This window comes from Streptomyces sp. NPDC029292, assembly GCF_055569295.1.
Genome location: NZ_JBVHXR010000005.1, coordinates 55,160 through 110,658 on the forward strand (window position 1 = coordinate 55,160; position 55,499 = coordinate 110,658).

Below are 55,499 nucleotides of genomic sequence, written 5' to 3' on the forward strand. Positions count from 1 at the left end.
CCGACCGCATCAAGACGGAGGGCGACCCGGACCTCGCGACGGCAATCCTGAGGAACTTCGCGGTCACGCCGTAGATCTTTTAGCCCGTCCGGCGCTTGAGGACGAGGCCGTCCAGGCCGATAGGGGGGTCTGGGGGCGCAGCCCCCAGATACGGGACGGGTAGGGGCGGAGGGGGCGAAAAACCCTCCCCGGGGCCCCCTACGCGGGAACGTGCACCGTCTCCACCCGACTGGCCACCAACCGCTCCCGCTCCCTACGCGCAGCCTGCTTCCGCAACCGGAAGATCTGGCTGAGGCCAACCGCCTGAAGGACGAACACCGCGGCGAAGGCAACGCGGTAATTGTCACCGGTCGCGTCCAGCAGCACACCAATCGCCAGCAACGTCGTCATGGAGGCGACGAAACCACCCATGTTGGTGATACCGGACGCGGTCCCCTGCCGCTCCGGCGGATTCGCGGGCCGCGCGAAGTCGAACCCGAGCATCGACGCGGGCCCACACGCACCCAGCACCGCGCACAGCACGACCAACAGCCACATCGGGTCGTGCTCGGCGGGATACGCCAGCGCACCCGCCCAGACAACCGCGGTCGCGGACACCGTGCCGAGCGCCAGCGGAAGCCGCGCCGCGTGATGCCGGGCGACGATCTGCCCGTACACCAGGCCGACCACCATGTTGGAGAGAACGACGAGCGTCAGCAGTTCACCCGCCGTCGCCCGCGACAGCCCCTGCGCCTCGACCAGGAACGGCATGCCCCACAGCAGCAGGAACACCATCGCCGGGAACTGCGTCGTGAAGTGCACCCACATCCCGAGCCGCGTGCCGGGCTCCCGCCAGGACGCCACGATCTGCCGACGGACGTACGCGGCCCCCTGATGCGGGAACGGCTCCGGCTCGTGCCCCTCGGGGTGATCCTTCAAGAACACCAGAAGGAGTACGAGGACGACGACTCCGGCGAGCGCGCTGCCCGCGAACGCCGCCGTCCAGCCCACCCCGTGCAGCAGCCGGGCGATGACGAGGGTCGAGACCAAGTTGCCCGCCATGCCCGCCAGACCGGCGAGCTGCGCGACCAGCGGCCCGCGCCGGGCCGGGAACCAGCGGGTGCCCAGGCGCAGCACGCTGATGAAGGTCATCGCGTCACCGCAGCCCAGCAGCGCGCGCGAGGCGAGCGCCGTGCCGTACGTCGGGGAGAACGCGAAGCCCAACTGCCCCGCCGTGAACAGCAGGACCCCGATGGCCAGCACCTTCTTGGTGCCGAGCCGGTCGACCAGCAGGCCCACGGGTATCTGCATGCCCGCGTACACGAGGAGCTGGAGGATCGAGAAGGTGGAGAGCGCGGAGGCTCCCACGTGGAAGCGGTCGGCGGCGTCGAGCCCGGCCACCCCCAGCGACGTACGGAAGATGACGGCGACGAAGTAGACGGAGACGCCGATGCCCCAGACGGCGATGGCGCGCCGCCCGCCGGGCGGGTCCCCGGGCAGCGTGACCGCGGAACTCGAACTCATCGGACCTCGCCCCGCGCCAGGTTGGAGAACCAGCTGACGTGCCGGTGGATGATGCCGACGATCGCCTCCGCGTCGCCGGAGCGCAGCGCCTCGAGGATCTGCTCGTGCTCGGTGAGCGTCTTGGTGATGCGGTCGGGGTGGGCGTGCATGACGGCGACTCCCATCCTCAACTGCCGGTCGCGGAGCTGGTCGTAGAGCCGGGAGAGGATCTCGTTGCCGCCGCTGCGGACGATCTCGGCGTGGAAGCAGCGGTCGGTGACGGCGGCGCCCGCCAGATCTCCGGCGGCGGCCTGCTCCTTCTGCTGGGCCAGCAACTCCTCAAGGCGTGCGATGAGCTGCGGCGAAGCCGGTACGGCCTTCCGCGCCGCGTGCTCCTCGACGAGCTGCCGGGTCTCGACGACGTCCGCGATCTCCTGCGCGGAGACGGGCAGGACGAGCGCGCCCTTCTTCGGGTAGAGCCTGATCAGCCCCTCGACCTCCAGCCGGAGCAGCGCCTCGCGCACCGGCGTCCGCGAGACCCCCACGGCCTCGGCGAGTTCGCCCTCGGTGAGCAGCGTCCCGCCCTCGTAACGGCGTTCCAGGACACCCTGCTTGACGTGCGCGTAGACGCGGTCGGCGGCGGGTGGCTGCTTCAGGGATTGCTTCGCAGGCTGCTTCGCGGGTGCGGGTGGGGCTGAGGGCATGCGCACATCATAGATACAACACGTACGCATGGTCGCGACGATTCCAGAATGCGGACGCCCGCCCGGTCGCCATGAGCCCCTCCCGAACCCCTCCCGAACCCGCCCCCGAATCCCCCACGTAACGCACGTCACACAACTCACCCACGTTTCCCGTACATCCCTTGGAGCGCTTCGAGAGTCCGTACGTGAGACGGCACTGCCATGTGCCGTTCTCCCAGGGGCATTTCGCGCATTCGGAGCGTTCATTTTGATTACCGGCATTAAGGGCACGCGTATTCGCCGAGCCGCCGCCGTGGCCATCACCACCGGTGCGGTGCTGGCGGCCGGAGCCTTCGGGGCGGCACCCGCGGGCGCCGTGACCACGCCCACGATCGCCGCCAAGGGCGGCTATGTGATGAACAACGGCACGGCCGCGACCCTCTACACCAAGGCCGCGGACACCAAGCGTTCCACCGGATCCACCACCAAGATCATGACGGCCAAGGTGGTGCTGGCCCAGTCGAACCTCAACCTGGACGCCAAGGTCACCATCCAGAAGGCGTACAGCGACTACGTTGTCGCCAACAACGCCTCCCAGGCCCACCTGATCGTCGGTGACAAGGTCACCGTCCGTCAGCTCCTCTACGGTCTGATGCTGCCGTCCGGCTGCGACGCCGCGTACGCGCTCGCCGACAAGTACGGCTCGGGCTCGACGCGCGCCGCCCGCGTGAAGTCGTTCATCGGCAAGATGAACACCGCCGCGACGAACCTCGGCCTGAAGAACACGCACTTCGATTCGTTCGACGGCATCGGTAACGGCTCCAACTACTCGACGCCGCGCGACCTGACGAAGATCGCCAGCAGCGCGATGAAGAACTCCACGTTCAAGACGATCGTGAAGACGAAGTCGTACACGGCGAAGACCATCACGAAGACCGGCAGCACCCGCACCATGGCGGCGTGGACCAACACGAACGGGCTGCTCAGCAGCTACAGCGGCACGATCGGCGTGAAGACCGGCTCCGGCCCGGAGGCCGGATACTGCCTCGTCTTCGCCGCCACCCGCAACGGCAAGACGGTCATCGGCACGGTCCTCTCCTCGACGTCCATCTCCGCCCGCGAGTCGGACGCCAAGAAGCTCATGAACTACGCGTTCGCCAAGTAGTCGCAGGCGCACGGGAAGCAGTCCCGGCATACGACGAAGGGGGCCCGCCGCTCATCCGGCGGCGGGCCCCCTTCGTCGTACGGCGCCCCGCGAGCCTTGCACGGGGCCGCCCCTCAGGGACGGCCCCGTGTCCGTGGCTCACGCCCAGGTGATCAACCGCTTCGGCTGCTCCAGGATCGCCGCGACATCGGCGAGGACCTTGGAGCCCAGCTCTCCGTCGACCAGGCGGTGGTCGAAGGACAGCGCCAGGGTGGTCACCTGGCGGGGCTTGACCTTGCCCTTGTGGACCCACGGCTGGAGTTTGATCGCGCCGACCGCGAGGATCGCGGACTCGCCGGGGTTGAGGATCGGCGTGCCCGTGTCGACGCCGAAGACGCCGACGTTGGTGATGGTCACCGTGCCGCCCTGCATGGCGGCCGGGCTCGTCTTGCCCTCGCGGGCCGTCGCGACCAAGTCGCCGAGCGACTCGGCCAGTTGCGGCAGCGTCTTCGCGTGGGCGTCCTTGATGTTCGGGACGATCAGGCCGCGCGGGGTCGCCGCGGCGATGCCCAGGTTCACATAGTGCTTGAGGACGATCTCCTGGTTGGCCTCGTCCCAGGACGCGTTGACCTCGGGGTTGCGCTTGATCGCGACCAGCAGGGCCTTGGCGATGAGGAGGAGGGGATTCACCCGCAGGCCCTGCAGGTCCTTGTCCTGCTTGAGCTCCTCCACGAGCTTCATCGTGCGCGTCACGTCGACCGTCACGAACTCGGTGACATGCGGCGCGGTGAACGCCGAACCGATCATCGCGGCGGCCGTGGCCTTGCGGACACCCTTGACCGGGATACGGGTCTCGCGGGCCGTGTCGTACGCGACGACCGGGGCCGGAGCCTGGACGCGGGCGGGTGCCTGGGCCGGGGCGGCCGGGGTCTCCGCCACGACCGGCGCCGGTGCCACCGCCGCGTGCACGTCCTCGCGCGTGATGATGCCGTCCGGCCCCGACGGTGTGATCGTCGCCAGGTCGACGCCGAGGTCCTTGGCGAGCTTGCGGACCGGGGGCTTCGCGAGGGGGCGGGCGGCGGCGGGCGGCGCGGAGTGCCCGTGTCCGTTCAGCTCGCCCTGGATCGCGGTGGCCGCGTAGTACGTACCCGCCGGGGCCTCGGTCTGCTGCGCGGGGACCTCGACGCCCTTGCGGGGGCGGCGCTTGGTGGAGGACTCGGCGACGCCGTACCCGACGAGGACGGGCTTGCGGCCCTCGGGCTTGGGCTCCTCGGCAGCGGGCGCCTCGGCAGCAGGGGCTTCGGCGGCGGGCGCCTCCGCAGCGGGAGCATCTGCCCCTCCGGCCACGTCCACCGCGATGATCACCTGGCCGACGTCCACCGTCGTCCCCTCGGGGAAGCGGAGTTCGCGCACCACACCGTCGTACGGGATGGGCAGCTCCACGGCGGCCTTGGCGGTCTCGACCTCGCAGACGACCTGGCCGTCGGTGACCTGGTCGCCGGGCTGGACGTACCACTTGAGGATCTCCGCCTCGGTGAGTCCCTCGCCCACGTCGGGCATCTTGAACTCGCGGAGCCCCGACGCGTTCTCAGTCATCGTCGTCACGACCCTCTCCTCAGTACGCAAGCGAGCGGTCGACGGCGTCGAGCACCCGGTCCAGGCCCGGAAGGTACTCCTCCTCCAGGCGCGCCGGCGGATAGGGGGCGTGGTAGCCGCCGACCCGCAGGACGGGTGCCTCCAGGTGGTAGAAGCACCGCTCGGTGATGCGGGCGGCGATCTCCGCGCCCGTACCGAGGAACACCGGGGCCTCGTGCACCACGACCAGGCGGCGGGTCTTCTCGACCGAGGCCTGGACGGAGTCGAAGTCGAGGGGAGACATCGAGCGCAGGTCCAGGACCTCGATCGACTTGCCCTCCTCCTGGGCCGCCGCGGCGGCCTCCAGGCAGACCTTCACCATCGGGCCGTACGCGACGAGGGTCAGGTCGCTGCCCTCGCGCGCCACGACCGCCTTGTGCAGCGGTCCGGGGATCGCGTCCTTGTTGACCTCGGCCTTGTCCCAGTAGCGCCGCTTCGGCTCGAAGAAGATCACCGGGTCGTCGCTCTGGATGGCCTGCTGCATCATCCAGTACGCGTCCGCCGCGTTCGACGGGGAGACCACCTTGAGGCCCGCCACGTGCGCGAAGAGCGCCTCGGGGGACTCGGAGTGGTGCTCGACGGCGCCGATGCCGCCGCCGTACGGAATGCGGATGACGACGGGGAGCTTGATCTTGCCGAGCGCCCGCGCGTGCATCTTCGCGAGCTGCGTGACGATCTGGTCGTACGCGGGGAAGACGAAACCGTCGAACTGGATCTCCACCACCGGGCGGTAGCCGCGCAGCGCGAGGCCGATCGCCGTGCCGACGATGCCCGACTCGGCGAGCGGGGTGTCGATGACCCGGTCCTCGCCGAAGTCCTTCTGCAGCCCGTCGGTGACCCGGAAGACACCGCCGAGCTTGCCGACGTCCTCGCCCATGATGAGGACCTTGGGGTCGGTGTCGAGGGCCGTGCGCAGCGACTCGTTGATCGCCTTGGCCAGCGCCATCTTTTCCGCAGCCATCGCTACTTGCCCTCCCCTTCATCCGCGAACGACGCCTGGTAGGCGGCGAACTGGGCCCGCTCCTCGTCGACGAGCGCGTGCCCGTCCGCGTACGCATTCTCGAAGATGGCGAAGTGGTCCGGGTCCGGCATGGCACGGACGACTTCGCGTACTCGTTTGCCCAACGCCTCGCTCTCGGCTTCGAGTTCCGCGAAGAATCCGTCGTCCGCGTGGTTTGAAGCCTCCAGGTACCTGCGCAGGCGCAGGATCGGGTCCTTCGCCTCCCAGGATTCCGTCTCCTCGTTGGCCCGGTACTTGGTCGGGTCGTCGGAGGTGGTGTGCGCGCCCATGCGGTAGGTGTACGCCTCCACGAGCGTGGGGCCCTCACCTCGGCGGGCCCGCTCGAGCGCCCACTTGGTGACTGCCAGGCTGGCGAGGACGTCGTTGCCGTCGACGCGGACGCCCGGGAAGCCGTAGCCCTGCGCGCGCTGGTAGAGCGGGACGCGGGTCTGCTTCTCGGTCGGCTCGGAGATGGCCCACTGGTTGTTCTGGCAGAAGAACACGACGGGGGCGTTGTAGACCGCGGCGAAGTTGAAGGACTCCATGACGTCGCCCTGGCTGGAGGCGCCGTCCCCGAAGTACGCGATCACGGCCGAGTCGGCGCCGTCCTTGGTGATGCCCATGGCGTAGCCGGTGGCGTGCAGCGTCTGCGATCCGATGACGATCGTGTACAGGTGGAAGTTGTTGCTGTTCGGGTCCCAGCCGCCGTTGTTCACGCCGCGGAACATGCCGAGCAGGTTGGTCGGGTCGACCCCGCGGCACCAGGCGACGCCGTGTTCACGGTAGGTCGGGAAGACGTAGTCGTCCTCGCGGGTGGCCCGCCCGGAGCCGATCTGGGCGGCCTCCTGGCCGAGCAGCGAGGCCCACAGGCCCAGCTCGCCCTGGCGCTGCAGGGAGGTGGCCTCGGCGTCGAAGCGGCGGGTCAGCACCATGTCCCGGTACAGGCCGCGCAGCTCTTCGGGGGTGATGTCGGCGACGTACGGGCCGTACGTGGCGTCCTCGACCCGCTCGCCTTCCGGGGTCAGCAGCTGAATGAGCTCGGGCCCGGCGCCCGTCGTATCCGGTGACTTCTTGGCGGCCGCGCTGGTGCGCTTGCTCGCGGCGCTCTTCGCGCCGGTCGTCCCGGCGCTGCGTCGCGGCTTGCGCGCGGCAGTGCTCTCCACGGTCACGTGTGCTCCTCCGTCGGTCCGGCCCCCGGGGTTGCCGGGTGGCCAGTGCGGCTCGCCTGTTCCAGTACCCGTGCACGGGGTGGGTGCCACTCGGCCGGAACAGGCGTGACAGGTGCCCCGGCGAGCGCCCTGCAACAGTCACGTTACCCAGTGCTTCACAATTCTGTGAAACCCCTCCTGACCTGCGATTTTGCTTGGAAATCCAACTAATTTTTAGTCGGATTTCCAAGTACCTCGCGCCGATCGGGAACAGCCGCTGGTCACAGCACTGGTTACAGCCTTGCAGGGGGCCGGAACACCGGCACGTTATCCCGGCCACCCCGGACACGGGAAGAGTTCACCTGGGGCATTGCCCATGAGCGTGTGTGACACTGACAGCGTGTCTGAAAACGGGAAAATCACCGTATTTCTCCTCGATGATCATGAGGTGGTCCGTCGCGGAGTCCATGAGCTGCTCTCGGTGGAGGACGACATCGAAGTCGTCGGCGAGGCCGGCACGGCGGCCGACGCGCTGGTGCGGATTCCGGCCACCCGCCCGGACGTCGCCGTCCTGGACGTACGGCTCCCGGACGGCAGCGGCGTGGAGGTCTGCCGCGAGATCCGCTCCCAGAACGAAGACATCCAGTGCCTGATGCTGACCTCGTTCGCCGATGACGAGGCCCTTTTCGACGCGATCATGGCGGGCGCCTCGGGCTATGTCCTGAAGGCCATCCGCGGCAGTGAACTGCTCTCCGCCGTACGTGATGTCGCCGCCGGAAAGTCCCTGCTCGACCCGGTGGCCACCGCCCGCGTCCTGGAACGGCTGCGCGACGGCGGCAGCGCCAAGAGCGACGACAAGCTCGCGCACCTCACCGAGCAGGAGCGCAAGATCCTCGACCTGATCGGCGAGGGGCTCACCAATCGGGCGATCGGCGAGCGGCTGCACCTCGCCGAAAAGACGATCAAGAATTACGTGTCGAGTCTGCTGTCCAAACTGGGCATGGAACGGCGATCGCAGGCGGCGGCTTATGTGGCGCGGTTGCAGGCGGAGAAACAGCACCGCTGATTGATTCGGGACTTATGGCCCCTCTTCGAGGGGCGGGTGACTCTTTTTCGGGCTCTCCGGGTGGCGGAGATTTGGTGGTATGCCCACCGACGAACAGCTCGCCGTCGAACTGATCGGCCGCACGGACTACGGCCGGGCGGCCACCAGCATGCGCGCGCTGCCCTTCCTCGCGTTCGCCCGCCACATCGTGGTGGACGGCCGTGTTCTGCTCCGCATGCACCGGGGCTGCGGATACCACCGGGCCTGCGTCGGCAGCGTCGTCGCCTACGGCACCGACAACCTGAGCTCCGCCCGGCCGGGCGAGAGCCTGTGGTCCGTGCAGATCATGGGCCAGTGCGAGCCGGTCGAGCCGACCGCGGCCGAGTTGGAGCTCTTCGGTCCCGCGCCGCGCCTCGTGGACGGCGAGCCCTTCGACCCGGTCTATCTGCGCATCGAGCCGCAGTTCTGCACCGTGCACTCCACGGACGGTGGCCTGGAACGGCAGTTCCAGCACGTCCTGTGACTGTCCTGTGATCGAAGACGACTGTCTGTGACAAGCGCGAGGTCAGCGCCCCGGCTCGTGCCCTAGCATCTGGCGCGTGCCGCGCCCATCTGTACCACCCCCTGTGCCTCATGCGCCCCCTCTGAGCGCCCTCCTTCGCCAGTACGCCGCCGGGTCCGCGCTGACCTGTGAACCCGTCGACCAGGGGCTGCTCAACCGCGGCTACCGGCTGTGCACCACGCGCGGCCGGTACTTCCTCAAGCACCACTTCGATCCCGAGACCGCCGACCCCGCCGCGATCGCCCGCCAGCACCGGGCCACCCAGCGCCTCGCCGACTTCGGCGTCCCGGTCGCCCCACCGCTGACCGGCGCCGACGGGCGCACGGTCGCCGTCATCGGGGGTCACGCGTACGCGCTGCACCCGTGGATCGACGGGCAGCACCGGCACGGCGGCCAGCTCACCACGGAGCAGTGCGCGCGGCTGGGGGCGCTCCTGGGCGTCGTACACGCCAGTCTGGAACGGGTGATGCCGGCGCAGGGGCGCGCTCCGAGGGCGCGCGCCGGTGAGAAACGTGCCTTCACCGAAGAGCGCTCCGGGGGCGCACGCCCCGAAAGCGCCGATCCCACCGACACTTTCGCGCTCATCGACGACCTGCTCGCACACGTACGCCGCCACCGCCCCTCCGACGCCTTCGACGAACTGGCCCGGCACCGGCTCCTGGAACGGCGCGCCCTCCTGGAGAAGCACGCCGACCGACGGCCCCCGCAGGGCGACTCGGTGGGCTGGGTGCACGGTGACTTCCACCCGTTCAACCTGCTCTACCGCGACGGCGAACCGGCCGCGATCGTCGACTGGGACCGGCTGGGCGTCCAGCCGCGCGCCGAGGAGGCCGTACGCGCCGCGGTGATCTTCTTCGTACGACCCGTCGGCGCGCTCGACCTGACGAAAGTACGGGCCTACGCGCGCGCGTACCGGCGTACGGCGGGCGCCACACCCTCCGAGCTCACGGCCGCCGTGCACCGCGTGTGGTGGGAGCGCCTCAACGACTTCTGGATACTGCGCTGGCACTACGAGCGCGGGGACACCCGCGCCGATCCGCAGTTCCCCGCGGCCTCGGCACTGGCCGTGTGGTGGACACGGGAGTACGAGTGGGTGTGCGAGGCGTTCGCGGGGTGATCCTCACGCCCCGCTCGGCCTGCTCCAACGGCACGCGCGCGTGAAGCCCGATTCGGGCCGCACGCGCGCGTGGACGGTGTTTCGATCAGATTCCGTCAAGATCTGATCCGTCGGACTCAGGTCCGTCGGACTCAGGTCCGTCGGACTCAGGTCCGTCGGACTCAGGTCCGTCGGACTCCGGTCCGTCGGACTCCGGTCCGCCGGTCTCCGGTCCGGTCAGAGGCCCTGGGCGCCGAGCGTCGCGCCGGTTTCCGCCGGATCCGACGGCTGCGACGTGTCCGGCGGCGACGGGGTCGGATCCGTCGACGACGGCTCGTCGGACGGCGTCGTATCGGTCGGCTGGCTGTCCGTCGGCTCGGTGCTCGGCTCGCTGGTGACGCTCTCGGACGGCGTGTACGACGGCGAGTAGTCCGAACTGCTGCCGGTACTGGTGGAGTCGTCCGTGGCGGTGTCCGTGGACTCGTCGGTCGCCCCGTCGCTGGGCGTCTCGCTGGACTTGTCCTGCGTGCTGGAGTGCGTGGTGGTCGGCGACTGCGTCGTACCGGTCCCCCCGCCGCCGCCACCGGTGTTGTTGAGCGCGAGCGCGACACCCGCCGCGATGGCGATCACCGCGAGGACCGCGAGGATCCACAGCTTGCCGCGGCCGCCGCCCTTGTTGCCGTGCCCCTCGAAACCGCCGTCGTCCCCGCCGCCGTAGCCACTGGGCAGGATCGGCTGCGGGATCTGCGTGGTGCCGGACTCACCGGAGTGCGGCAGCGCGGTCGTGCCCGCGAAGCCGCCCGCCGGGGTGTGCAGGCCCTCGTGCATGGCGACCGGCCCGGTGTTCCAGGTGCCGGTGTGCCCGCCCTGGTCGTACAGCATCTGCAGCCCGTACTGGACGAGCCCGCGCATCTCCTCCGCGGTCTGGAACCGGTCGTCCGGCTCCTTCGCGAGCGAGCGCATGACGAGCCCGTCGAGCTCCGGCGGCGCCCCTTCCGCGACCTCGGACGGTGGCACCGGGATGTCCTGGACGTGCTGGTAGACCACCGACAGCGGGGTCTCGCCGGTGAACGGGGGCCGCAGCGCGAGGAGTTCGTAGAGCAGGCAGCCGGTCGCGTACAGGTCGGAACGATGGTCGACGGCCTTGCCGAGCGCCTGCTCCGGGGAGAGGTACTGCGGCGTGCCCATGACCATGCCGGTCTGCGTCATCGTCGACTGCGCGCCGTGCAGGGCTCGCGCGATGCCGAAGTCCATCACCTTCACGGCGCCGGTGTCCGTGATGATCACGTTCGCCGGCTTGATGTCGCGGTGCACGATGCCGTGCTGGTGCGAGTAGGCGAGCGCCTCCAGGACACCGGAGACGATGATCAGCGCCTGCTCGGGCCCGGGGGCCTCGGCGTTGAGCAGCAGGTCGCGGATCGTGCGGCCCTCGACGATCTCCATCACGATGTACGGGACGACACTGTGGCCGACCACGTCCTCGCCGGAGTCGTACACGGCGACGACCGCGTGGTGGTTGAGCCCGGCGACCGACTGGGCCTCGCGTGTGAAGCGGGCCTTGGAAACCGGGTCCTCGGCCAGGTCGGAGCGGAGCAGCTTGACCGCGACGGTGCGTCCGAGGCGTACGTCCTCGGCCGCGAACACCTCGGCCATGCCGCCCCGGCCGAGTCTGCGGGTCAGCCGATATCGGCCGTCGCCGACCAGCCCGCCGTTACCCCACATCTCCGGCGCATCTGACATACCGCCGCCAGTCGCCTCGGGGTCGGACGGGCCCTGAGCGCGCTGCTGCTGTGCCATCAGTCCTCGCCGTCGTTTTCTGCCCGCGGTCTGCGCGGTGGTTGTTACGGTCTCCGTCGGGCCACGCTACAGGCTCGGCGCAAGGCACCGGTCCGAGATGGACGTGAGATGGACCGGCCATCAAACCCGCCCCAGGGGGCCGCGCGCAAATTCTGTGTACCGGCCGTACGGCACCTGTAACGCTTCCGCGACGCTTCTTTCGCAGACGGTCACGGAACGGGCACCGAACTTGACGTGTCACTGCCCTCGGGCAGACTTGGCCGGGAATAGGCCAATCGATCACCGAACACCGGTCCAGCGCCGGACAATCGATCACGGACCGCGGGAGCCAACCAGCCGCTGCCGCCGCGCCGATGGGGGACGCAGAACATGAGCCAGGACGGCGCACAGGGCCGGTACGCGGGGCGTGCGGTCGCCGGCGGCCGCTACCAGCTGCGCGATCTGCTCGGCGAGGGCGGCATGGCCTCGGTGCATCTCGCGTACGACTCGGTGCTCGACCGCCAGGTCGCGATCAAGACGCTGCACACCGAGCTCGGCCGCGAGCAGGCCTTCCGCGAGCGCTTCCGCCGCGAGGCCCAGTCGGTGGCGAAGCTCACCCACACGAACATCGTCTCGGTCTTCGACACCGGCGAGGACGATCTCGACGGGATGACCACTCCGTACATCGTCATGGAGTACGTCGAGGGCCGCCCGCTCGGCTCCGTGCTCGACCAGGACATCGCGCAGTACGGCGCCATGCCCGCCGACAAAGCCCTGAAGATCACCGCGGACGTCCTGGCGGCCCTGGAGATCAGCCACGAGATGGGCCTGGTCCACCGGGACATCAAGCCGGGCAACGTCATGATGACGAAGCGGAACGTCGTCAAGGTGATGGACTTCGGCATCGCCCGCGCCATGCAGTCCGGCGTCACCTCGATGACGCAGACCGGCATGGTCGTCGGCACCCCGCAGTACCTCTCCCCGGAGCAGGCCCTCGGCAGAGGCGTGGACGCCAGATCCGACCTGTACTCGGTCGGCATCATGCTGTTCCAACTGGTCACCGGGCGCCTGCCGTTCGAGGCGGACTCCCCGCTGGCCATCGCGTACGCGCATGTCCAGGAGGAGCCGGTCGCGCCCTCCTCGATCAACCGCTCGCTGCCCCCGGCCGTGGACGCGCTGATCGCCCGCGCGCTGAAGAAGAACCCGAACGAACGTTTCCCGAGCGCCGAGACCATGCGCGACGAGTGCCTGCGCGTGGCCCAGTCGTTCCAGGCCGCCGCGCCGAGCATCGTGCCGGGTGCCCAGACGTCGAGCGGCGCGGGCGTCGGCTCCGCCGTCTTCCCGCCCGTCGAGCAGGGCACTCCGGCCCCGGGCCCCGTACAGACGCCGTACCAGCCGGGTCCGTACGGCGCGCCGACCCCGATGCCCGCGCCGTCCCCGGCGTACGGCTATCCGCAGCAGGGCGGCTACCAGACGCCGCCGCAGACCGCGGCGTACGCCCCGCAGCACGCCCCGTCGACTCCGCCGCCGTACAACCTCACGCCCCAGCCGACGACTCCGGTCTCGGGCGGCTCCGGCGGTGCGGGCCGCAAGAGCAACAAGGCGGTCGTCATCGGCTCGATCGTCGTCGCGCTCGTCGCGATCGGCAGCCTGATCACCGCCCTCACCCTGAACGGCGGCAGCAGCGACGACAAGAGCGGCACCGACGCCAGCCAGTCGCCCTCCGTGGTGGCGGGGCACAAGGATCCGGACACGTCGAAGACGATCGACACGGAGAAGTGCACCACTCCGGAGGAGTCGTACGACGACCCGGACAAGATCCAGGTACCGGACTTCTCCTTCAAGAACCTGACCTCGGTGAAGAGCTGCTTCCAGGCCGCGGGCTGGCAGATGAAGGTCACCCCCGTCGACGAGAACACGTACGGCGAGGACACGATCATGGACCAGTTCCCCTCCGCCGGAACGGACGTCAACCCGAAGGACATGCCCGAGATCGAGCTCAAGGTCTCGACGGGCAACCCGTCCTGATCCGCCGCACCCCGTACTGATCAGCCGTTGACAAGCGAAGGGCCCGGCACTCTCGTGCCGGGCCCGTTTCGTGTGTCTGGGTCGCCGTGACTTACAGGTACATGTCGCCGTGGCTTTACAGGTACGGTCCGCCCGAGCGGCCGCCCGAGCGGGGGTCCTCGTCTCCCTCGAGCCCGCCGACACCCGGAGGCAGTGCGCGGCGCATCTGCTCCAGCTGGGCCCTGGCCGCCATCTGCTGGGCGAACAGAGTCGTCTGGATCCCGTGGAAGAGTCCCTCCAGCCACCCCACCAACTGGGCCTGCGCGATCCGCAGTTCGGCGTCACTGGGGGTGGCGTCATCTGTGAAGGGCAGGGAGAGACGCTCCAGCTCCTCGACGAGCTCGGGGGCCAGACCGTCCTCGAGCTCCTTCACGGAGCTCGCGTGGATCTCCTTGAGCCGGACACGGCTCGCCTCGTCCAGAGGCGCGGCACGCACCTCCTCGAGGAGCTGCTTGATCATGCTTCCGATGCGCATGACCTTGGCCGGCTGTTCCACCATCTCAGTCACCGGGACCTCGCGGGAGTCCTCGCCTCCGGTGCCGCCGAGAGCCATCCCGTCCTGGCCCACGACCAAGATCTGGGGGTTCTCCGGCGACCTTTCGTTCCTCGGCATCTCCATGCCGCCATTGTCTCGCACCCCTACACCACATCACGGTGGTGCCCCCGGCGAAGGGTGATCCACCGTGTACGTGGGCGCCGATTCCGTCGTTCCCCCGGTACGCCTACGCCGGGATGCCGGGACAAAAGGGGCATGTGAGGCTTGACCCATTGATCATGGGACTCCTCATCGGGAGGGGGTCACCGGCGTGACTCCATGGCTCAGGACGCTCCGCTCGGCCGGACTGCTGCTGGTCGTAGCGGTCGGCGCCGTGCACCCTTCGTACGCCGCCTCGTACGCCGCCTCGCACCCCGCCCCCACGCCCACCGCCGACGCCTCCCGCGCCGGGAGCAGCGCGGGCGAGGGCCGCCAGCGACCGGGGCGCACGGAGTCCACGCCGGGGGACGCGCACGACGACTCCGACGGGACTGACGGCACCGCCGACTCCGGCGGGACCGACGATTACGGCGAGGACACGACGCCGACGTACACCGACCGCGATCCCGCCGTCCCCGACAGCCCGGAGGCGAACGCCACCCCCGAGGCGTCGCGGGGCGCGGCGGTCCCCGTCCAGCAGAACGTGGTCGGTCCGGGGCCCGCCCCAGAACCCGTGTACCAGATCCTGCCCCTGGGAAGCGGGCTGATCCTGATCGGTCTGGGCCTGGGACTGGCCTTCCTCGCCCTGCGCGTACGGCGCCGCTGAGCGGAGCGCTTCCTAGGGAGCGACGAGCAGCACCTTTCCGATGTGGCCGCTCTCCTCCAGGACCCGGTGGGCGGCCGCCGCGTCGCTCATCGGCAGCTCGCGGTCGACGATCGGGCGTACGTGGCCGGAGGCGATCAGCGGCCACACGTGCTCGCGTACGGCCGCGACGATCGCCGTCTTCTCACCGAGAGGGCGGATACGCAGCGAGGTCGCGCTGATGGCGGCGCGCTTGTTGAGGAGCGTGGCGATGTTCAGCTCGCCCTTGATGCCGCCCTGCATGCCGATGATCGCGAGCCGTCCGTTGACGGCGAGCGCCTGGACGTTCCGGTCCAGGTACTTGGCGCCCATGTTGTCGAGGATGACGTCGGCGCCCGCGCCGTCCGTGGCCCGCTTGATCTCCTCGACGAAGTCCTGCTCGCGGTAGTTGACGAGGATGTCCGCGCCGAGCTCGGCGCAGAAGTCGAGCTTCTCCTTGCTGCCCGCCGTGACGGCGACCTTCGCGCCGACGGCCTTCGCCAGCTGGATCGCCATGGTGCCGATGCCGCTGGAGCCACCGTGCACGAGCAGGGTCTCGCCGGGGCGCAGGTGGGACACCATGAAGACGTTCGACCAGACGGTGCAGGTCACCTCGGGCAGCGCTGCCGCCTGCTTGACGTCCAGGCCCCCGGGCATGGGCAGCAGCTGCCCGGCCGGCACGGCGACCTTCTCGGCGTATCCGCCGCCCGCGAGCAGCGCGCACACCTCGTCACCGACCGCCCACCCCGAGACGCCGGGACCGATTTCGACGATGCGCCCCGAACATTCGAGACCGGGGTACGGGGACGCGCCGGGGGGTGGGTTGTAGAGGCCCTGCCGTTGCAGCAGATCGGCGCGGTTGACGGCGCTCGCCACCACCTCGACCAGCACTTCGCCCTCTCCGGGCACCGGATCCGGGACCTCGTCCCACACCAGCGCCTCGGGCCCACCAGGTTCAGGAATCGTGATCGCGTACATGAAGGGGACGCTACTCCTGCGGGAAGGGCGGCTAGACGTGCGGGAGGGGCCGAATGTCCGGCGCGACCTGCGTGCCCGGTGACGCCCGCACGATCGTGATGAGCCGGTCCGTCAACTCCAGGGTCCCGACGGCCGGATCGTCGTATCCGAGCACCCGATGCCCTCGGACGACACTCACCACCAGGTCGTCCGTCTCGCGCGGGCCCTTGCCCACTTCGGCCTTTATGACGGGCCGTTCGAGGATGTCGAGCCCGCTGCCCTGCTGGATGAGGTCCTCCATGACCATGCCCGCGGCGGGACTGAGGACGGAGAGCCCGAGCAGCCGCCCGGCCGCGCTGGCGCTGGTGATGACGGCATCGGCACCGGACTGTCGGAGCAGCGGCGCGTTCTCCTCCTCCCGTACGGCGGCGACGATCTTCGCCGCACGGTTGAGCTGCCGCGCGGTCAGCGTGACCAGCACGGCGGTGTCGTCCCGCTGGGTGGCGATGATGATCTGCCGCGCCTTGCGGACCTCGGCCCGCACCAGCACATCACTGCGCGTCGCGTCGCCGACGACCCCCGCGTACCCTTCGGCCGTCGCCGCGTCGACCACCTTGGAGTTGGGATCGACGATCACGACCTGCTCCTTCTTCAGCCCGGTCGTGCAGACGGTCTGAATGGCCGACCGGCCTTTGGTGCCGAACCCGACAACGACGGTGTGATCCCTCAAGGTCGCCCTCCAGCGGTTCAGCCGCCACTCGTCCCGGGTGCGTTCCGTGAGGACCTCGAGGGTGGTGCCGACCAGGATGATCAGGAACAGCACGCGCAGCGGCGTGATGACGAAGATGTTGGTGAGCCGGGCGGCGTCGCTGACCGGGGTGATGTCGCCGTATCCGGTGGTGGAGAGGGTGACGGTCGCGTAGTAGAAGGCGTCGAGCAGGTCGACGGCGCCGTCCGAGTTGTCGTTGTAGCCGTCGCGGTCGATCCAGACGATGAGCGCGGTGGCGACGAGCACCAACAGGGCCATCGCCAGCCGCTTGCAGACCTGGAGGATCGGGCGTTCCACGACTTTCCGCGGGAGTTTCACCCGATGGGTCACGAGATGTTCGTCCGCTTGGCGGGCGATAGCGTCATGGCCCGGAAGTTTCACGTGAAACACACCCCGTTCGGGCTCATGTGAAGCACATCCCACTCGGGCTCATGTGAAACACACCCCGATTCCGGCGGTGGCCCAGGGCAGGTCGAGGAGTTCCAGCTCCTGACCCGCACGGGCACCGCCCGGCGGTACGACCGCGAGGGCGTCGGCCGCGGCGATGCCCCGCAGCATCGCCGGACCGTTGTAGTGCAACGGCACGGCCCGGTCGACGCGCAGGACGACGGGGATGAGCCGGGTGTCGTACGGGTGCCCGTGCGCGGCGTCCTCGAGAGGCAGCGTGTACGGCTCCGGGGCCGCGCGCCCGGCAAGGGTGCGCAGCAGGGGCTCGGCGAGCGTGAGCAGGCCGGAGACGGCCGCCAGGGGGTTGCCGGGCAGGCCGACGAGGTGCTGGTTGTCCTTGGTGCGGGCCAGGAGCATCGGGTGTCCCGGGCGCACCTTGACGCCGTCCACGAGGAGTTCGGCCCCGATGCGGCGCAGGGTGGGGTGGAGGTGGTCGACGGGGCCCGCGGCGGTGCCGCCGGTGGTGACGATCAGGTCTGCGGCGGAGCCGGTGATCGCCTTGTACAGGGCCTTGGCGTCGTCGCCGAGCCTGCGCACCGCGACGACCTCGGCGCCGAGCGCGCGCAGCCAGGGCGGCAGCATGGGGCCGAGCGCGTCCCGGATGAGCCCCTCCTGGGGCAGGCCCTCGGTGAGCAACTCGTCGCCGAGCACGAGGACTTCGACGCGGGGGCGGGGGATCGCGGCGAGGGTGTCGTACCCGGCGGCCGCGGCGAGGCCCAGCACGGCGGGGGTGACCAGCGCGCCGACCGGCAGCAGTTGGTCACCGTTGCGGCACTCCTGCCCGCGCGGGCGGATGTCCTGCCCGTGCACGACCTCGCGGGTGGCGTGCAGCCGCCCCTTGTCGTCGATACGCCCGTGCTCACTGCGCAGTACGGCGCTGACGTCCTGCGGGATTCTCGCCCCGGTGGCGATCCGCACCGCCTCGCCGTCGGTGAGCACTTCCGGCTTCGCGTGCCCGGCGAGCACCCCTTCCTCCCGGACGTCCCAGGGGCCGGGCCCGCCGACCGCCCAGCCGTCCATCGCGGACGTGTCGAAGGACGGGAGGTCCGTGAGCGCGGTGAGGGGGGCAGCGAGGACGAGGCCGAGGGAGGCGTCGAGGGGTACGGAGACGGGGGCTCGGCGCGGCACGGTGCGGGCGGCTCGCTCGGCGCCGGCGCGGGCCTCGGGCCAGGGGGCGGCCTTGTGGTGCCCGCGCTTGGCGGCGTGCGCGGCGGCCTCGCCCTCCGGGGCGGGAGCGGGGACGGAACGGGTGTCGTGGCTGTGCTCCGGGACGCGAGCGTTGCCGTCCCTCACCAGGGCGAGGGCTTCTTCGACATCGAGGTCCTGCGCGTCCCGGCTCTGCCGGCCGCCGGACCTCGGCTCCCTCGCACTTCGGTCACCGCTGTCCTTGACCAAGGCCAGGGCCTCCTCCACGTCGAGTTCGTCGGCGTCCCGGCCGGCGGCCCGGGCGCCCGGCGCGGTCATCCGGCGTCCGGCTTGGCGTCGCTGGCGGCGGCGTCCTCGTCGGCCCAGCGCAGCGCCAGCGCCGCGGCTTTACGGGCGGCCTCGGCCACCGCCTCGGGGCCGCCCCCGGCCCGCGCGGCCGCGTACCCCACGAGGAACGTGGTCAGCGGTGCCGCGGGCCGCGCCACACCGTGCGCGGCGTCGCGGGCCAGGTCGAGCAGGACGCCGGTGTCGACGTCCAGGTCGATGCCCAGCTCGTCCTTGACTGCGGAAATCCATTCATCCAACACGTGCTCATGCTCCCTGATACGTGCCCGGGCGGCGGCGATGTCGTCCCAGGTGTCGCAGTCGAAGGACGCGACGGGGTCGGTGATGCGGGTGAGGTCGAGCGCGGCGATGAGCCGCCGCAACGGCAGCCCGGCCAGACCGCCGCACTCCACGGCGAGCGACTCCAGCTCCCGCCGCAGCGCCTGCGCGCGATACGCGGCCACGAGCGGCTGGTCGCGCCCACCGGGGTCGGTGAGCAACACGCCATCGGGACCGGCCGCGTCCGCCGGGGCGGGGGGTGCGGATGTCGGGGGGTGGGGCGCGGGCGCGGAGTCGCGGGGTGCGGATGCCGAATCGCGCGGCACGGACGCCGGGGGGCACGCCGCGGACACGGAGCCGCGCGGCACGGACGCCGGGGGGCAGGCCGCGGACACGGAGTCGCGCGGCACAGACGCCGCGGTGCGGGGCGCGTCCGCCGGGACAGGAGGCGCAGACCCCGAGTCGCGCGGCGCCGACTCCAGGGTGCGGGGCGCGGTCAAGTCCCGTGCCGCATCGCCCGTCCGCAGGGTGGCGAGCAGCCGCCGTACCGTTTCCTCTTCCAGGAACGGGAGGTCGGCCGAGAGCACGACGACGTACTCCGCGGTGGTGTGGCGCAGCCCGGCCTCCAGGGCGGCCAGCGGCCCCCCGCCGGGCGGGTCCTCGCGGGCCCAGACCACGGGCCGCGCGGTCGCCCGCGGCGCGGCCACGACCACCGTGGTGGCGGCACCGGCGCACGCGGCCAGCACACGGTCGAGCAGCGCACGGCCGCCTACCCGCACACCGGGCTTGTCCGCGCCGCCCAGCCGCCGCGCGGCGCCGCCCGCGAGCACGACGGCGTCGTACGGGACATCGACGTCGTACGGGACGTCGGCGCCCGGGGTGCCCGGTGGCCCGGGGGCACCCGGTGGCTCGTACACGGTCATCCCCCGAGTATGGGCGCCCGAAGGATCATTGCCACCCCCGTGCACACCATGTGGACGGGGATGACCGCGCCGGGGCTACAAGCTCCGCAGCAGCACCGTCGGCTGTTCCACGCAGTCCGCCACATAGCGCAGGAAGCCGCCCGCCGTGCCGCCGTCGCACACCCGGTGGTCGAAGGTGAGCGAGAGCTGGACGACCTTCCGCACCGCCAGCTCGCCCTCGTGCACCCAGGGCTTGGGGACGATCCGGCCGACGCCCAGCATGGCCGCCTCGGGGTGGTTGATGATCGGCGTGGAGCCGTCGACCCCGAACACCCCGTAGTTGTTCAACGTGAAGGTGCCGCCCGTGAGTTCCGCGGGCGTCAGCGTCCCGGTCCGCGCCACCTCCGTCAGCCGGGCGAACTCCGCGCTCAACGACTCCGCGTCCCGCACGTGCGCGTCCCGCACGACGGGTACGACCAGCCCCCGTTCCGTCTGGGCGGCGAAGCCCAGGTGTACCTGGTCCAGCCGGACGACCTCGCGGGCCTCCATGTCGACCGTCGAGTTGAGCTCCGGGTAGCGGGCCAGCGCGGCGGTGCAGATCCGGGCGAGCAGCGCGAGCAGGGAGATCTTCGGGCCGCCGGTGGAATTCATCGCCACGCGCGCGTGCATGAGTTCCGTCGCGTCGGCGTCCACCCAGCAGGTCGCGTCGGGTATCTCGCGACGGCTGCGGGAGAGCTTGTCGGCAACAGCACCCCGAACGCCCCGGAGGGGGATGCGGGTGCCCTGCGGGGCGGCGCCGCCTCGGAAGGCCTCGGCCCCGGCGAGCGCGAACGAGGCCGATCCCGCCCCTTGGCCGACGACCGGAGCCGTGAGGGGCTCCGCGGAAGCGGGCGTCCGGACCCGGCCGGCGGCTGCCGCACGCAGTGCGTACTCGACATCCGCCCGCAGGATCAGCCCGTCGGGCCCCGAGCCCTCCAACTCCCGCAGATCCAGGCCGTTCTCACGGGCGAGCCGTCGTACGAGCGGTGAAATGACCGGCACGGGGCCGTCGCCGCGCACCGCCGCGCCGCCGTGCACCACCGAGACGCCGTGATGGCCGCCGGCCGGGCGGCCCCGGTCATCGGCGACGGAGCCGTACCGGGCATCGGCGACCGCGCGGTCCCCGTCGCCGGAAGGCACGGCGAGGGGTTGCCCGGACCGTCCAGGCCCAAGTCCCCGCGCCGCGGCGCCCGCCGCGGCGCCCGCGTCCGCCGAGGTCCCCGATTGGAGGTTCGGCGGTGTGCTCGCCGGAGCATCCGGCGAGCGCCCACCCGCAGCGCCCGCCCTGCCCGTTCCGGCCGGAGGCCGGACTCTCCGCCGTCGCGCCGGCGGCGCCCCCGTGCCATAACCCACGAGCACGTTGCCGGATCCTTCGTCCTCGCCGCCGGAGGCCGCTTCGCCCACCGCGACGGTCAACAGCGGGGCCCCCACGGGCAGCTCCGCGCCCTCCTCGCCGAAGCGGGCGGTGACCACACCCCCGTAGGGGCAGGGGACCTCGACCATCGCCTTGGCGGTCTCGACCTCGACGACCGGCTGGTCGACGGCGACGACGTCACCGACCTCCACCAGCCAGCGGACGATCTCCGCCTCGGTGAGTCCCTCCCCCAGATCGGGGAGCTTGAACTCCAGCACTTGGGCCATCAGCTCTCCGCCTCCCACTGCAAGCGCCCCACGGCGTCCAGAATCCGGTCCACGCCGGGCAGATGGTGCCGCTCCAGCATCGGCGGCGGGTACGGGATGTCGAACCCGGCCACGCGCAGCACCGGCGCCTCCAGGTGGTGGAAGCAGCGCTCGGTCACGCGGGCCGCGATCTCCCCGCCCGGGCCGCCGAAACCGCCCGACTCGTGCACGACGACCGCGCGCCCGGTCCACCGTACGGACGCGCTCACCGTCTCGTCGTCGAACGGCACCAGGGAGCGCAGGTCGACGACTTCGAGGTCCCAGCCCTCGGCCCGCGCCGCCTCGGCGGCTTCGAGGCAGACGGGCACGGACGGCCCGTACGTGATGAGCGTGGCGCTCCGGCCCGAGCGCCGCACCACCGCGCGGCCTATCGGTTCAACGGCCGGCGGCTCGTCCGGGTTCCAGGAATCCTTCGACCAGTAAAGCCGCTTGGGCTCCAGGAAGACGACCGGGTCGTCGGAGGCGATCGCGGCGCGCAGCAGCCCGTACGCGTCGGGGACCGTCGCGGGCGTGACGACATGGAGCCCCGGAGTCGCCATGTAGTACGCCTCAGAGGAGTCGCTGTGGTGCTCGACGCCGCCGATGCCACCGCCGTACGGGACCCGGATGGTGATCGGCAGCGGCATCGCGCCCCGGGTGCGGTTGCGCATCCGGGCGACATGGCTGATCAGCTGCTCGAACGCCGGGTAGGCGAAGGCGTCGAACTGCATCTCCACGACCGGCCGCAGCCCGTACATGGCCATGCCGACGGCCGTCCCGAGGATGCCCGCCTCGGCGAGCGGCGTGTCCGTGCAGCGGTCCTCGCCGAACTCCTTGGCGAGCCCGTCGGTGACCCGGAAGACGCCGCCGAGGGTGCCGACGTCCTCGCCCATGACATGGACGGTCGGGTCGGCTGCCATGGCGTCGCGCAGCGCGCGCCCGAGGGCCTGCGCCATGGTGGCGGGTTTGAGAGCGACGGTGGTCATCGCCCGGCTCCTTCCGGCCCGTGATGGTGCGGGCCGTCCGCCGCGGCGACCTCCGCGTCCAGCTCCGCCCGCAACTGGGTCTCCTGCTCCAGCAGTTGGGTGGTGGGCTGGGCATACACATGGGCGAACAGATCCATGGGGTCGAGCACCGGGTCCTGGTTCATGCGCTCGCGCAGGTCCGCGGCCATCGTCTCGGCGTCCTCGCGCGCGGCCCGTATGCCTTCGTCGTCGAGCAGGCCGCGTTCGGTCAACTCGTGCTCCAGGAGGGCGATCGGGTCGTGTGCGCGCCAGGTCTCGACCTCGGCGTCGCCGCGGTAGCGGGTGGCGTCGTCGGCGTTGGTGTGGGCGTCGATGCGGTACGTGACGGCCTCGACGAGCGTCGGACCGCCCCCCGCGCGCGCGTGCCGGATGGCTTCGCTCAGGACCTGGTGCACGGCGGCCGCGTCGTTGCCGTCCACCAGCCGGCCGGGCATCCCGTAGCCCACGGCCTTGTGGGCCAGCGAGGGGGCAGCGGTCTGCTTGGCGAGCGGGACGGAGATGGCGAAGCCGTTGTTCTGGACGAGGAAGACGACGGGGGCCTGCCACACGGCGGCGAAGTTCAGTGCCTCGTGGAAGTCGCCCTCGCTGGTGCCGCCGTCGCCGACCAGGGCGAGCGCGACCACGTCGTCGCCCTTGAGGCGGGCGGCGTGCGCGAGGCCCACGGCGTGCGGGAGCTGGGTCGCGAGGGGGGTGCACAGCGGCGCGATGCGGTGCTCGCGGGGGTCGTACCCGGTGTGCCAGTCGCCGCGCAGCAGGGTGAGCGCCTGGACGGGGTCGAGGCCGCGGGCGACGGCCGCGAGCGTGTCGCGGTAGCTGGGAAAGAGCCAGTCGCGCTCCTCCAGGACGAGCGCCGCGGCGACCTCGCAGGCCTCCTGGCCGGTGCTGGAGGGGTAGACGGCGAGACGGCCCTGCTTGGTGAGGGCCGTGGCCTGCGTGTTGTAGCGGCGGCCGCGCACCAGCTCGGCGTACAGACGGCGCAGCAGTCCCGGGTCGACCTGCGCGGCTGCCTCGGTGCCGAGGACGCGGTACGGCAGAGCGTCGGGCAGCAGCGGCGCGGGGTCGGTGCGGGGCTGCCAGGCGGGCGGCGGTGTAGGCCGGTAAGCGCCTCGCTGCTCCATGACCGTCATGACGGCACCTCCTCGTGGGAGCGGCTTCAGGCGCGTCACGGTTGTGATGCGCCTCACCTACCGATTGTTCGGTCGTCGGCACATTTTGGCTACAGGCACCGCCAGGCTGTGGACAAACGGTTCTCCACAGCCTGAGATGGACGCAGTACGTCCATGGTAGGGAGGCGGGGGGACATGGCACCTGAACAAATGGCCGAGCCACCGGAGGCCGGCACCGCCCAGCCGCCCGCCCGCCCGCTCGACGCCATCGATCAGGACATCCTGCAGATGCTCCAGGCGGACGGCCGTGCCTCGATACGCTCCGTGGCCGAACGGGTCCATGTGTCACGGGCCAACGCCTACGCGCGTATCAACCGCCTCATCGAGGACGGCGTGATCCGCGGCTTCGGGGCGCGCGTCGACCACGAGCGCGCCGGGCAGGGCACCTCGGCGTACATCACCCTCAAGATCGTGCAGAACTCCTGGCGCACGGTGCGCGAGCAGCTGAGGTTGCTCCCCGGGGCCTCCCACATCGCGCTGGTGGGCGGCGACTTCGACGTCCTGCTCCTTGTGCACACGCCGGACAACAGAGCGCTGCGCGAGCTGGTACTCACCCGCCTCCAGGCGATCCCGCAGGTGCTGAGCACGCGGACGCTGCTGGTCTTCGAGGAGGAGGACCTGGAGCCGGAGGGCTAGAGGCGTTACGCGCCGGGTGCCCAGCTTTCTTTCTGGGGCGGCCGGCTTCAGCTCTCCGCCCTGAGCCCTCCGAAAACCAACTGTGCCACCGCGTCGGCCACTTCCCGCTCGCCCATGCCCCGCCCGTCCGGCCGGTACCACTCCACGATCGAGTTGATCATCCCGAAGACCAGCCGGGTCGCGAGCCGGACCTCCACGTCGCCGCGTACGTCCCCATCGGCGGCCGCCGCCTTCAGGAGCTCGGCCACCTGGTGGTCGAAGTCGCGGCGGCGCTCCAGGGCCCAGCGCTCGGTGTCCGTGTTGCCGCGCACCCGCAGTAGCAGCGTCACGTACGGCAGCTCGGCGGTGAGCACCTCGACCATGCGCCGTACGACGTACTCCAGGCGCTCCACGGCGCGCCCCACGCGCGCGTGCTCCTCGTCGAGGATCGCGAAGAGGCCGTCGAGCGCCCGGCTCACGGCGCGGCGCAGCAGCTCCTCCTTGCCCGCGACGTGGTGGTATATCGACGATTTTGAGATACCGGCCGCCTTGGAGAGGTGCTCCATGGAGGTGCCGTCGTAGCCGCGTTCGTTGAAGACCTGGACGGCGACGGAGAGCAGGGTCTCCGGGGTGTACGTGTCGCGCTTGGCGGTGGTCATGAGGTGCCCTCCCGCTTCTCGGATGCGTACGCGTGGCGGTAGAGCGCGAGTGAGGGCGCATAGCGTCCGGAGGGGTCGCGCAGGTGCAGATCGTCCAGGAGGGAGTACGACCAGTTCCTGCCGAGCCTGCGGCTCCATTCGAAGGGCCCCAGGGGGTAGTTGACGCCGAGGCGCATCGCCGTGTCGATGTCCTCCTCGGTGGCCACTCCCTTGGCGACGGCGTCGTGCGCCAGGTCGACGATCCGGGCCACGGTCCGGGCGACGATCATGCCGGGGGCGTCCCCGATGACGCTGACGTCCTTGCCGAGCGCCTGGAAGAGGCCGATGGCCTCGGAGAGCGTCTGGGCAGCGGTGTCCTGGGAGGCCGACAGGGCGATGCGGGTCGCCTTCCGGTAGTCGAGTGCCAGGTCGAAGTAGACGACGTCGCGGAACTCGACGGAGGTCTGGCCGTCGGCGAGGACGAGCTGGCCGCCGCTGGGCAGCACCATCCGGGTGCCGTGGTCCTCCTCGTCCTCACGGACCTGGATGCCCGCCTCACGGATCAGGGCGAGCAGTTCGGAGGCCGGACCCAGATCGCCCTCGGCGACGACGTACGCGGGCGCCTGCGCCTTCTCCGCGGTGTGCGGCTCGGAACGCTCCGCGTCGTCCCCGTGGTCGTACCAGCCATGTCCCGTCTTGCGGCCCAGCCGGCCGGACTCGACGAGCCGCCGCTGGGCGAGCGAGGGCGTGAAGCGCACGTCCTGGAAGAAGGCCTGCCACACGGAGTGCGTGACGGACTCGTTGACGTCCTGCCCGATCAGGTCGGTCAGCTCGAAGGCGCCCATCCTGAAGCCGCCGGATTCGCGCAGGATCGCGTCGATGGTGGCGGGGTCGGCGGCCTGGGCCTCGTACGCCGCGAAGGCCTCGGCGTAGAAGGGCCGCGCGATGCGGTTGACGATGAAGCCCGGGGTGTCGGCGCAGGCGACCGGAGTCTTCCCCCAGGAGCGCGCCGTCTCGTACGCGCGCGTGGCGTACGAGACGTCGGTCGCGAACCCGGAGACGACCTCCACGAGGGGCAGCAGCGGCGCCGGGTTGAAGAAGTGCAGCCCGACGAGACGGCCGGGGTTGCTCAGGGCGCCGCCGATGGCCGTGACGGACAGGGAGGAGGTGTTGGTGGCGAGCAGACAGTCGGCATCGACGATGCCCTCGAGATCGCGGAAGAGCTGCTGCTTCGCATCGAGTTGTTCGAGCACCGCCTCGATGACGAGCACGCAGTCCGCGAGGTCCTCCAGGCTGCCGGCCGCTTGCAGCCGGTCGCGCGCGGCGTCCCGGTCGGCGGCGGTGAGCCGGTCCTTCTCGACGAGCCGGTCGAGGCGGGCGCCGATCGCTTCGGCCGCCGCGTCGGCACGGCCCGGAACGGCGTCGTAGAGCCGCACGAGGTGGCCCGCGACCAGCGCGACCTGGGCGATGCCCTGGCCCATGGTGCCGGTGCCGACGACGGCCACGGGGCTGCTGAGGTCGAGTGCTGTCATGTGCGCGATCCTCCCGCACGGGGTTTTCCACAGATGCGGCGGACCCCCTTGTCCCGACCGATCGTTCGGTTACTCTAACTCTGACTGCCCGTTCCTGCCCAGCTCGCGAGCGCAATGAAGCGTTCTTGAGACGAGGAGTTGGTCCCTGATGGCCGCCGAACTCGCCGCGCACCAGCTGATCGCCCAGCACCGGCCCACCCTGGACCAGGCGCTGGAAGCGATCCGCACGCGCGCGTACTGGTCCCCCCACCCCGAGCACCCCAAGGCCTACGGCGAGAACGGCAGCCTGGGCATGGCTGAGGGCAAGGCCGCCTTCGACGCCCTCCTGGGTACCCGTCTCGACCTCGGCCAGCCCGGCACCGACGACTGGGTGGGCGGCGAAGTCTCGCCGTACGGGATCGAACTGGGAGTCACGTACCCGCACGCGGACGTCGACACGCTGCTGCCCGCCATGCGCGCCGGACAGCGTGCCTGGCGTGACGCGGGCGCGGAGATCCGCGCCGTGGTCTGTCTGGAGATCCTCAAGCGGATCAGCGACCGCACGCACGAGTTCGCGCACGCGGTCATGCACACCAGCGGCCAGGCCTTCATGATGGCCTTCCAGGCGGGCGGCCCGCACGCGCAGGACCGCGGCCTGGAGGCGGTGGCGTACGCGTATGTGGAGCAGGTCCGCACCCCGGACAACGCCGAGTGGACCAAGCCCCAGGGCAAGAAAGACCCGCTCGCGCTGACCAAGCAGTTCACGCCCGTGCCGCGCGGCATCGCCCTGCTCATCGGCTGCAACACCTTCCCGACGTGGAACGGCTACTCGGGCCTGTTCGCCTCCCTGGCCACCGGCAACGCGGTGCTCGTCAAGCCCCACCCGCGCGCGGTGCTGCCGCTCGCGCTCACCGTGCAGGTCGCCCGCGAGGTGCTCACCGAGGCGGGCTTCGACCCGAACCTGGTGGCGCTGGCCGCCGAGCGCCCCGGAGAGGGCATCGCCAAGACCCTGGCCGTACGGCCCGAGATCCGGATCATCGACTACACGGGCTCGACGGCCTTCGGCGACTGGCTGGAGACCAATGCCCGCCAGGCCCAGGTCTTCACGGAGAAGGCCGGCGTCAACACGGTGATCGTGGAGTCGACCGACAACTACAAGGGCATGCTCTCGAACCTGGCCTTCTCGCTGTCCCTGTACAGCGGCCAGATGTGCACCACCCCGCAGAACCTCCTCATTCCGCGTGAGGGCATCCGTACGGAGGAGGGTCCGCGGACCTTCGACGAGGTGGTCGCGGACCTCGCGAAGTCGGTCGGCGGCCTCCTCGGGGACGACGCCCGCGCGAACGCGCTGCTCGGCGCCATCGTCAACCCGGACGTGAAGGCCCGCCTGGAGGCCGCCGCCGGCCTCGGCGAAGTCGCCCTCCCCTCACGGGAGATCAGCAACCCGGAATTCCCGGACGCCGTGGTCCGTACGCCGGTGATCGTGAAGCTGGACGGTGCCAAGCCGGACGACGAAGCGGCCTACATGAGCGAGTGCTTCGGGCCGGTCTCCTTCGCCGTCGCCGTCGACTCGGCCGCGGACGCCGTGGAGCTGCTGCGCCGCACCATCAGGGACAAGGGCGCGATGACGGTCGGCGCGTACACCGCCGACGACGAGGTCGAGCGGACCGTGCAGGAGGCCTGCCTGGAGGAGTGCGCCCAGCTCTCCCTGAACCTCACGGGCGGGGTGTACGTCAACCAGACCGCGGCCTTCTCCGACTTCCACGGCTCGGGCGGCAACCCGGCGGCCAACTCGGCGCTGTGCGACGGAGCGTTCGTGGCGAACCGCTTCCGGGTGGTGGAGGTACGCCGCGAGGCATAAGCGGCTACGCCGGTGCGCCCCCGGTCGCGCTCCAGTGGAACAGCGTCATGGCCACACTGGTCGCGAGGTTGTAGCTGGAGACCTGGGGGCGCATCGGCAGGGACACCAGGTGGTCGGCGCGCGCCCGGAGCTCGGCGGACAGTCCGCTGCGCTCGGAGCCGAAGGCGAGCACGGCGTCGTCCGGAAGCTTCAGCCCGCGGATGTCCTCGCCCTCAGGGTCGAGGGCGAACACCGGGCCCGGCGGCAGCTCGTCCACGGTCAGCCGCTCCACGGCGGTCGCGAAGTGCAGGCCCGCCCCGGAGCGTACGACGGTGGGGTGCCAGGGGTCGAGCGTGCCCGTGGTGACCACACCGGTCGCGCCGAAGCCCGCCGCCAGCCGGATCACGGCACCGGCGTTCCCCAGGTTGCGCGGATGGTCGAGGACGACCACCGGCGCGGTGCGGGGCGTGCGGGCCAGCGTCCGCAGATTGGCGTCGCGAGAGGGACGTACCGCCAGAGCGGCCACCGCGGTGGGGTGCGGACGCGGGACGAGAGACTCGTACGTGGCCTGCGGGACCTCCACCAGGAGGCCGTCCAGTGTGTCGCGTACGTCCGGGGCGAGCTCGTCGGCGAGAGCGAGCGCCGCCCGCCGGTCGCTGGTGACCGCCACCGGGACCTCGGCCTGGAAGCGCACCGCATGCTTGAGGGCGTGGAAGCCGTCGAGCAGGACGGAGCCGTCGACGAGCCGGCGCCAGGCCTGTACGGCGTGCGCGCCGCTCTCGTCGTCCGGCGTACGGGCGTCCGTCTCGTTCATGCCGTGAAGCCTACGTGCGTCTGCTCGGGCTGCTCCGGGGTGCGCGCCTGCTGCTTGCGCGGGCCCGGCACCGTACGGCCGCCGCCCGAAATCAGCCTTCCACGCGCGCTTGCCGCCCATCCGCCGAGGCGGCGCAGGAAGGACGTCGGCAGGAACACGGCGTCGGCGGCGATCATCGCGAGCGAGAAGAACGGCAGCCCGAGGACCACCGCGATCACCGCGTGCTCGGTCATCATGGCCGCCAGCAGGACGTTCTTGACCCGCCGGTTGAACAGGGTGAAGGGGAAGGCGACCTGCACGGCGACCGTCCCGTACGTCACCAGCATCACCGTCGTGCCATGCGCGGACAGCAGGTCGGACAGGGCGGGCCAGGGCGAGAAATAGTCGAGGTGGAGCGGGTAGTAGACCGCGGTGCCGTCCTGCCAGCGCGAGCCCTGGATCTTGTACCAGCCGGCGGTCGCGTAGATCAGACACGCCTCGGCCATGATCACGAACAGCGCGGCGTTGTGCACGAGGTTGCCGACGACGTCCAGCAGGATCCGCGGCTCCGCGGTGCGCGCGCGGTGGCTGACGACCCACCACAGGGCCTGCACCGCCCACAGCCCCCAGAAGATCGTGAGCCAGCCACCCATCCAGCCGTCGTCGATCTTTCCCGCGACCGTCGCCGCGGCCAGTGCGAGTCCGAGCACACCCCACAGAGCGGGCCCCACCCGATCGGGCCCTGCCCGCTCGCCACGCGCGCGTGCCTCCCGCGCGAGCCGTGTCCGCCGCGCGTCCAGCGACCACACCTGGCCGCAGCGCGTGCACACCAGGTAGATCGCCATCAGGTGGATGACGTTGTCGCCGCCGTCCCCCATGAAGATGCTGCGGTTCTGCAGCGAGAGCACTCCGATCATGAAGAGGACGGACATCGTGCGGGTCCGCCAGCCCACGAGCAGCAGAGCGCTCGACAGAACGGCGAGGGCGTAGACGCTCTCGAACCACACCTGGCTGTCGGACCACATCAACGCCGTGAATGCGTGGTTGGTCGCGATGAGCTGCTGGGCGAGGTCCCAGCTCCACGGTCCGTCGGGCCCGTACATCTCCTGGCGGTGCGGGAACTCGCGCAACAGGAACAGCAGCCAGGTGACGGAGAAGCCGATGCGGATCACCGCGGTCTGATAAGGGCCGAGGGCCGCCTCGGTGACCCGGGTGATGCCGCGCGAGACGGACAGGGCGAACCGGCTCATCGGGCACTCGCCTCCGTCAGCTCGGCCGACGGCTCGCCCGCCGGCACGGCCCACCAGGGCAGCTCGCGGAGCATGGGCTTGTCGGACACCTGCTCCTCGCTCCACTTGGGGGGCGGCACGTTGGTCGTACGGGAGCGGACCTGGACCCGTTCGACGACGGCGCCCGCGCCGCCCGCGTGCTCACGGTCGAGGCGCAGCACGACGACGCGGCGCAGATAGCGTTCGGAGAGGTCGCCGCGCAGGCCCGCGGGGCGATTCTGGGTGTCGTGCGTGCCGATGTAGAAGTCCCAGGCGCGGCGCAGTTCGTTCTGCTGGGTGTGGCTCGGCAGCAGGTTGCCGTCGATGGCCTGGCCGTCGAGCGCCGACAGGTCGTACCAGCCGGTCTCACTGCTGGTGCCGTCCGTGGTGCGGACCAGGGCGCGGACCTGTATCGCGATGTTCTGCTGGAGCGGGTTCGGCGCGAAGAGCTTCCAGTTCTGCTCGAACTCGGGGTAGACCCACTCGTCGATCGCCCGGCCGTGCTGCTTGGTGACCGTGTTCGAGGGCGCGACATGCAGGAACACCATGCCGAGGTGCACACAGGCGGCGACCCCGACGACCGCGAGAGCGAGTGCGGCGGCGATCTGGTGGCGGAGCGGGAGGGCGGCGATACCGGCGGGGGCGGGGGGCTCGGCGGGGAGCGACCCCGGCGCGGCGGCCGGGGGCTCGGCGGTGGGCCACTCGGGCGCGGGCTCCTGGCCCGCCGGCTCCTGGTCGGCGGGCGCTTCGTGCACCGGGCCGTCGGGCGCTGGGCCGTCGGGCACGTTGGGGACGTCAGGCGCGTTGGGCTTGTCGCGGGCGTCCGGGGTGCGGGTTGCGTTGGGTGCGTTGGGCATGTCGGGCCCGGCGGACGCGGGACCGTCAGGCCCGTCCGGCCGGTGCCCGGCGCTCGAGCCCTCGTCGTACGCGTCCATTCCGCCCCGATTCACGTTCCCGATTCCCCTGCCCGCCGCCTGGTCGCGGGGCACCGTACCGCCCGCGTGCCCCGCACAACGGCGTCCGCACGGGAACGGTACTCAGGCCCGACGGCCCGGCACAGCCCCATGGGTCACAACGGTCACAACAGCGGCCCAGAGGTTATCCACAGCGGTTGACACCTTACGGCGCTCGACCCACCATTGAATCGAGCGAACCGAACGATCGGTCGGTTGGTCGGGAGAGAGGTCAAGGGGGACCGCATGGCGACAGCAGCAGCGCACCACACGGCCCGCGCGCAGGCGGACGGTGCGGACGGCGCCGCGGACGAAGCGGCGCGCACGGCGGCGTACGAGGCCGTCTTCGACGCCGCAGTGGCGGCCGACGAGCGCATCGAGCCCCGCGACTGGATGCCCGACGCCTACCGCTCCACGCTGGTCCGGCAGATCGCGCAGCACGCCCACTCCGAGATCATCGGCATGCAGCCGGAGGCGAACTGGATCACGCGCGCCCCGTCGCTGCGCCGCAAGGCGATCCTGATGGCCAAGGTCCAGGACGAGGCCGGGCACGGGCTGTATCTGTACAGCGCGGCCGAGACCCTCGGCACCGGCCGCGACGAGCTGCTCGACAAGCTGCACACCGGCCGCCAGAAGTACTCGTCGATCTTCAACTACCCCACGCTGACCTGGGCGGACGTCGGTGCCATCGGCTGGCTCGTGGACGGCGCCGCGATCACCAACCAGGTCCCCCTGTGCCGCTGCTCGTACGGGCCCTACGCGCGCGCGATGGTGCGCGTCTGCAAGGAGGAGTCCTTCCATCAGCGCCAGGGGTACGAGCTGCTGCTGGCCCTCAGCCGCGGCACCCCCGAGCAGCACGAGATGGCGCAGGACGCGGTGAACCGCTGGTGGTGGCCCTCCCTGATGATGTTCGGCCCGCCCGACGACGAGTCCTCGCACTCCGCACAGTCGATGGCCTGGAAGATCAAGCGCCACTCGAACGACGAGCTGCGCCAGCGTTTCGTGGACATCTGCGTGCCGCAGGCCGAGTCCCTCGGCCTGACCCTGCCGGACCCGGACCTGGTGTGGAACGAGGAGCGCGGGCACCACGACTTCGGCGCGATCGACTGGACGGAGTTCTGGGACGTCCTCAAGGGCAACGGCCCCTGCAACGAACAGCGCATAACGCAGCGCAGGCGCGCGCACGAAGGGGGCGCGTGGGTACGGGAGGCGGCCGCGGCGTACGCGGACAAGAACGGGAAGGCGCGAGCATGACGACCAACGACTGGCCCCTGTGGGAGGTCTTCGTGCGCTCGCGCCGCGGCCTCTCGCACACCCACGCCGGCAGCCTGCACGCCCCGGACGCCGAGCTGGCCCTGCGCAACGCGCGCGATCTGTACACGCGCCGCGGCGAGGGCGTCTCGATCTGGGTCGTCCCGTCCACCGCCATCACGGCCTCCTCGCCCGACGAGAAGGACCCGTTCTTCGAACCGGCCGCGGACAAGCCGTACCGGCACCCCACGTTCTACGAGATCCCGGAAGGGGTGAAGCACCTGTGACGAAGCCATCCACGACGCCCGCGCTGTCCGAGACGGCCACCGCCGCCGCCCTGGCCCTCGGCGACGACGCCCTGGTGCTCTCGCACCGCCTGGGGGAGTGGGCGGGCCACGCGCCCGTCCTCGAAGAGGAAGTCGCCCTGGCCAATATCGCGCTGGACCTGCTGGGCCAGGCCCGGGTGCTGCTGTCCCTGGCCGGTGACGAGGATGAGCTGGCGTATCTCCGCGAAGAGCGCGCCTTCCGCAACCTCCAGCTCGTCGAGCAGCCGAACGGCGACTTCGCGCACACGATCGTCCGCCAGCTGTATTTCTCCACCTACCAGCGGCTCCTGTACGCGCAACTGGCCGCCGGGGACGGCGCTTTCGCCCCGCTCGCGGCGAAAGCCGTCAAGGAAGTCACCTACCACCAGGATCACGCCGAACAGTGGACGCTGCGGCTCGGCGACGGCACGGACGTCAGCCATGAGCGGATGCGCCAGGCGTGCGAGGCGCTGTGGCGGTTCACGGGCGAGATGTTCCAGCCGGTCGACGGCGCGGACGTCGACTGGGAGGCGATCAGGGCCGGTTGGCTGGCGTCCGTGACCGATGTACTGCGTCGGGCCACCCTGGAGGTCCCGGAGGGTGCGCAGTCCGGGGCCTGGACCGCGGGCGCCGGACGCCAGGGACTGCACACCGAACCGTTCGGGCGGATGCTCGCCGAGATGCAGCATCTGCACCGCAGTCATCCGGGGGCGTCATGGTGACGACGACCACCGCCCTTGAGGAGGAACTGCGCAGGCTGGCCGGGTCCGTGCCCGATCCCGAGCTGCCCGTGCTCACCCTGGAGGAGCTGGGCGTGCTGCGCGCAGTGCATGTCCGCGACGCGGACTCCGTCGAGGTCGAGCTGACCCCGACGTACACGGGCTGCCCGGCCATCGAGGCGATGTCCATGGACATCGAGCGGGTGCTGCACGAGCACGGCGTACGGGAGGTTTCTGTCCGTACGGTGCTCAGCCCCGCCTGGTCGACGGACGACATCTCGGACGAAGGCCGCCGCAAGCTGCGGGAGTTCGGGATAGCGCCGCCGCGCAGACAGGACATCTCCGGTCCGGTCGCGGTGGAGCTCGGCCCCACACGTACGGCCATCGCCGAAACGGCGCATACGGCCACTGCCGAGACGGAGTCCGTGCGCTGTCCGCACTGCGGGTCCGCCGACACCGAACTGCTCAGCCGCTTCTCGTCCACGGCGTGCAAGGCCCTGCGGCGCTGTCTGTCCTGCCGTGAACCGTTCGACCACTTCAAGGAGTTGTGATGGCCCGCTTCCACCCGCTCCCGGTGGCCGCGGTCGACCGGCTCACCGACGACTCCGTGGCCCTGACCCTCGCCGTGCCGCCCGCACTACGAGCGGAGTACCGGCACGCACCGGGCCAGCACCTCGCGCTGCGCCGCACGGTCGACGGCACGGAGATACGGCGTACGTACTCGATCTGCTCACCGGCGCCCGCACCCGGCGACGGGGGCCCGGAGACGCTGCGGGTCGGGGTGCGCCTGGTCGACGGCGGCGCGTTCTCGACGTACGCGCTCAAGGAGATCGCCGTCGGCGACGAGGTGGAGGTGATGACACCGGCGGGACGGTTCACGCTCGAACCGACGGCCGGGCTGTACGCCGCGGTGGTGGGCGGCAGCGGGATCACCCCGGTGCTGTCGATCGCCTCGACACTGCTGGCACGGGAGCCTGCGGCGAGGTTCTGTCTCATACGCAGTGACCGGACGTCCGCCTCGACGATGTTCCTGGAGGAGGTCGCCGACCTCAAGGACCGCTTTCCCGAACGGTTCCAGTTGGTGACGGTGCTCTCCCGGGAGGAGCAGCAGGCGGGGCTGCCGTCCGGGCGGCTCGACCAGGAGCGGCTCACCGGGCTGCTTCCGGCGTTGCTGCCCGTGGACCGGGTGGCGGGGTGGTTCCTGTGCGGGCCGATGGGTCTGGTGCAGGGGGCGGAGCGGGCGCTGCGCGGGCTCGGGGTGGAGCGGACGCGTATCCACGAGGAGATATTCCACGTGGACCCGGGCGCCGCACCGGCGAGCGCGACCCCGGCTCCCGCTCACAGCACGGTGACCGCCCGGCTCGACGGCCGCGGCGGGACCTGGCCCGTCCAGGACGGCGAGTCGCTCCTGGAGGCGGTGCTGCGCAACCGGCCCGACGCTCCCTACGCCTGCAAGGGCGGCGTCTGCGGGACCTGTCGTGCCTTCCTGGTCTCGGGCGAGGTGCGGATGGATCGCAACTTCGCGTTGGAGCCGGAGGAGACGGAGGCGGGGTATGTGCTGGCCTGTCAGTCGCATCCGGCCACGGAGAAGGTGGAGTTGGACTTCGACCGGTAGGTCTTGGCGCACGGCTCCCCGCATCCACCGTTCACGCGTTCACCGTTCCTGACGCACCGTTCCCTTCTTGTAGAACCTGTTCTATCTTGACGCTCCGTCAGACCTGGAGATCCGGAGAGCCGGACTCCGGTCGGTTGGCCGGCGCATGGGAGGACAGGACCGTGGACTTCACCTTCACCGAGGAGCAGCAGGCGGCGGTCGAGGCGGCGAAGGCGGTGTTCGCCGGGGTCGCGCCGGACGGGGTGCCCAGCCCCGCGCTCACCGCGGGCGCCGTCGCCGATGACTTCGACCGGGCGCTGTGGGCGAAGCTCGCCGACACGGACCTGTTGAGCCTGCTGCTGGATCCGGAGTACGGCGGGGCGGGCCTTGACGCCGTCGCGCTGTGCCTGGTGCTGCGCGAGTCGGCGAAGGTACTGGCGCGGGTGCCGCTGCTGGAGAGCAGTGCGGCGGCGCTGGCCGTGCAGACGTACGGCGGCGCGGAGTTGAAGGCGGAGCTGCTCGCGCGGGCGGGCCGGGGCGAGCTCGTACTGACCGTCGCCGCCAACGGCCGGACCGGCCATGACCCTGCCGAACTCGCCGTGACCGCACGGCAGGACGGTCAGGGCGGTCAGGGCGGTGACGTGTGGGTGCTGGACGGGGTGCAGACGGTGGTTCCGTGGGCGCACAACGCCGACTTCACCGTCGTACCCGCGCACACGGATGCCGACCGGGCCGTCCTCGCTCTCGTTCCCCGCGTCCATGAGGGGGTCGTACTCGCCGAACAGATCTCCACCAGCGGGGAGCGGCTCGGCGAGCTGCGCCTGGAGTCCGCGCGGATCCCCGCCCGGGATGTCATCGACGCCGAGGGGGCGTGGGAGTGGCTGCGCGAGCTGCTGGCCACCGGGACATGTGCGCTGGCGCTCGGGCTCGGGGAGGGCGTGCTCGGGATGACGAGTGAGTACACCAGCAAGCGGGAGCAGTTCGGGTTCCCGGTCGCCACGTTCCAGGCGGTCGCCGTACAGGCCGCCGACCGTTACATAGACCTGCGCGCGATGGAGGCGACGCTCTGGCAGGCCGCGTGGCGGATCAGTACGGGGGCGGGGGGTGCGCTTCCGGCGTCCGGGGACGTGGCCGTCGCCAAGATCTGGGCGTCGGAGGGGGTACGACGGGTCGTGCAGACCGCGCAGCATCTGCACGGGGGCTTCGGCGCCGACACCGACTATCCGCTGCACCGATACCACGCCTGGGCCAAGCAGCTGGAACTGTCGCTCGGACCGGCGGCCGCGCACGAAGAGGCACTGGGGGATCTGCTCGCGGCGCATCCGCTGGGATGAACGCCGCGCGAGAGGGGGGCGCCGAGCCCACGTCACGGTCACGCGGCGCCACCCCGGTCACCGGGACCTACAGCACGAAGCCCGGCTGGCCCTTGTCGTCCACGACCGGGCGGCCTGCGGCTGCCCAGACCTGCATGCCGCCATCTACGTTCACAGCGTCGATGCCCTGCTGGACCAGGTACATCGTGACCTGGGCGGAACGGCCTCCCGAGCGGCAGATCACGTGGACCCGGCCGTCCTGCGGGGCCGCCTCGGTCAACTCTCCGTAGCGGGCGACGAACTCACTGATGGGGATGTGAAGCGCCGCCTCGGCATGACCTGCCTCCCACTCGTCGTCCTCTCGGACGTCCAGCAGGAAATCTCCGTCCGCGAGATCCCCGATCTCGACCGTGGGCACACCAGCTCCGAAACTCATGCCTCCGACGCTACCTGACCGCGCCGACAACCCGATCGCCCTTCGAGGAGCTCAGGCCCCCTTCAGGGAGCTCAGGAAGCCTCACCGATCAGCTCCGCCAGCTCCGCCTCGCGCTCGCCGACCTGGGCCAGCAGCTGTTCGGCGATCTCCTCCAGGAGGCGGTCGGGGTCGTCCGGGGCCAGCTTGAGCATCGCGCCAATGGCGCTCTCCTCCAGTTCGCGGGCGACGAAGGTGAGCATTTCCTTGCGCTGGGCGAGCCATTCGAGGCGGGCGTAGAGCTCCTCGCTGCGGCTCGGCTTCCACTCCTCGGGCACGGGACCCGCGGCCCACTCCTCGGAGAGCTCCAGCAGCAGTGCCTCGTCGCCCCGGCCGTAGGCGGCGTTGACCCGGGCGATGAAATCGTCGCGCCGCTTGCGCTCGTCATCGTCCTGCGCCAGGTCGGGGTGGGCCTTGCGGACCAGGTCGCGGTAGAGCTTGCGGGCCTCCTCGCTGGGGCGCACCCGTTGCGGGGGCCGTACGGGCTGGTCCGTCAGCATCGCCACGGCCTCCGGGAACAGACCCTCGGAATCCATCCAGCCGTGGAACAGCTCCTCGACCCCCGGCATGGGCATGACCCGGGCGCGCGCCTCGTTCGCTTTGCGCACGTCCTCCGGGTCACCGGTGCGAGCGGCCCGCGCCTCGGCGATCTCGGCGTCCAGCTCGTCGAGCCGGGAGTACATCGGGCCGAGTCGCTGGTGATGCAGGCGCGAGAAGTTGTCGACCTCGACGCGGAAGGTCTCCACGGCGATCTCGAACTCGATCAACGCCTGCTCGGCCGCCCGCACGGCCCGCTCCAACCGCTCCTCGGGCCGCGCCGCCCCCTCGGCGCCCACCTGCGAGGACGCGTCACTCTCGGGCGCCGCCTGCAAGGACTCCGCCGTGGTGGACTCGTCCGTTTCGCCCCCCAAGGCACCGGACTGCTCCCGTGCCCCCTCAGCGGTGGGCTCGGACTGGCTCTGCTCGGCTTCCGGCGTCGTCACCCGTCCAGCCTAGGCCACGGTTCAGTGCCACCCGCGGCCTTCCCCGCCCAGATACCGCCTTCCCGGCCCCGATGCCGCGTTCCTCGCCCCGATGCCGCCCTCGTCGACGCAGGGCCTGGCCGGTGCATCACGATCTAGCGCAACTCCAGCGCCCCTACCGTCTGGTCCTCGCTCTTCTCTCCGGTCGGCCGGAACCCGAGCCCCAGGTAGAAGCGCTCCGGGCCGCTCTCGCCCGGGTGCCAGGTGGTCGTGAGGCGCGTGCCGCCCCGGTGCCGGATTTCGGCGGCCACGGACTCGACCGCGAAGCGGCCGTATCCCCTGCCCTGTTCTCCGGCCGCGATGTTCAGGCGCCACAGGCCGGAGCGGAGGTCGTTGCCCTTGCCGTCCCCGGTCCAGTCGATGTCGAAGAAGGCCATGAGGAACCCGACGGTCCGGTCCCCGTCGAGGATGAGGCGGGGCCAGGCTATGCCGGGATACACGTATGCCTCGGCCAACGACTTCACGACCGGCGCGACCAAATGCTCCTGGTTCGGGCGGACCTTCAGACCTGTCGCGGCGTCGACGTTGCTGGGGGTGATCTTCTCCAGGCGGAGTGAGGGCGTCATACCCGCACGGTAAAGGGGTGGATCAAGCGAATTTCGGTGCTGGGGACTTCCTCTGCGTCATGGCGGTAGTGCGGTGCAAGGGGACCAGTGACGCGACGACGAACAGGCCGAAGAGGGTGATGGGCAGCAGCCCGACAGGACGCAGCAGCGCCGCAGGATCGTTCTCCAGCCACTTCCAGTTACCGATCCAGTTCGCGGAGACGTCCAGCACCATCACACCGCTCGCCAGCCAGACCCCTTGGCGTCGCACGAGCGCCACCAGCACGACGACCAGCGGATCAAGGACCGCCAAGCTGATGAAGAACGCCCGGATGGAAACCTGCGGGAACGACGCGTAGGCGTGGATCCCGCCGTGGACCAGGTCAAGAAAGTGAGCGCAGGCGCCTTCGAGGAAGCCGATCAAGTACACCGCGAGAACCCATCTCGCCCACAACGGCTGCCCGCCCCAGCGTTCCCGCAGCTGAACCCCCGTCCCCTCCCCTCACACTCCGAGCTCCGCAGCCACCCGTCCCTCCCGCACGGCCCCCACCAGCTCCGCATGGTCCGCCTCGGTGCGGTCCGCGTACGTCACGGCGAACGAGGCGACGGACTCGTCCAGTTCCTCGCTCTTGCCGCAGTACCCGGCGATGAGGCGCGGGTCGGCGCTGTGGGCGTGGGCGCGGGCCAGGAGGGCACCGGTCATGCGGGCGTAGTCGTCGATCTGGTCGGCGGCGAGGGCGGCGGGGTCGACACTGCCCTTGCGGTTGCGGAACTGGCGTACCTGGAAGGGGCGTCCGTCGACCGAGGTCCAGCCCAGCAGGATGTCGCTGACGACCTGCATGCGCTTCTGGCCGAGGACCACGCGGCGGCCCTCGTGCGGCACGTCGGGTATCGCATGGCCGGCCGTCGCCAGGTGCGGGAGCAGCGCCGAGGCGCGGGCCTCCTTCACCTGGAGGACGAGGGGCTCGCCGCGGTGGTCCAGAAGCAGGACGACGTACGAGCGGGTGCCCACGCTGCCGGTGCCGACGACGCGGAAGGCGACGTCGTGCACCGCGTACCGGGCGAGGAGGGGGAGGCGGTCCTCGGACAGCGTCGTCAGGTAGTCCTCCAGCGACGCCGCGACCGCCGCCGCCTCCGCGTCGGGTATGCGGCGCAGTACCGGCGGCGCGTCCACGAACCGGCGCCCGCCGCCCTCCACCGCCTCCGTCGACTTCGCCGCGAACCGCCCGCTGGTGTTGGCCCGCGCCTTCTCGGAGACCCGCTCCAGGGTGCCGAGGAGGTCGTGGGCGTCGGTGTGCGAGACCAGTTCCTCGTCCGCGATCGCGTTCCACGCGTCCAGCGCCGGCAGCTTGGCCAGCAGGCGCATGGTGCGGCGGTAGGCGCCCACCGTGTCGTGCGCGGCGTCCCGGCATGTGTCCTCGTCCGCCCCGGCCTCCCGGCCCGCAAGGACGAGTGAGGTGGCGAGCCGCTTGAGGTCCCACTCCCAGGGGCCGTGCACCGTCTCGTCGAAGTCGTTCAGATCGATGACGAGGCCGCCGCGCACGTCCCCGTACAGGCCGAAGTTCGCCGCGTGCGCGTCACCGCATATCTGGGCGCTGACGCCGGTCACGGGGGTGCGCGCGAGGTCGTACGCCATGAGGCCCGCCGAACCACGCAGGAAGGCGAAGGGCGTGGCCGCCATCCTGCCGACCCGGATCGGGGTGAGCTCCGGGATCCGGCCGAGGTTGGACTCCTGCACCGCGGTCACGGCGTCCGGCCGGCCGGTGTCCGCCATCAGCTCGGTGTGCGCGGTGCGCGGCACGCTCGCGCGCAGGGCCTTGCCCTCTTCCTTCGGCGAGCCCTGAGCGGGCCATGCCGCGAATCCTCGTACCCCGAAAGTCCTGGGCGTCTGTTGCTCCGGAACCGCTGTACCGAGCTCGGTCACTCCGACCGCCTCCCCCGCGCACGAACATCAACTCGTGATGACCGTACAGCCGGTCGTCGAGACGCGTCAGACCCTGTGGATAACTCCAGAGTCACAGTCACAGTCACGGCCACAGAACCGGGCTACTTCGCCCCGGAGTTCGTGTCGGAGTTCGTCCCGGACCTCATGCCGGACCTGATGCCGGACCTGATGCCGGAGTTCATCCCTCGCCTTGCCCGGGACACGGGCCGCGCTCCGGCAGGTACCTCTCCGCCCAGGACCCGAGCTCCTTGAGTGCGGGTTCCAGCGCGGCGCCCGCCTCCGTGAGGCCGTACGAGACCCGCAGCGGGGGACCTTCGTCCACCTCGCGCACGACCAGTCCCGCCGCGCCGAGTTCGGTGAGCCGGTCCGAGAGCATCCGTTCGCTGATGCCGGGGATCGCTCGGCGCAGCTCGGCGAAGTGGACGGGGTGTTCCAGCAGCACGGCCACGATCAGGCCCGTCCAGCGCTTTCCGAGCAGCTGGAAGACGCGGGTCATGCCGTCGTCGACCTTCTGACACGGCCCCGCTTCGTGGCTTCCCCGTTCTGCCATGGGTCCAGGGTACTGGATCCAGGGAAGGGGATGAAAAAAAGTAAGTAGCTGTGTTATCTCTAGTCGAGTATGAAAAAGAAGCCCACAGCCCACCCCGGGCTCGGGTTCCCCCACCCCGCTCACCTGGAGAGCCCCGATGGCCACCCTTCTCCACATCGACTCGTCCGTGTTCCCGGGCTCCGCCTCCGCTTCCCGCGCGGTGACGGACGCCTTCCGCAAGGCCTGGGAGGAGCAGCACCCGGAGGGCACGGTGATCTACCGCGACCTCGCCGCGAACCCGGTGCCGCACATCAGCGCCGACGCCCACCTCGCCGGTTTCGCCGCCCCGGACACGCACACTCCCGAGCAGGCCGCCGCCTTCGCCGAGCGCGTGAAGCTCATCGAGGAGCTGGAGGCGGCGGACGCGATCCTGATCGGCGCGCCGATGTACAACTACGCGATCCCCTCGACCCTCAAGGCGTGGCTGGACAACGTGGTCCTCATGGGCCGCACCGCCATGAACGAGGAGTCGAAGGTCAAGGGCACCCCGGTCACCGTCGTCGCCAGCCGCGGCGGCTCCTACGCGCCGGGCACCCCGCGTGAGCCCTACGAGTACGTGCAGAACTACCTGACGGCCATCCTGCGCGACGCCCTCGTCCTGGACCTCGACTTCATCGTCCCCGAGCTCACGATGGCGCCGCACAACCCGGCGATGGCCGAGCTGGTTCCCCTCTTCGAGGCCTCCCGCACCAAGGCCCTCGACGAAGCGGCCACCAAGGCCAAGGAACTCGCCGAGCGCCTCGCCTCCGACGCCGCGTAAGCCCAGTAAACCCAGTAAACCCAGCAGGCCTATCAAGCCCAGTAAGCCCAGTAAGCCGGCAGGACTACTAGGCCCAGCAGGCCCACTGAGCCCGGTAACTAACCCAGCCCTCCCTCACTGAGGAGAGCCACACAGCGGCCCAGCAGGTTCTTCAGCTGGGCCGCTTCCTCCTCGGTGAACTCCCCCGCCAGCGCCCGCTCGACGCGCACGGCCCGCCCGTCCGCGTCGGCCATGACGGCGGCGCCCCGCTCCGTGAAACGCGTCTCCAGCACGTTCTTGTGCCACTCATGAGGCGTCCGCTCGATGAGACCGCGCTCCTGAAGGTTCTTCAGAACCGTGTTCATCGTCGGCGCGGTCACGCCGCAGGCCCGCGCCAGCGCGGCGGCCGAGATGCCGGGACTGTCCGAGAGGCACAGCAGCGCCGCGTACTGCGGCACGGTCAGCCCGGCCGGCTTCGGCGCGGCGGACTTGGCCGCGCCGAGGGCCTGTTCGGCACGCTTGATGTGGGAACCGAGGCGCTCGGTCACGTGCATGGGGTGGTACCTCCGCGGGCGCTCCGGGTGGATTCCAGGTGGATGAGGGGCCTGTTCAGTGGATGAGGGGCCCGTTCAGTCGACGCCGCGCACGATGTGCGGGTCCACGCCGTCGTCGTCTTCCGGGACCGGGCGGGGATCCCCGGACCGCGCGAACTCGACCGGCCACACGAACCCTTCGTCCACAGGCGTGTACGTGAGCAGCATCTGGTCGGGGTCGTCGGCCGGGACCAGCGTTTCGAGGCAGACCCTGACCGTCCCGCTCCTGGGGTGGCGCAGTGTCCTGGTGCCGTACGGCCGTCTGCGTACCGCCTGACTGGACCAGAGGCGTCCGAAGTGGCCGCTGCGGCGAGTGAGTTCGTCGACCAGCTCGGTCAGGCCGGGGTCGCCCGGATGCCGGGCGGCGTAGGCGCGCAGGGCGCCCACCACTTCCTCGGCGGCCGCGCGGTTGACGTGCGGCGGGGCGCCGCCGCCGTGGCCGACGAAGACGAATCTGGCGAAGTTGCGGGCGCCGGGCGGCAGGGCGGCGAAGTCGGCACCGTCCCCGGCACCTGAAGCCGCCCCCGTACAAAAGTCCACGACGGCCGGAGAGAACGGCGACCTCGGCCCGAGGTTCCTGGAGATCGTCGCCGACCTGCTCGGCATGGACGCCGCCCGCCTCGACGTACGCAGACGGCTGGGCGACTACGGACTCGACTCCCTCTCGGCGGCGCAGCTCCGCGGACGCGTCCGCGGAGAGCTGGACCGTGACATACCGCTGTCCCGTCTCCTGGGGAAGGACAATTTGAAGACACTTGCCGCGTCCCTCGCCGACGCGTCCGCAAGCAGCTGACCTGCGGGGGCCGGTCGGAACGGATTGCTCCGCAGCTGCCCGTCCGGCCCCCGACGGCCACCAAAGATGAACTATCACTCATTCATAGATCGTGATACACGTGTATGAGTGCCTGCACTATCGGTCTGCCTTTTCCCCACCGAGGATGGCCCCGGGCTCCGCCTCCATCCCCAACGACGTCGAACGCGATGCCACCAGGGTTCAGGAACCGGCAGGAACGGCATCGTGGGCGACAGGAGTTACACATGGGCGACACACAGACCACCCCGGCACCCCCCTCCCAGGGGCGGCGCGAACGCAACAAGCTGAGAGTGAAGAACCGCATCTACGACGCGGCGTTGGAACTGTTCACCCGCCAGGGATACGACCAGACCACCGTCGACGAGATCACCGAAGCCGCGGACGTGGCGCGCGGCACCTTCTTCAACCACTTCCAGCGCAAGGAAGACCTCATCGCGGCCTGGGGGGAGAAGCGCCGCGAACAACTGCGCGGCGGCCTCGCCGCCGAGGGACTCACCCCCGGCTCCGAGGGCGGCGAGAGCACCCGGCGCACCCTGCTGCACTGCATGGGCCTCCTCGCGGAGATCAGCCTGCGCGACAGCGACCAGACACGGGCCCTGCTCGCGGCCTGGGTCAAGGCGGGCTTCCCGCTCTACGAGCAGCCGTACGTCAGCCAGATGTTCACCGAGTTCATCGAAGCGGGCCGGAAGAGAGGCGAGGTCCCCGACACCGTCGACACCCGCATCGTCGGCTACGTCCTGCGCGACGTGTATCTCGGGACGCTCTACCGGTGGGCCCAGCCCGACGCACGGATCGACCTGAAGGCAGAACTCCAGGCGGTCTGCCGCACGATCCTCGACGGCGCCCTCACCCGATAAGGGCGTCCTCCCCGGGCCGTCTCCCCCACCCGGGAGACGGCCGGCGAACCGTCGAGGAGAGCGACATTCACCACTGTGATTGTCCTCACCAGAACTACCGGGACCACGACGGCGACACCACGGCCGGATCCGGCTGGGACACCACGGCCGGGACGGCCGGGACACCGTGTCCCGAACAACGCGAAAGCCCCGCAGGTCAAAGACCTGCGGGGCTTCCAGCTGGTGCGCGAGGGGGGAGTTGAACCCCCACGCCCTTGCGGGCACTGGAACCTGAATCCAGCGCGTCTGCCATTCCGCCACTCGCGCATTGAGTGTGTCGTCCGTCTCCCACCGAGTGGTGCGAGCGCCTGGCGACATGCAGAAGATTAGCACGGTGCGAGGGGCGGAATCACATCCCTTTCCCACGCCCACCAGCCCCTGCGCCGCCGCACGTATCAACCAGAACCGGTTCACGTATCAACCTCGTACCGGTCCTGCCCATCTCCCCAGGAGCCGGACGGGCCGCACAGTCAGGTGCGGGACACTGGTCGTGGGCCGCCTCTACGATCCTTGGCAGGAGCAGTACCGCCAGGAGTTCGAAAAGGTGCCCCAGAGGGAACTTCGGAGGGGACTTCGGAAGCCGTCGACAACCCGTCGACCGGGCCGACAGGGGGAACCAGCCGATTTCCCGACGCGTGGATACGATCAGTAAGCAGTACCAGGACGGTCACGAAGGAGGAGGTGCCCCATGGGAGTCCTGAAGAAGTTCGAGCAGCGTCTCGAAGGTCTGGTCAACGGCACCTTCGCCAAGGTGTTCAAGTCCGAGGTCCAGCCCGTGGAGATTGCCGGCGCACTCCAGCGCGAGTGCGACAACAACGCCACCATCTGGAACCGCGACCGGACCGTCGTACCCAATGACTTCATCGTGGAGCTCAGCGCGCCGGACTTCGAGCGCCTGAGCCCCTACTCGGGCCAGCTCGGCGACGAGCTCGCCGGCATGGTGCGCGACTACGCGAAGCAGCAGCGCTACACCTTCATGGGCACCATCAAGGTCCACCTGGAGAAGGCGGACGACCTCGACACCGGTCTGTACCGGGTGCGCAGCCGTACGCTCGCCTCCTCCAGCAACCAGCAGGCTCCCGAGCGCGCCCCCGCGGGCCCCGCACCGGCGGCCCCGCACGGCCAGGGCGCCCCGGGTGGCTACGGCTACCCGCCGGCGGCCGCTCCCCCCATGCCGTCCGCGCCGCCGCCCGGCGCACGTCCCGGCCCCGCGCCCATGAGCCAGCGGCCCGGCGCGCCCGCGGCTCCGCAGCCGGGCGCCCGTATGCGGCACTGGATCGAGATCAACGGCACCCGCCATCAGATCTCCCGCCCGACGCTGGTGCTGGGCCGCAGCACGGAAGCCGACGTGCGGATCGACGACCCCGGCGTATCCCGCCGGCACTGCGAGATCCGGACCGGAACGCCCTCGACGATCCAGGATCTCGGGTCCACCAACGGCATCGTGGTGGACGGGCAGCACACCACCCGCGCTACGCTCCGCGACGGCTCGCGGATCGTCGTGGGCAGCACCACCATCATTTACCGGCAAGCCGAAGGGTGAAGCGGGGGCAATGTCAGAGCTGACCCTCACGGTCATGCGGCTGGGTTTCCTGGCCGTACTGTGGCTGTTCGTGATCGTGGCCGTGCAGGTCATCCGCAGCGACCTGTTCGGAACGCGCGTCACCCAGCGCGGCTCGCGACGGGACGCCGCCAGGCCGCAGCAGGCGGCGCGCCAGGCCGCGCCCCCGCCGCAACGCCAGCAGGCGCCGCCGGGCGGCGGCGGCCGTCAGCGCCGCGGCGCCCCCACCAAGCTGGTCGTCTCCGAAGGCACCCTCACGGGTACGACGGTGGCGCTGCAGGGGCAGACCATCACCCTGGGCCGCGCGCACGACAGCACCATCGTGCTGGACGACGACTACGCGTCCAGCAGGCATGCCAGGATCTACCCGGACCGGGACGGCCAGTGGATCGTCGAGGACCTCGGCTCCACCAACGGCACGTATCTCGACCGGAGCCGGCTGACGACTCCCACGCCCATTCCGCTGGGCGCGCCGATCCGCATCGGCAAGACCGTCATCGAGCTGCGGAAGTAGTACGACAATGAGCGAGCGGAGCGAGCACGCAGTGGCGGTCCACACGACGGACCCCGGCGCGCTCCCGACCGGAGGGTGGGCACCGTGCGGATGTACCCGGAGCCGACGGGCGAGGTGCGCATGAGTCTGTCACTGCGCTTCGCCGCCGGATCGCACAAAGGCATGATCCGCGAGGGCAACGAGGACTCCGGCTACGCCGGTCCGCGGCTGCTCGCGATCGCCGACGGGATGGGCGGCCAGGCCGCCGGTGAGGTCGCCTCCTCCGAAGTGATCTCCACGATCGTCGCGCTCGACGACGACGTGCCCGGCTCCGACATCCTCACCTCGCTCGGCACCGCCGTGCAGCGTGCCAACGACCAGCTCAGGATGATGGTCGAGGAGGATCCCCAGCTGGAGGGCATGGGCACCACGCTCACCGCCCTGCTGTGGACGGGCCAGCGCCTCGGCCTCGTCCACGTCGGTGACTCCCGCGCCTACCTGCTGCGTGACGGCGTACTGACGCAGATCACGCAGGACCACACCTGGGTGCAGCGCCTCGTCGACGAGGGACGCATCACAGAAGAGGAAGCCACCACCCACCCGCAGAGGTCCCTCCTCATGCGCGCTCTGGGCAGTGGCGAACATGTCGAGCCCGACCTCTCCATCCGCGAAGTCCGCGCCGGCGACCGGTACTTGATCTGCTCCGACGGACTGTCCGGGGTCGTCTCCCATCAGACGATGGAGGACACCCTCGCCAGCTACCAGGGCCCGCAGGAGACCGTGCAGCAGCTGATCGAGCTCGCGCTGCGCGGCGGCGGCCCGGACAACATCACGGTCATCGTGGCCGACGTCCTCGACATCGACGGCGGAGACACCCTCGCCGGGCAGCTCTCCGACACCCCGGTCGTGGTGGGCGCCGTCGCCGAGAACCAGCACCAGCTGCACGACAACGGCGCGATGCAGACGCCCGCCGGCCGCGCCTCCAGCCTCGGCCGCCCGGTCCCCGGACAGGGCGGTGGCGAATTCGGCCCGCCCGGCAGCGGCGACACCACCGGTTACGTGCCCACGGGCGGCTTCGGCGGCTACTCCGACGAGGACTTCATCAAGCCGCGCGCCGGACGCAAATGGCTGAAGAGATCCCTCTACATCGTGCTCGCGCTCGCCGTCATCGGCGGCGGCCTGTACGGCGGCTACCGCTGGACGCAGACGCAGTACTACGTCGGCAGCAAGGGCGAGCACGTCGCGCTGTACCGGGGCATCAGCCAGGACCTGGCCTGGGTCTCGCTCTCGAAGGTGGAGAAGGACCACCCCGAGATCGAACTCAAGTACCTGCCGCCGTACCAGCAGAAGCAGGTCAAGGCGACCATCACCGAAGGCGGGCTCGGCGACGCCCAGTCGAAGATCGACGAGCTCGCCGTGCAGGCCTCCGCGTGCAAGAAGGAAGCCCAGCGCACCGCCGCCGAGAGCGCGAACAACGCGAAGACCGGTGAAGGCGAGGCCGGTGGGACCACGGGAACCACAAAGACCTCCCTGACGTCCAAGGCCACGTCGTCGCCGACGCCGACCCCGTCGACCTCGTCGCCGTCCTCCTCCAAGTCCACGACCGCACCCACTCCCACACCCGGCCCCAGCCTCTCCGACGAAGAGCAGAAGCTGGTCTCGCTGTGCGGTAAGCAGTAAGAAGCCGTGAGGGGCCCTGTCACACCATGAGCAGTAGTACGAACACGCCGACGCACAACACGTCGACCATCGGCTCGATCGGCACACCGAGCCGCCGCAACACCGAGTTGGCGCTGTTGGTGTTCGCCGTCGTCATCCCGGTCTTCGCGTACGCCAACGTGGGCCTGGCCATCAACGACAAGGTGCCGTCCGGCCTGCTGAGCTACGGCCTCGGCCTCGGCCTGCTCGCAGGCGTCGGCCACCTCGGCGTACGGAAGTTCGCGCCGTACGCCGACCCGCTACTGCTGCCACTGGCGACGCTGCTCAACGGCCTGGGGCTCGTGGTGATCTGGCGGCTCGACCAGTCGAAGCTGCTCCAGTCGATCCAGCAGGCCGGAGGCGCCGCGCCCCGCCAGCTGCTGTACACGGCGCTGGGCATCGCCCTGTTCGTTGTCGTGCTGGTCTTCCTCAAGGACCACCGCGTCCTGCAGCGCTACACCTACATCTCGATGGTCGCGGCCCTGGTGCTGCTGCTGCTGCCCCTCGTGCCGGGTCTGGGCGCCAACATCTACGGTGCCAAGATCTGGATCTCGGTCGCCGGATTCTCCATCCAGCCCGGTGAGTTCGCGAAGATCGTCCTCGCGGTCTTCTTCGCCGGCTACCTGATGGTCAAGCGCGACGCGCTCGCCCTCGCCAGCCGCCGCGTGATGGGCCTGTACCTGCCGCGCGGGCGCGACCTCGGTCCGATCCTGGTCGTCTGGTTCATCTCCATCCTGATCCTGGTCTTCGAGACCGACCTCGGTACGTCGCTGCTGTTCTTCGGCATGTTCGTGATCATGCTGTACGTCGCCACCGAGCGGACCAGCTGGATCGTCTTCGGTCTGCTGATGTCCGCGGCCGGCGCCGTCGGCGTGGCCACCTTCGAACCGCACATCCAGACGCGTGTCCAGGCCTGGCTCGACCCGATGCGCGAGTACACGCTCAGCCAGGCCGGGACCCACGACGGTGTCATCCACTCCGAGCAGGCCATGCAGGCTCTGTGGGCCTTCGGCTCCGGCGGCACCCTCGGCACCGGTCTCGGCCAGGGCCACTCCGAGCTCATCCGGTTCGCCGCCAACTCCGACTTCATCCTCGCCACCTTCGGCGAGGAGCTGGGCCTCGCCGGAGTCATGGCGATCCTGGTCCTCTACGGCCTGATCGTCGAGCGCGGCATCCGTACGGCCCTCGCGGCCCGCGACCCCTTCGGCAAGCTCCTCGCCGTGGGCCTCTCCGGTGCCTTCGCCCTCCAGGTCTTCGTCGTCGCCGGCGGCGTCATGGGCCTGATCCCGCTGACCGGTATGACCATGCCGTTCCTCGCGTCCGGCGGTTCCTCGGTCATCGCCAACTGGGCGCTGATCGCCATCCTGATCAGAATCAGCGACACCGCGCGCCGCCCGGCGCCCGCCCCCGCCCCGAACCCCGACGCCGAGATGACCCAGGTGGTCCGCCCGTGAACAAGCCCCTGCGCCGGATCGCAATCTTCTGCGGGCTCCTCGTCCTCGCCCTGCTCATCCGCGACAACTGGCTCCAGTACGTCCAGGCGGACACCCTGAAGTCCGACCCGAAGAACCGCCGCGTCGCCATCGCCCGCTACGCCACACCGCGCGGCGACATCATCGTCGACGGAGACCCGATCACCGGGTCCAAGAAGACCTCCAGCGACAGCTACAACGACTTCCTGTACAAGCGCACGTACAAGGACGGCGCGATGTGGGCGCCCGTCACCGGATACGCCTCCCAGGCCTTCGGCGCCTCCCAGCTGGAGAGCATCGACGACGGCATCCTCACCGGCAACGACGACCGGCTCTTCTTCCGCAACACCCTGGACATGATCACGGGCAAGAAGAAGCAGGGCGGCAACGTCGTCACCACCCTCAGCAGCGCCGCGCAGAAGGCGGCCTTCGAAGGCCTGGGCGACAAGAAGGGCGCCGTCGCCGCGATCGACCCGCAGACCGGCGCGATCCTCGCGCTCGCCTCCACGCCGTCGTACGACCCCTCGACGTTCGCCGGGAACTCGACGACCGTCGACGGCGGGGCGTGGACGAAGCTCCAGAAGAAGAACGACCCCGACGAGCCGATGCTCAACCGGGCGCTGCGCGAGACGTACCCGCCGGGCTCCACCTTCAAGGTGGTCACCGCGGCAGCGGCCCTCGAGAACGGGCTGTACACCTCCGCGGACGAGAAGACCAAGTCGCCGCTGCCGTACACCCTGCCGACCACCCGGACCGAGCTGAAGAACGAGGGGAACATCCCCTGCGAGAACGCCACGATGCGCGTGGCACTCCGCTACTCCTGCAACACCGTCTTCGGCAAGATCGGCGCCGACCTCGGCAAGGACAAGATGCTGACGGAGGCCGAGAAGTTCGGCTTCAACTCCGAGCAGTTCACGCCGGTGCGCTCCAACGCCTCCGTCTTCCCCGACAAGATGGACCAGCCGCAGACCGCGCTCAGCTCGATCGGCCAGTTCGAAACCGCCGCGACCCCGCTGCAGATGGCCATGGTCGCCTCCGCGGTCGCCAATGACGGCACCCTGATGAAGCCGTACATGGTCGACAAGCTGCAGGCGCCGAACCTGGACGTGATCTCGCAGACCGAGCCCGAGAAGATGAGCCAGCCGCTCTCCTCGGACAACGCCCAGATCCTTCAGGACATGATGGAGACGGTCGTCAAGGAGGGCACGGGCACCAACGCGCAGATCAACGAGAGCGGCGTCACCGTCGGCGGCAAGACCGGTACCGCCCAGCACGGCGTCGCCAACAGCGAGAAGCCGTACGCCTGGTTCATCTCGTACGCCAAGCTCAGCGACGGCAGCTCCCCGGTCGCCGTCGCCGTGGTGGTCGAGGACGGCGCCGCCAACCGTGGCGACATCACCGGCGGTGGTCTCGCCGCCCCCATCGCAAGGGACGTGATGAAGGCAGTCATCGACAGCAAGAAGTGACCCCCGTCACGTTCCCTTCACATCGGTGCACGTTGCGATACCGGTCCTGTATCGGGTGACGGGCTTGGCCAGGTCACAGAAGCCGAGCCGGGTACGGTATGCCCGGACGGCACACCGCCGGACCACACATGCGTGCGGTCGGGACCGACGGAGAGGGCTGGTAGGTAGCTATGGAAGAGCCGCGTCGCCTCGGCGGCCGGTACGAGCTGGGCCAGGTGCTCGGCCGTGGTGGCATGGCCGAGGTCTATCTCGCGCATGACACCCGGCTCGGCCGCACCGTGGCGGTGAAGACGCTGCGAGCGGACCTCGCACGTGATCCGTCGTTCCAGGCCCGGTTCCGCCGGGAGGCCCAGTCGGCCGCCTCGCTCAACCATCCCGCGATCGTCGCCGTGTACGACACGGGTGAGGACTACATCGACGGGACCTCCATCCCGTACATCGTGATGGAGTACGTCGACGGGTCCACGCTGCGAGAGCTGCTGCACTCCGGGCGCAAACTGCTGCCCGAGCGCACCCTGGAGATGACCATCGGGATCCTCCAGGCACTGGAGTACTCCCACCGCGCCGGCATCGTCCACCGCGACATCAAACCGGCCAACGTCATGCTGACGCGCAACGGCCAGGTCAAGGTCATGGACTTCGGCATCGCCCGCGCGATGGGCGACGTCGGCATGACGATGACGCAGACGGCGGCGGTCATCGGCACGGCCCAGTACCTCTCGCCGGAGCAGGCGAAGGGTGAGCAGGTCGACGCCCGCTCGGACCTCTACTCGACCGGCTGCCTGCTGTACGAGCTGCTGACGGTCCGCCCGCCCTTCATCGGGGACTCCCCGGTGGCGGTGGCGTACCAGCACGTACGTGAGGAAGCCCAGCCCCCGTCGGTCTTCGACCCCGAGATCACGCCCGAGATGGACGCGATCGTGCTGAAGGCCCTGGTCAAGGACCCGGACTACCGCTACCAGTCCGCCGACGAGATGCGCGCCGACATCGAGGCCTGCCTCGACGGCCAGCCCGTCGCGGCCACGGCCGCCATGGGCTCGGTCGGCTACGGCGGCTACCCGGACGACCAGCCGACGACGGCCCTGCGCTCCACGGACGCGCAGGCCACGTCCATGCTCCCCCCGATGAACCCGGACGACGGCGGCTACGGCTACGACGACCGCCCCGACCGCCGCCGCCAGAAGAAGTCGAACACCTCGACGATCCTGCTGGTCGTGGCGGCCGTCCTGGTCCTCGTCGGCGCGATCCTGATCGGCAAGTGGGCCTTCGGCGGCGGCGCGACCGACAAGCCCTTCGCCGCTCCGAACTTCGTCGGCCAGTCCCTGAGCGACGCCAAAAAGATGGTCATCAACAGTGACCTCAAGGTGGGGTCGATTACCAAGAAGGCCTGCGAGGACCAGAAGACGGGCAACGTGTGCGAGCAGGACCCGGCCGCGCGCACCCAGGTCAACAAGGGCGACACGATCAATCTGGTGGTGTCCACAGGGGCGCCGAAGGTCACGGTCCCCGACGTCAAGGGCCTCACCTTCGACAAGGCGAAGTCCGAGCTCGAGGAAAAGGGCTTCGTGGTCGAGAAAGAGACCAAGGAGTCCGACCAGACCGCGGGCGTTGTCATCGCCCAGGATCCTGGGGGCGACACGGAAAAGGAAAAGGGCACGACCATCACCCTGACCGTCGCCGTCGAGAAGAAGCAGTCCGTCGTCCCCGACGTCACCGGCAAGACCTGTGACGAGGCCACGGCGCAGATGACGGCCAACACCCTCGTCGGCACGTGCACCGAGGTGGAGACCGACGACGCCAACCTGGTCGGCAAGGTCATCCAGACCTCCCCGCAGGCCAACGCGCAGGCCGACCCCGGTTCCACGGTGTCGATCCAGATCGGCAAGGCCAAGACCCAGACCGCCGTGCCGAACGTGGTCACCCAGACCGTGAAGCAGGCGAGGGAGACGCTTAAGCAGAGCGGCTTCACCAACATCACGTTCGCGAACGGCAGCGACCAGAGCGACAACGCGATCGTCATGGCCCAGGACCCGCAGCAGGGAACACAGGCGGACCCGGCCTCCACGACGATCACCCTCACCACCGTGAGCGCCAACGGCAACAACGGCGGTAACAACGGCGGCAACATCTTCGGAGGCGCCACCGGCTGAGGCATCGGCTGAAGCACCGGTTGAACAACACTGTGCCCTGCCCGGGAGTGGTTCCGGGCGGGGCACAGTGTTGTTCACTCGCTCATGCGAAGTCTCTTCGCGTCAGCGCCGTTGCCTCGCGTCAGCGCAGTTCCTTCGGTTTAGCCCAGTTCCTTCGGCGGAGTGCGGTCGCTGTCCACCTTGTCGACGCGCGCCAGTTCGCCCCAGACGACGTAGCGGTAGCGCGACGTGTAGACGGGAGTGCAGGTCGTCAGGGTGATGTAGTGCCCGGGCTTCTTCTTGCCGGACTGCTTGGGGACGGTCTGGAGGACCTTGACGTTGTACTTCGAGGTCTCCGGGAGGATGTCGTAGACCTTGTAGACGTACCACTTGTCCTTGGTCTCGAAGACGATCGGGTCGCCCATTTTGAGCTTGTCGATGTTGTGGAACTTGGCGCCGTGGCCGTCACGGTGGGCGGCGAGGGTGAAGTTGCCGTTCTTGCCGGTCATCGGCAGGGACGCCTTGACGGGGTCCGTGTAGTAGCCGGCGACACCGTCGTTGAGGACCTTGGTCGAGGTGCCCTTCTCGACCAGCACCTCGCCGTTCTTCATCGCCGGGACGTGCAGGAAGCCGATGCCGTCCTTGGTGTCCAGGGCGCCCGGACCGCCCTTGTCCGACGCCGCCCAGTTGTCGCGGACCTTGTCGCCCTGCTTGTGCGCCACGCGGTCCGCGACGACGTTCGTCCACCACAGGGAGTAGACGACGAACAGGCCGAGCACCAGACCCGCGGTGATGAGGAGTTCACCGAAGACGCTGACCGCCATCGCGATCCGGCCGGAGCCGCGGCGTCGCGGTGCGGGCGCGTCGGCGGCTGCGTCGGCGGTGTCAGCTGCGGATTCGGGTTCGGATTCGGCGCGCTCGTCGTGGTCGGTCCTCGCTGCCACTGTGCATCTGCCCCGTCTGGTCTGTCTCAGGTTGTCTCACGTGCGCTCAGCCGATGAGCGCGTCCGGCTTGCCCTTGCTGCGTGGCCGGTCCTCGACCATCTTGCCCCAGACGATCATCCGGTACTTGCTGGTGAATTCCGGCGTGCAGGTGGTCAGTGTGATGTAGCGGCCCGTGGTCGTGAAACCCGACCCCTTGGGTATCGCACCGATCACACTCGTGTTGCTCGGCGGCGTCACCGGCAGGATCGACGTCATCTTGTAGACGTAGTAGTCATCCTGCGTCTCGACCACGATCTCGTCGCCCGGCTTGAGCCGGTTGATGTACCGGAACGGCTCCCCATGGGTGTTGCGATGCCCCGCGAGCGCGAAGTTGCCCGTCTTGGCGTCCGGCATGGCCGTCTGCTCGTAGTGGCCGACCATGCCCTTGTCGAGCACCTTCGGCTTGCTGACGCCCTCGGCGATCGGCGTGACCACGTCCAGCTTCGGAATGTGCAGGATGGCGAACCCCTGCCCCGGCTCGAACGTCCCCGGGCTCCGCTTGCCGCTCGCCCAGTCCTGCTGGAGGTGGTGCGCGGCGCTGCCCGCCTGCTGGTGCGCCCGGATGTTCGACCACCACAGCTGGTAGGTCACGAACAGCAGCATCAGGACGCCGGTGGTGATGAACACCTCGCCGATCACCCGGCTCGCAATGACGGCCGCGCCGGGCTTCCGCGCCCGTGCCGCCCGCCGCGCCTCCAGACGGCTCAGAGGGGCCTCAGCGGGCTTCTCCGCCGACTCCTGGGCCTCCTGGGGCTCCTGAGCGCTTCCGCGCCTCCCGTGGCGCCTGGCCGCCTTGCGCCGGGCCGCACGGCCTCCGGGCGCGGGTATGGGCTCGCCCTCCGCGGCACTCGTCGTGCTCTCGGCTCCGCGCGGCGGGTCCGGGATCCGCAGCGCCACCGTCTCGTCGTCCAACGGCAGGGGCACGACGACCGGTTCCTCGTAGGGAGCGGCGACGGGGGCCGTGTAGGGGACGGCCCCCGGTTCCTCGTGCGCCGGATGCTCGGCCGCCCGCTCCTCGTACGGCGGGGAATGCGGCGCAGAGTACGGCGGGGAATGCGGCGGGGCGTGCGTCCCTTCGTACGACGGCTGCGCCGGCCGCCCTGGCCCGGGCTCCGGGGACCAGCCGCGGGCGTACCCCTCCGGGTCGTACCACTCCTCCTGCTGCCCCGATCGCCGCTGCCCCGGCAGGGGATCCGTCAGCGGGTCGGCGAGCTGTTCGACCGCCGCCTCGAAGGCGTCGGCGCCCTCGAACGCGTCGGCGCCCCCGTACGCGGCCTCGCCGCCGTAGGAGGAGCTGTCGCGCTCGGGGCGCAGCGCGGTCACGCCGTGGCCCTGCCCACCACCGGGGCGAGCCCCGCCGACCTCGCCACGGCCCCCTGATCGCCGCACTCCACCAGCCAGTTGGCGAGCATCCGGTGCCCGTGCTCGGTCAGCACCGACTCGGGGTGGAACTGCACGCCCTCGACGGGCAGTTCACGGTGCCTGAGGCCCATGATGATCCCGTCGTGCGTACGGGCCGTGACCTCCAGCTCGGCCGGGACGGTCTCCGGCTCGGCCGCCAGCGAGTGGTAGCGGGTCGCGGTGAAGGGCGACGGCAGGCCCGCAAAGACCCCC

54 protein-coding genes and 1 tRNA gene (2 of these 55 running past the window's edge) are annotated in these 55,499 nt (G+C 70.3%); 24 read left to right on the forward strand and 31 right to left on the reverse strand.

Features of this window, described 5'->3' with window-relative positions; all coding sequences use genetic code 11:
* Positions 1-74: the end of a maleylpyruvate isomerase family mycothiol-dependent enzyme gene (locus tag ACZ4WS_RS13645; RefSeq protein WP_467980086.1), read on the forward strand. It extends 751 nt beyond the left edge of the window; 74 of the gene's 825 nt are visible here — the last part of the coding sequence; the start codon falls outside the window, past its left edge; its stop codon occupies positions 72-74.
* 124 nt (positions 75-198) lie between these two features.
* Here ACZ4WS_RS13645 and ACZ4WS_RS13650 read toward each other — a convergent pair whose 3' ends face one another.
* Both ACZ4WS_RS13650 and ACZ4WS_RS13655 read right to left on the reverse strand, forming a co-directional pair.
* A complete protein-coding gene (locus ACZ4WS_RS13650) occupies positions 199-1,503 on the reverse strand; it encodes an MFS transporter (protein ID WP_467980087.1) in 1,305 nt (434 codons plus the stop codon).
* On the reverse strand, positions 1,500-2,186 hold the full coding sequence (locus tag ACZ4WS_RS13655) for a GntR family transcriptional regulator (protein WP_467980089.1): 687 nt from the start codon (positions 2,184-2,186) through the stop codon (positions 1,500-1,502). The genes ACZ4WS_RS13650 and ACZ4WS_RS13655 overlap by 4 nt, the downstream gene beginning before the upstream one ends.
* A gap of 247 nt (positions 2,187-2,433) precedes the next feature.
* Here ACZ4WS_RS13655 and ACZ4WS_RS13660 point away from each other — a divergent pair, with 247 nt between their 5' ends.
* Positions 2,434-3,330 (forward strand): D-alanyl-D-alanine carboxypeptidase family protein, encoded by an 897-nt coding sequence (locus ACZ4WS_RS13660; RefSeq protein WP_467980091.1) that lies wholly within the window; start codon positions 2,434-2,436, stop codon positions 3,328-3,330.
* Between the two features lie 138 nt (positions 3,331-3,468).
* On the opposite strand, the gene ACZ4WS_RS13665 is transcribed toward ACZ4WS_RS13660, so the two are convergent.
* Genes ACZ4WS_RS13665 through pdhA (ACZ4WS_RS13675) form a run of 3 tightly spaced genes read right to left on the reverse strand, consistent with a single transcriptional unit; the run spans position 3,469 to position 7,113 of the window.
* Complete coding sequence (locus ACZ4WS_RS13665; protein ID WP_467980093.1) at positions 3,469-4,914, reverse strand: dihydrolipoamide acetyltransferase family protein; 1,446 nt, start codon at positions 4,912-4,914, stop codon at positions 3,469-3,471.
* Between the two features lie 10 nt (positions 4,915-4,924).
* Positions 4,925-5,905, reverse strand: coding sequence for an alpha-ketoacid dehydrogenase subunit beta (locus ACZ4WS_RS13670; RefSeq protein ID WP_467980095.1), 981 nt, complete (start codon positions 5,903-5,905; stop codon positions 4,925-4,927).
* A 2-nt stretch (positions 5,906-5,907) separates the two neighbouring features.
* Positions 5,908-7,113, reverse strand: a complete 1,206-nt coding sequence (gene pdhA, locus ACZ4WS_RS13675; protein WP_467980096.1) for a pyruvate dehydrogenase (acetyl-transferring) E1 component subunit alpha — start codon at positions 7,111-7,113, stop codon at positions 5,908-5,910.
* 379 nt (positions 7,114-7,492) lie between these two features.
* Between pdhA (ACZ4WS_RS13675) and ACZ4WS_RS13680 the strand changes: the two genes are divergently transcribed.
* The 3 genes from ACZ4WS_RS13680 (at position 7,493) to ACZ4WS_RS13690 (ending at position 9,816) form a co-directional block, all read left to right on the forward strand.
* On the forward strand, positions 7,493-8,158 hold the full coding sequence (locus ACZ4WS_RS13680) for a response regulator (protein WP_467980098.1): 666 nt from the start codon (positions 7,493-7,495) through the stop codon (positions 8,156-8,158).
* 79 nt (positions 8,159-8,237) lie between these two features.
* A complete protein-coding gene (locus ACZ4WS_RS13685; protein WP_467980100.1) occupies positions 8,238-8,660 on the forward strand; it encodes a pyridoxamine 5'-phosphate oxidase family protein in 423 nt (140 codons plus the stop codon).
* Positions 8,661-8,763: 103 nt separating this feature from the next.
* Positions 8,764-9,816 carry a phosphotransferase gene (locus ACZ4WS_RS13690; protein WP_467980102.1) on the forward strand — a complete coding sequence of 351 codons (1,053 nt, stop codon included), beginning with the start codon at positions 8,764-8,766 and terminating at the stop codon, positions 9,814-9,816.
* 216 nt (positions 9,817-10,032) lie between these two features.
* Here ACZ4WS_RS13690 and ACZ4WS_RS13695 read toward each other — a convergent pair whose 3' ends face one another.
* Positions 10,033-11,592, reverse strand: a complete 1,560-nt coding sequence (locus tag ACZ4WS_RS13695) for a protein kinase domain-containing protein (RefSeq protein WP_467980103.1) — start codon at positions 11,590-11,592, stop codon at positions 10,033-10,035.
* Positions 11,593-11,961: 369 nt separating this feature from the next.
* On the opposite strand from ACZ4WS_RS13695, the gene ACZ4WS_RS13700 reads away from it, so the two are divergent.
* On the forward strand, positions 11,962-13,599 hold the full coding sequence (locus ACZ4WS_RS13700; protein WP_467980105.1) for a protein kinase domain-containing protein: 1,638 nt from the start codon (positions 11,962-11,964) through the stop codon (positions 13,597-13,599).
* Between the two features lie 115 nt (positions 13,600-13,714).
* Here ACZ4WS_RS13700 and ACZ4WS_RS13705 read toward each other — a convergent pair whose 3' ends face one another.
* Positions 13,715-14,257, reverse strand: coding sequence for a bacterial proteasome activator family protein (locus ACZ4WS_RS13705; RefSeq protein ID WP_467980106.1), 543 nt, complete (start codon positions 14,255-14,257; stop codon positions 13,715-13,717).
* Positions 14,258-14,444: 187 nt separating this feature from the next.
* Between ACZ4WS_RS13705 and ACZ4WS_RS13710 the strand changes: the two genes are divergently transcribed.
* Positions 14,445-14,939: a hypothetical protein gene (locus ACZ4WS_RS13710; protein WP_467980108.1), complete on the forward strand. Its 495-nt coding sequence runs from the start codon at positions 14,445-14,447 to the stop codon at positions 14,937-14,939.
* 12 nt (positions 14,940-14,951) lie between these two features.
* On the opposite strand, the gene ACZ4WS_RS13715 is transcribed toward ACZ4WS_RS13710, so the two are convergent.
* The 7 genes from ACZ4WS_RS13715 to pdhA (ACZ4WS_RS13745) form a co-directional block, all read right to left on the reverse strand.
* Positions 14,952-15,932 (reverse strand): NAD(P)H-quinone oxidoreductase, encoded by a 981-nt coding sequence (locus ACZ4WS_RS13715; RefSeq protein ID WP_467980109.1) that lies wholly within the window; start codon positions 15,930-15,932, stop codon positions 14,952-14,954.
* 31 nt (positions 15,933-15,963) lie between these two features.
* Positions 15,964-17,061 (reverse strand): potassium channel family protein, encoded by a 1,098-nt coding sequence (locus ACZ4WS_RS13720; protein WP_467980111.1) that lies wholly within the window; start codon positions 17,059-17,061, stop codon positions 15,964-15,966.
* 48 nt (positions 17,062-17,109) lie between these two features.
* Positions 17,110-18,591: a molybdopterin molybdotransferase MoeA gene (locus ACZ4WS_RS13725; protein WP_467980113.1), complete on the reverse strand. Its 1,482-nt coding sequence runs from the start codon at positions 18,589-18,591 to the stop codon at positions 17,110-17,112.
* Complete coding sequence (locus ACZ4WS_RS13730) at positions 18,588-19,679, reverse strand: DUF6457 domain-containing protein (protein ID WP_467980523.1); 1,092 nt, start codon at positions 19,677-19,679, stop codon at positions 18,588-18,590. Before ACZ4WS_RS13730 ends, ACZ4WS_RS13725 begins: the two co-directional genes overlap by 4 nt.
* 195 nt (positions 19,680-19,874) lie before the next feature.
* Positions 19,875-21,458, reverse strand: coding sequence for a dihydrolipoamide acetyltransferase family protein (locus ACZ4WS_RS13735; RefSeq protein WP_467980115.1), 1,584 nt, complete (start codon positions 21,456-21,458; stop codon positions 19,875-19,877).
* The gene (locus tag ACZ4WS_RS13740) at positions 21,458-22,462 is read right to left on the reverse strand and encodes an alpha-ketoacid dehydrogenase subunit beta (protein ID WP_467980116.1); all 1,005 of its coding nucleotides are present in this window, start codon (positions 22,460-22,462) and stop codon (positions 21,458-21,460) included. The genes ACZ4WS_RS13735 and ACZ4WS_RS13740 overlap by 1 nt, the downstream gene beginning before the upstream one ends.
* Complete coding sequence (gene pdhA, locus ACZ4WS_RS13745) at positions 22,459-23,628, reverse strand: pyruvate dehydrogenase (acetyl-transferring) E1 component subunit alpha (RefSeq protein ID WP_467980118.1); 1,170 nt, start codon at positions 23,626-23,628, stop codon at positions 22,459-22,461. The genes ACZ4WS_RS13740 and pdhA (ACZ4WS_RS13745) overlap by 4 nt, the downstream gene beginning before the upstream one ends.
* A 174-nt stretch (positions 23,629-23,802) precedes the next feature.
* Here pdhA (ACZ4WS_RS13745) and ACZ4WS_RS13750 point away from each other — a divergent pair, with 174 nt between their 5' ends.
* A complete protein-coding gene (locus ACZ4WS_RS13750; protein WP_467980120.1) occupies positions 23,803-24,303 on the forward strand; it encodes an Lrp/AsnC family transcriptional regulator in 501 nt (166 codons plus the stop codon).
* A gap of 47 nt (positions 24,304-24,350) precedes the next feature.
* On the opposite strand, the gene ACZ4WS_RS13755 is transcribed toward ACZ4WS_RS13750, so the two are convergent.
* Both ACZ4WS_RS13755 and ACZ4WS_RS13760 read right to left on the reverse strand, forming a co-directional pair.
* On the reverse strand, positions 24,351-24,941 hold the full coding sequence (locus ACZ4WS_RS13755; RefSeq protein WP_467980121.1) for a TetR/AcrR family transcriptional regulator: 591 nt from the start codon (positions 24,939-24,941) through the stop codon (positions 24,351-24,353).
* The gene (locus ACZ4WS_RS13760) at positions 24,938-26,452 is read right to left on the reverse strand and encodes a 3-hydroxyacyl-CoA dehydrogenase (RefSeq protein ID WP_467980123.1); all 1,515 of its coding nucleotides are present in this window, start codon (positions 26,450-26,452) and stop codon (positions 24,938-24,940) included. Before ACZ4WS_RS13760 ends, ACZ4WS_RS13755 begins: the two co-directional genes overlap by 4 nt.
* A gap of 148 nt (positions 26,453-26,600) precedes the next feature.
* Between ACZ4WS_RS13760 and paaN the strand changes: the two genes are divergently transcribed.
* Positions 26,601-28,292 (forward strand): phenylacetic acid degradation protein PaaN, encoded by a 1,692-nt coding sequence (gene paaN / locus ACZ4WS_RS13765; protein WP_467980124.1) that lies wholly within the window; start codon positions 26,601-26,603, stop codon positions 28,290-28,292.
* A gap of 4 nt (positions 28,293-28,296) precedes the next feature.
* On the opposite strand, the gene ACZ4WS_RS13770 is transcribed toward paaN, so the two are convergent.
* Genes ACZ4WS_RS13770 through ACZ4WS_RS13780 form a run of 3 tightly spaced genes read right to left on the reverse strand, consistent with a single transcriptional unit; the run spans position 28,297 to position 31,267 of the window.
* Positions 28,297-29,085 carry a TrmH family RNA methyltransferase gene (locus tag ACZ4WS_RS13770; protein WP_467980126.1) on the reverse strand — a complete coding sequence of 263 codons (789 nt, stop codon included), beginning with the start codon at positions 29,083-29,085 and terminating at the stop codon, positions 28,297-28,299.
* On the reverse strand, positions 29,082-30,314 hold the full coding sequence (locus ACZ4WS_RS13775; RefSeq protein ID WP_467980127.1) for an HTTM domain-containing protein: 1,233 nt from the start codon (positions 30,312-30,314) through the stop codon (positions 29,082-29,084). The genes ACZ4WS_RS13770 and ACZ4WS_RS13775 overlap by 4 nt, the downstream gene beginning before the upstream one ends.
* A complete protein-coding gene (locus ACZ4WS_RS13780; RefSeq protein ID WP_467980525.1) occupies positions 30,311-31,267 on the reverse strand; it encodes a DUF5819 family protein in 957 nt (318 codons plus the stop codon). The genes ACZ4WS_RS13775 and ACZ4WS_RS13780 overlap by 4 nt, the downstream gene beginning before the upstream one ends.
* Before the next feature lie 264 nt (positions 31,268-31,531).
* On the opposite strand from ACZ4WS_RS13780, the gene paaA reads away from it, so the two are divergent.
* The 6 genes from paaA (at position 31,532) to ACZ4WS_RS13810 (ending at position 36,488) form a co-directional block, all read left to right on the forward strand.
* Positions 31,532-32,539: a 1,2-phenylacetyl-CoA epoxidase subunit PaaA gene (gene paaA, locus ACZ4WS_RS13785; RefSeq protein ID WP_467980129.1), complete on the forward strand. Its 1,008-nt coding sequence runs from the start codon at positions 31,532-31,534 to the stop codon at positions 32,537-32,539.
* The gene (paaB, locus tag ACZ4WS_RS13790; RefSeq protein ID WP_451146419.1) at positions 32,536-32,823 is read left to right on the forward strand and encodes a 1,2-phenylacetyl-CoA epoxidase subunit PaaB; all 288 of its coding nucleotides are present in this window, start codon (positions 32,536-32,538) and stop codon (positions 32,821-32,823) included. The genes paaA and paaB overlap by 4 nt, the downstream gene beginning before the upstream one ends.
* A complete protein-coding gene (paaC, locus tag ACZ4WS_RS13795; RefSeq protein WP_467980131.1) occupies positions 32,820-33,563 on the forward strand; it encodes a 1,2-phenylacetyl-CoA epoxidase subunit PaaC in 744 nt (247 codons plus the stop codon). The genes paaB and paaC overlap by 4 nt, the downstream gene beginning before the upstream one ends.
* Positions 33,560-34,111 carry a 1,2-phenylacetyl-CoA epoxidase subunit PaaD gene (gene paaD, locus ACZ4WS_RS13800; protein ID WP_467980527.1) on the forward strand — a complete coding sequence of 184 codons (552 nt, stop codon included), beginning with the start codon at positions 33,560-33,562 and terminating at the stop codon, positions 34,109-34,111. The genes paaC and paaD overlap by 4 nt, the downstream gene beginning before the upstream one ends.
* Positions 34,111-35,175 (forward strand): 2Fe-2S iron-sulfur cluster-binding protein, encoded by a 1,065-nt coding sequence (locus tag ACZ4WS_RS13805; protein WP_467980133.1) that lies wholly within the window; start codon positions 34,111-34,113, stop codon positions 35,173-35,175. Before paaD ends, ACZ4WS_RS13805 begins: the two co-directional genes overlap by 1 nt.
* Before the next feature lie 161 nt (positions 35,176-35,336).
* Entirely contained in the window at positions 35,337-36,488 is a 1,152-nt protein-coding gene (locus ACZ4WS_RS13810) for an acyl-CoA dehydrogenase family protein (RefSeq protein ID WP_467980135.1), read from the forward strand.
* Between the two features lie 67 nt (positions 36,489-36,555).
* Here the strand turns inward: ACZ4WS_RS13810 and ACZ4WS_RS13815 are convergent, their stop codons facing one another.
* The 6 genes from ACZ4WS_RS13815 to ACZ4WS_RS13840 form a co-directional block, all read right to left on the reverse strand.
* Positions 36,556-36,885 carry a rhodanese-like domain-containing protein gene (locus tag ACZ4WS_RS13815; protein WP_467980529.1) on the reverse strand — a complete coding sequence of 110 codons (330 nt, stop codon included), beginning with the start codon at positions 36,883-36,885 and terminating at the stop codon, positions 36,556-36,558.
* An 89-nt stretch (positions 36,886-36,974) separates the two neighbouring features.
* Complete coding sequence (locus tag ACZ4WS_RS13820; RefSeq protein ID WP_467980137.1) at positions 36,975-37,922, reverse strand: hypothetical protein; 948 nt, start codon at positions 37,920-37,922, stop codon at positions 36,975-36,977.
* A gap of 134 nt (positions 37,923-38,056) precedes the next feature.
* Positions 38,057-38,527, reverse strand: coding sequence for a GNAT family N-acetyltransferase (locus ACZ4WS_RS13825; protein WP_467980138.1), 471 nt, complete (start codon positions 38,525-38,527; stop codon positions 38,057-38,059).
* 22 nt (positions 38,528-38,549) lie between these two features.
* Entirely contained in the window at positions 38,550-38,936 is a 387-nt protein-coding gene (locus tag ACZ4WS_RS13830) for a hypothetical protein (RefSeq protein WP_467980140.1), read from the reverse strand.
* Positions 38,937-39,008: 72 nt separating this feature from the next.
* The gene (locus ACZ4WS_RS13835; RefSeq protein WP_467980142.1) at positions 39,009-40,430 is read right to left on the reverse strand and encodes a DUF2252 domain-containing protein; all 1,422 of its coding nucleotides are present in this window, start codon (positions 40,428-40,430) and stop codon (positions 39,009-39,011) included.
* Between the two features lie 199 nt (positions 40,431-40,629).
* On the reverse strand, positions 40,630-41,001 hold the full coding sequence (locus tag ACZ4WS_RS13840; RefSeq protein WP_467980144.1) for a winged helix-turn-helix transcriptional regulator: 372 nt from the start codon (positions 40,999-41,001) through the stop codon (positions 40,630-40,632).
* Between the two features lie 136 nt (positions 41,002-41,137).
* Between ACZ4WS_RS13840 and ACZ4WS_RS13845 the strand changes: the two genes are divergently transcribed.
* Complete coding sequence (locus ACZ4WS_RS13845) at positions 41,138-41,800, forward strand: FMN-dependent NADH-azoreductase (protein WP_467980145.1); 663 nt, start codon at positions 41,138-41,140, stop codon at positions 41,798-41,800.
* A 98-nt stretch (positions 41,801-41,898) separates the two neighbouring features.
* Here the strand turns inward: ACZ4WS_RS13845 and ACZ4WS_RS13850 are convergent, their stop codons facing one another.
* Both ACZ4WS_RS13850 and ACZ4WS_RS13855 read right to left on the reverse strand, forming a co-directional pair.
* A complete protein-coding gene (locus ACZ4WS_RS13850; protein WP_467980147.1) occupies positions 41,899-42,333 on the reverse strand; it encodes a MarR family winged helix-turn-helix transcriptional regulator in 435 nt (144 codons plus the stop codon).
* Positions 42,334-42,408: 75 nt separating this feature from the next.
* Positions 42,409-42,978 (reverse strand): MmyB family transcriptional regulator, encoded by a 570-nt coding sequence (locus tag ACZ4WS_RS13855; RefSeq protein ID WP_467980149.1) that lies wholly within the window; start codon positions 42,976-42,978, stop codon positions 42,409-42,411.
* Here ACZ4WS_RS13855 and ACZ4WS_RS13860 point away from each other — a divergent pair.
* Positions 42,977-43,165, forward strand: coding sequence for an acyl carrier protein (locus tag ACZ4WS_RS13860; protein ID WP_467980151.1), 189 nt, complete (start codon positions 42,977-42,979; stop codon positions 43,163-43,165). The two genes, ACZ4WS_RS13855 and ACZ4WS_RS13860, sit on opposite strands and share 2 nt — an antisense overlap.
* A 245-nt stretch (positions 43,166-43,410) precedes the next feature.
* The gene (locus tag ACZ4WS_RS13865; RefSeq protein WP_467980152.1) at positions 43,411-44,043 is read left to right on the forward strand and encodes a TetR/AcrR family transcriptional regulator; all 633 of its coding nucleotides are present in this window, start codon (positions 43,411-43,413) and stop codon (positions 44,041-44,043) included.
* A gap of 220 nt (positions 44,044-44,263) precedes the next feature.
* Here the strand turns inward: ACZ4WS_RS13865 and ACZ4WS_RS13870 are convergent.
* Positions 44,264-44,349 (reverse strand) — tRNA-Leu (locus tag ACZ4WS_RS13870).
* Between the two features lie 421 nt (positions 44,350-44,770).
* Here ACZ4WS_RS13870 and ACZ4WS_RS13875 point away from each other — a divergent pair.
* The 6 genes from ACZ4WS_RS13875 to pknB all read left to right on the forward strand — a co-directional run bounded on the left by ACZ4WS_RS13875 (position 44,771) and on the right by pknB (position 52,922).
* A complete protein-coding gene (locus ACZ4WS_RS13875) occupies positions 44,771-45,625 on the forward strand; it encodes an FhaA domain-containing protein (RefSeq protein WP_467980154.1) in 855 nt (284 codons plus the stop codon).
* Between the two features lie 10 nt (positions 45,626-45,635).
* Complete coding sequence (locus tag ACZ4WS_RS13880) at positions 45,636-46,157, forward strand: FHA domain-containing protein FhaB/FipA (protein WP_467980155.1); 522 nt, start codon at positions 45,636-45,638, stop codon at positions 46,155-46,157.
* Positions 46,158-46,247: 90 nt separating this feature from the next.
* Positions 46,248-47,816 carry a Stp1/IreP family PP2C-type Ser/Thr phosphatase gene (locus tag ACZ4WS_RS13885; protein ID WP_467980531.1) on the forward strand — a complete coding sequence of 523 codons (1,569 nt, stop codon included), beginning with the start codon at positions 46,248-46,250 and terminating at the stop codon, positions 47,814-47,816.
* 26 nt (positions 47,817-47,842) lie between these two features.
* Complete coding sequence (locus ACZ4WS_RS13890; RefSeq protein ID WP_467980157.1) at positions 47,843-49,288, forward strand: FtsW/RodA/SpoVE family cell cycle protein; 1,446 nt, start codon at positions 47,843-47,845, stop codon at positions 49,286-49,288.
* A complete protein-coding gene (locus ACZ4WS_RS13895) occupies positions 49,285-50,772 on the forward strand; it encodes a peptidoglycan D,D-transpeptidase FtsI family protein (RefSeq protein WP_467980159.1) in 1,488 nt (495 codons plus the stop codon). The genes ACZ4WS_RS13890 and ACZ4WS_RS13895 overlap by 4 nt, the downstream gene beginning before the upstream one ends.
* 170 nt (positions 50,773-50,942) lie before the next feature.
* A complete protein-coding gene (gene pknB / locus ACZ4WS_RS13900; protein ID WP_467980161.1) occupies positions 50,943-52,922 on the forward strand; it encodes a Stk1 family PASTA domain-containing Ser/Thr kinase in 1,980 nt (659 codons plus the stop codon).
* Between the two features lie 140 nt (positions 52,923-53,062).
* On the opposite strand, the gene ACZ4WS_RS13905 is transcribed toward pknB, so the two are convergent.
* The 3 genes from ACZ4WS_RS13905 to ACZ4WS_RS13915 all read right to left on the reverse strand — a co-directional run.
* Positions 53,063-53,725: a class E sortase gene (locus ACZ4WS_RS13905; RefSeq protein ID WP_467980533.1), complete on the reverse strand. Its 663-nt coding sequence runs from the start codon at positions 53,723-53,725 to the stop codon at positions 53,063-53,065.
* A 166-nt stretch (positions 53,726-53,891) separates the two neighbouring features.
* Positions 53,892-55,208: a class E sortase gene (locus ACZ4WS_RS13910; protein ID WP_467980163.1), complete on the reverse strand. Its 1,317-nt coding sequence runs from the start codon at positions 55,206-55,208 to the stop codon at positions 53,892-53,894.
* Positions 55,205-55,499, reverse strand: the final stretch of a protein-coding gene (locus tag ACZ4WS_RS13915; protein WP_467980164.1) for an aminodeoxychorismate/anthranilate synthase component II. The gene runs 344 nt beyond the window's last position; 295 of the gene's 639 nt are visible here — the last part of the coding sequence; the start codon falls outside the window, past its right edge; the stop codon is at positions 55,205-55,207. Before ACZ4WS_RS13915 ends, ACZ4WS_RS13910 begins: the two co-directional genes overlap by 4 nt.

Excerpts from the sequence above, each read along its gene's own strand:
- ACZ4WS_RS13650 (WP_467980087.1), bottom strand. The coding sequence starts at position 1,503 with ATGAGTTCGAGTTCCGCGGTCACGCTGCCCGGGGACCCGCCCGGCGGG.
- ACZ4WS_RS13655 (WP_467980089.1), bottom strand. The coding sequence starts at position 2,186 with ATGCCCTCAGCCCCACCCGCACCCGCGAAGCAGCCTGCGAAGCAATCC.
- ACZ4WS_RS13670 (WP_467980095.1), bottom strand. The coding sequence starts at position 5,905 with ATGGCTGCGGAAAAGATGGCGCTGGCCAAGGCGATCAACGAGTCGCTG.
- ACZ4WS_RS13685 (WP_467980100.1), top strand. The coding sequence starts at position 8,238 with ATGCCCACCGACGAACAGCTCGCCGTCGAACTGATCGGCCGCACGGAC.
- ACZ4WS_RS13695 (WP_467980103.1), bottom strand. The coding sequence starts at position 11,592 with ATGGCACAGCAGCAGCGCGCTCAGGGCCCGTCCGACCCCGAGGCGACT.
- ACZ4WS_RS13700 (WP_467980105.1), top strand. The coding sequence starts at position 11,962 with ATGAGCCAGGACGGCGCACAGGGCCGGTACGCGGGGCGTGCGGTCGCC.
- ACZ4WS_RS13705 (WP_467980106.1), bottom strand. The coding sequence starts at position 14,257 with ATGGAGATGCCGAGGAACGAAAGGTCGCCGGAGAACCCCCAGATCTTG.
- ACZ4WS_RS13715 (WP_467980109.1), bottom strand. The coding sequence starts at position 15,932 with ATGTACGCGATCACGATTCCTGAACCTGGTGGGCCCGAGGCGCTGGTG.
- ACZ4WS_RS13725 (WP_467980113.1), bottom strand. The coding sequence starts at position 18,591 with ATGACCGCGCCGGGCGCCCGGGCCGCCGGCCGGGACGCCGACGAACTC.
- ACZ4WS_RS13735 (WP_467980115.1), bottom strand. The coding sequence starts at position 21,458 with ATGGCCCAAGTGCTGGAGTTCAAGCTCCCCGATCTGGGGGAGGGACTC.
- ACZ4WS_RS13740 (WP_467980116.1), bottom strand. The coding sequence starts at position 22,462 with ATGACCACCGTCGCTCTCAAACCCGCCACCATGGCGCAGGCCCTCGGG.
- pdhA (WP_467980118.1), bottom strand. The coding sequence starts at position 23,628 with ATGACGGTCATGGAGCAGCGAGGCGCTTACCGGCCTACACCGCCGCCC.
- ACZ4WS_RS13750 (WP_467980120.1), top strand. The coding sequence starts at position 23,803 with ATGGCACCTGAACAAATGGCCGAGCCACCGGAGGCCGGCACCGCCCAG.
- ACZ4WS_RS13755 (WP_467980121.1), bottom strand. The coding sequence starts at position 24,941 with ATGACCACCGCCAAGCGCGACACGTACACCCCGGAGACCCTGCTCTCC.
- ACZ4WS_RS13760 (WP_467980123.1), bottom strand. The coding sequence starts at position 26,452 with ATGACAGCACTCGACCTCAGCAGCCCCGTGGCCGTCGTCGGCACCGGC.
- paaN (WP_467980124.1), top strand. The coding sequence starts at position 26,601 with ATGGCCGCCGAACTCGCCGCGCACCAGCTGATCGCCCAGCACCGGCCC.
- ACZ4WS_RS13770 (WP_467980126.1), bottom strand. The coding sequence starts at position 29,085 with ATGAACGAGACGGACGCCCGTACGCCGGACGACGAGAGCGGCGCGCAC.
- ACZ4WS_RS13775 (WP_467980127.1), bottom strand. The coding sequence starts at position 30,314 with ATGAGCCGGTTCGCCCTGTCCGTCTCGCGCGGCATCACCCGGGTCACC.
- ACZ4WS_RS13780 (WP_467980525.1), bottom strand. The coding sequence starts at position 31,267 with ATGGACGCGTACGACGAGGGCTCGAGCGCCGGGCACCGGCCGGACGGG.
- paaA (WP_467980129.1), top strand. The coding sequence starts at position 31,532 with ATGGCGACAGCAGCAGCGCACCACACGGCCCGCGCGCAGGCGGACGGT.
- paaB (WP_451146419.1), top strand. The coding sequence starts at position 32,536 with ATGACGACCAACGACTGGCCCCTGTGGGAGGTCTTCGTGCGCTCGCGC.
- ACZ4WS_RS13805 (WP_467980133.1), top strand. The coding sequence starts at position 34,111 with ATGGCCCGCTTCCACCCGCTCCCGGTGGCCGCGGTCGACCGGCTCACC.
- ACZ4WS_RS13825 (WP_467980138.1), bottom strand. The coding sequence starts at position 38,527 with ATGACGCCCTCACTCCGCCTGGAGAAGATCACCCCCAGCAACGTCGAC.
- ACZ4WS_RS13840 (WP_467980144.1), bottom strand. The coding sequence starts at position 41,001 with ATGGCAGAACGGGGAAGCCACGAAGCGGGGCCGTGTCAGAAGGTCGAC.
- ACZ4WS_RS13845 (WP_467980145.1), top strand. The coding sequence starts at position 41,138 with ATGGCCACCCTTCTCCACATCGACTCGTCCGTGTTCCCGGGCTCCGCC.
- ACZ4WS_RS13850 (WP_467980147.1), bottom strand. The coding sequence starts at position 42,333 with ATGCACGTGACCGAGCGCCTCGGTTCCCACATCAAGCGTGCCGAACAG.
- ACZ4WS_RS13860 (WP_467980151.1), top strand. The coding sequence starts at position 42,977 with ATGGACGCCGCCCGCCTCGACGTACGCAGACGGCTGGGCGACTACGGA.
- ACZ4WS_RS13855 (WP_467980149.1), bottom strand. The coding sequence starts at position 42,978 with ATGCCGAGCAGGTCGGCGACGATCTCCAGGAACCTCGGGCCGAGGTCG.
- ACZ4WS_RS13865 (WP_467980152.1), top strand. The coding sequence starts at position 43,411 with ATGGGCGACACACAGACCACCCCGGCACCCCCCTCCCAGGGGCGGCGC.
- ACZ4WS_RS13875 (WP_467980154.1), top strand. The coding sequence starts at position 44,771 with ATGGGAGTCCTGAAGAAGTTCGAGCAGCGTCTCGAAGGTCTGGTCAAC.
- ACZ4WS_RS13880 (WP_467980155.1), top strand. The coding sequence starts at position 45,636 with ATGTCAGAGCTGACCCTCACGGTCATGCGGCTGGGTTTCCTGGCCGTA.
- ACZ4WS_RS13885 (WP_467980531.1), top strand. The coding sequence starts at position 46,248 with ATGTACCCGGAGCCGACGGGCGAGGTGCGCATGAGTCTGTCACTGCGC.
- ACZ4WS_RS13890 (WP_467980157.1), top strand. The coding sequence starts at position 47,843 with ATGAGCAGTAGTACGAACACGCCGACGCACAACACGTCGACCATCGGC.
- pknB (WP_467980161.1), top strand. The coding sequence starts at position 50,943 with ATGGAAGAGCCGCGTCGCCTCGGCGGCCGGTACGAGCTGGGCCAGGTG.
- ACZ4WS_RS13905 (WP_467980533.1), bottom strand. The coding sequence starts at position 53,725 with ATGGCGGTCAGCGTCTTCGGTGAACTCCTCATCACCGCGGGTCTGGTG.